General features: G+C 71.5%; 52 protein-coding genes and 2 pseudogenes (2 of these 54 cut by a window edge). 29 read left to right on the plus strand and 25 right to left on the minus strand.

The window, feature by feature from the left end; all coding sequences use genetic code 11:
• Both D1369_RS27490 and D1369_RS27495 read left to right on the plus strand, forming a co-directional pair.
• Positions 1-662, plus strand: partial view of a glucarate dehydratase family protein gene (locus D1369_RS27490; RefSeq protein WP_007381936.1) — the 3' portion only. It extends 628 nt beyond the left edge of the window; 662 of the gene's 1,290 nt are visible here — the last part of the coding sequence; its start codon lies off the left edge, out of view; the stop codon is at positions 660-662.
• Between the two features lie 184 nt (positions 663-846).
• Positions 847-1,992, plus strand: a complete 1,146-nt coding sequence (locus D1369_RS27495) for a PfkB family carbohydrate kinase (protein ID WP_240436185.1) — start codon at positions 847-849, stop codon at positions 1,990-1,992.
• A 61-nt stretch (positions 1,993-2,053) separates the two neighbouring features.
• Here D1369_RS27495 and D1369_RS27500 read toward each other — a convergent pair whose 3' ends face one another.
• Positions 2,054-2,770, minus strand: a complete 717-nt coding sequence (locus D1369_RS27500; protein ID WP_007381934.1) for an FAD binding domain-containing protein — start codon at positions 2,768-2,770, stop codon at positions 2,054-2,056.
• 226 nt (positions 2,771-2,996) lie between these two features.
• On the opposite strand from D1369_RS27500, the gene D1369_RS27505 reads away from it, so the two are divergent.
• Genes D1369_RS27505 through D1369_RS27520 form a run of 4 tightly spaced genes read left to right on the plus strand, consistent with a single transcriptional unit; the run spans position 2,997 to position 6,226 of the window.
• Positions 2,997-4,055 (plus strand): PhoH family protein, encoded by a 1,059-nt coding sequence (locus D1369_RS27505; protein WP_007381933.1) that lies wholly within the window; start codon positions 2,997-2,999, stop codon positions 4,053-4,055.
• A 13-nt stretch (positions 4,056-4,068) separates the two neighbouring features.
• Positions 4,069-4,566, plus strand: a complete 498-nt coding sequence (gene ybeY / locus D1369_RS27510; RefSeq protein ID WP_007381932.1) for an rRNA maturation RNase YbeY — start codon at positions 4,069-4,071, stop codon at positions 4,564-4,566.
• Positions 4,563-5,870: a hemolysin family protein gene (locus D1369_RS27515; RefSeq protein ID WP_007381931.1), complete on the plus strand. Its 1,308-nt coding sequence runs from the start codon at positions 4,563-4,565 to the stop codon at positions 5,868-5,870. The genes ybeY and D1369_RS27515 overlap by 4 nt, the downstream gene beginning before the upstream one ends.
• Positions 5,867-6,226, plus strand: coding sequence for an MmcQ/YjbR family DNA-binding protein (locus tag D1369_RS27520; protein ID WP_007381930.1), 360 nt, complete (start codon positions 5,867-5,869; stop codon positions 6,224-6,226). Before D1369_RS27515 ends, D1369_RS27520 begins: the two co-directional genes overlap by 4 nt.
• Here D1369_RS27520 and D1369_RS27525 read toward each other — a convergent pair.
• Positions 6,188-7,621, minus strand: a complete 1,434-nt coding sequence (locus D1369_RS27525) for an MFS transporter (protein WP_037899977.1) — start codon at positions 7,619-7,621, stop codon at positions 6,188-6,190. The two genes, D1369_RS27520 and D1369_RS27525, sit on opposite strands and share 39 nt — an antisense overlap.
• A gap of 146 nt (positions 7,622-7,767) precedes the next feature.
• Here D1369_RS27525 and D1369_RS27530 point away from each other — a divergent pair, with 146 nt between their 5' ends.
• The 5 genes from D1369_RS27530 to D1369_RS27550 all read left to right on the plus strand — a co-directional run bounded on the left by D1369_RS27530 (position 7,768) and on the right by D1369_RS27550 (position 12,209).
• A complete protein-coding gene (locus D1369_RS27530) occupies positions 7,768-8,583 on the plus strand; it encodes a helix-turn-helix domain-containing protein (RefSeq protein ID WP_050789877.1) in 816 nt (271 codons plus the stop codon).
• A gap of 97 nt (positions 8,584-8,680) precedes the next feature.
• On the plus strand, positions 8,681-9,034 hold the full coding sequence (locus tag D1369_RS27535) for a cytidine deaminase (RefSeq protein WP_007381927.1): 354 nt from the start codon (positions 8,681-8,683) through the stop codon (positions 9,032-9,034).
• 205 nt (positions 9,035-9,239) lie between these two features.
• A complete protein-coding gene (locus tag D1369_RS27540) occupies positions 9,240-9,713 on the plus strand; it encodes a hypothetical protein (protein ID WP_007381926.1) in 474 nt (157 codons plus the stop codon).
• 157 nt (positions 9,714-9,870) lie between these two features.
• Positions 9,871-11,187, plus strand: a complete 1,317-nt coding sequence (locus D1369_RS27545) for a hypothetical protein (RefSeq protein WP_007381925.1) — start codon at positions 9,871-9,873, stop codon at positions 11,185-11,187.
• Between the two features lie 50 nt (positions 11,188-11,237).
• Positions 11,238-12,209 (plus strand): DUF916 domain-containing protein, encoded by a 972-nt coding sequence (locus D1369_RS27550; RefSeq protein ID WP_007381924.1) that lies wholly within the window; start codon positions 11,238-11,240, stop codon positions 12,207-12,209.
• Between the two features lie 21 nt (positions 12,210-12,230).
• Here the strand turns inward: D1369_RS27550 and D1369_RS27555 are convergent, their stop codons facing one another.
• Positions 12,231-12,569 carry a P-II family nitrogen regulator gene (locus tag D1369_RS27555; RefSeq protein ID WP_007381923.1) on the minus strand — a complete coding sequence of 113 codons (339 nt, stop codon included), beginning with the start codon at positions 12,567-12,569 and terminating at the stop codon, positions 12,231-12,233.
• Positions 12,566-13,876, minus strand: a complete 1,311-nt coding sequence (locus tag D1369_RS27560; RefSeq protein WP_037903294.1) for an ammonium transporter — start codon at positions 13,874-13,876, stop codon at positions 12,566-12,568. The genes D1369_RS27555 and D1369_RS27560 overlap by 4 nt, the downstream gene beginning before the upstream one ends.
• A 165-nt stretch (positions 13,877-14,041) precedes the next feature.
• Between D1369_RS27560 and era the strand changes: the two genes are divergently transcribed.
• The gene (gene era / locus D1369_RS27565) at positions 14,042-15,010 is read left to right on the plus strand and encodes a GTPase Era (RefSeq protein ID WP_007381920.1); all 969 of its coding nucleotides are present in this window, start codon (positions 14,042-14,044) and stop codon (positions 15,008-15,010) included.
• Positions 15,011-15,016: 6 nt separating this feature from the next.
• Here era and D1369_RS27570 read toward each other — a convergent pair whose 3' ends face one another.
• Positions 15,017-15,871, minus strand: a complete 855-nt coding sequence (locus tag D1369_RS27570) for a helix-turn-helix transcriptional regulator (RefSeq protein ID WP_007381919.1) — start codon at positions 15,869-15,871, stop codon at positions 15,017-15,019.
• Between the two features lie 119 nt (positions 15,872-15,990).
• On the opposite strand from D1369_RS27570, the gene D1369_RS27575 reads away from it, so the two are divergent.
• Complete coding sequence (locus D1369_RS27575; RefSeq protein WP_037899972.1) at positions 15,991-16,845, plus strand: NAD(P)-dependent oxidoreductase; 855 nt, start codon at positions 15,991-15,993, stop codon at positions 16,843-16,845.
• Positions 16,846-16,922: 77 nt separating this feature from the next.
• Here D1369_RS27575 and D1369_RS27580 read toward each other — a convergent pair whose 3' ends face one another.
• Genes D1369_RS27580 through D1369_RS27595 form a run of 4 tightly spaced genes read right to left on the minus strand, consistent with a single transcriptional unit; the run spans position 16,923 to position 20,894 of the window.
• The gene (locus D1369_RS27580) at positions 16,923-18,161 is read right to left on the minus strand and encodes an MFS transporter (RefSeq protein WP_037899971.1); all 1,239 of its coding nucleotides are present in this window, start codon (positions 18,159-18,161) and stop codon (positions 16,923-16,925) included.
• Entirely contained in the window at positions 18,158-19,480 is a 1,323-nt protein-coding gene (locus tag D1369_RS27585) for a GH1 family beta-glucosidase (RefSeq protein WP_037899969.1), read from the minus strand. Before D1369_RS27585 ends, D1369_RS27580 begins: the two co-directional genes overlap by 4 nt.
• A gap of 58 nt (positions 19,481-19,538) precedes the next feature.
• The gene (locus D1369_RS27590; RefSeq protein WP_007381915.1) at positions 19,539-19,805 is read right to left on the minus strand and encodes a protealysin inhibitor emfourin; all 267 of its coding nucleotides are present in this window, start codon (positions 19,803-19,805) and stop codon (positions 19,539-19,541) included.
• Between the two features lie 21 nt (positions 19,806-19,826).
• Entirely contained in the window at positions 19,827-20,894 is a 1,068-nt protein-coding gene (locus tag D1369_RS27595) for a M4 family metallopeptidase (protein WP_007381914.1), read from the minus strand.
• Between the two features lie 319 nt (positions 20,895-21,213).
• Here D1369_RS27595 and leuA point away from each other — a divergent pair, with 319 nt between their 5' ends.
• The 5 genes from leuA (at position 21,214) to D1369_RS27625 (ending at position 27,984) form a co-directional block, all read left to right on the plus strand.
• Entirely contained in the window at positions 21,214-22,935 is a 1,722-nt protein-coding gene (gene leuA / locus D1369_RS27605; RefSeq protein ID WP_007381913.1) for a 2-isopropylmalate synthase, read from the plus strand.
• A gap of 186 nt (positions 22,936-23,121) precedes the next feature.
• Positions 23,122-23,817, plus strand: a complete 696-nt coding sequence (locus D1369_RS27610; RefSeq protein ID WP_007381912.1) for a TerB family tellurite resistance protein — start codon at positions 23,122-23,124, stop codon at positions 23,815-23,817.
• Positions 23,818-23,957: 140 nt separating this feature from the next.
• Complete coding sequence (locus D1369_RS27615; RefSeq protein WP_007381911.1) at positions 23,958-26,033, plus strand: MMPL family transporter; 2,076 nt, start codon at positions 23,958-23,960, stop codon at positions 26,031-26,033.
• Entirely contained in the window at positions 26,030-27,322 is a 1,293-nt protein-coding gene (locus tag D1369_RS27620) for a sensor histidine kinase (protein ID WP_007381910.1), read from the plus strand. Before D1369_RS27615 ends, D1369_RS27620 begins: the two co-directional genes overlap by 4 nt.
• On the plus strand, positions 27,319-27,984 hold the full coding sequence (locus D1369_RS27625; RefSeq protein ID WP_007381909.1) for a response regulator transcription factor: 666 nt from the start codon (positions 27,319-27,321) through the stop codon (positions 27,982-27,984). The genes D1369_RS27620 and D1369_RS27625 overlap by 4 nt, the downstream gene beginning before the upstream one ends.
• 3 nt (positions 27,985-27,987) lie before the next feature.
• Here D1369_RS27625 and D1369_RS27630 read toward each other — a convergent pair whose 3' ends face one another.
• Both D1369_RS27630 and D1369_RS27635 read right to left on the minus strand, forming a co-directional pair.
• Positions 27,988-28,923, minus strand: coding sequence for a dihydrodipicolinate synthase family protein (locus tag D1369_RS27630; protein ID WP_007381908.1), 936 nt, complete (start codon positions 28,921-28,923; stop codon positions 27,988-27,990).
• A 93-nt stretch (positions 28,924-29,016) separates the two neighbouring features.
• A pseudogene (locus tag D1369_RS27635) lies at positions 29,017-29,256 on the minus strand (hypothetical protein); the annotation flags it as partial.
• On the opposite strand from D1369_RS27635, the pseudogene D1369_RS44035 reads away from it, so the two are divergent.
• Positions 29,257-29,442: pseudogene (locus D1369_RS44035) on the plus strand (protein phosphatase); the annotation flags it as partial. It lies immediately after the preceding pseudogene.
• Between the two features lie 4 nt (positions 29,443-29,446).
• On the opposite strand, the gene bla reads toward D1369_RS44035, so the two are convergent.
• The gene (bla, locus tag D1369_RS27645; protein ID WP_240436102.1) at positions 29,447-30,271 is read right to left on the minus strand and encodes a class A beta-lactamase; all 825 of its coding nucleotides are present in this window, start codon (positions 30,269-30,271) and stop codon (positions 29,447-29,449) included.
• Between the two features lie 189 nt (positions 30,272-30,460).
• Here bla and D1369_RS27650 point away from each other — a divergent pair, with 189 nt between their 5' ends.
• Entirely contained in the window at positions 30,461-31,582 is a 1,122-nt protein-coding gene (locus D1369_RS27650; protein WP_007381905.1) for a hypothetical protein, read from the plus strand.
• Here D1369_RS27650 and D1369_RS27655 read toward each other — a convergent pair.
• The 3 genes from D1369_RS27655 to D1369_RS27665 form a co-directional block, all read right to left on the minus strand.
• Positions 31,570-33,042 carry an alpha/beta hydrolase gene (locus tag D1369_RS27655; protein WP_037899962.1) on the minus strand — a complete coding sequence of 491 codons (1,473 nt, stop codon included), beginning with the start codon at positions 33,040-33,042 and terminating at the stop codon, positions 31,570-31,572. The two genes, D1369_RS27650 and D1369_RS27655, sit on opposite strands and share 13 nt — an antisense overlap.
• An 80-nt stretch (positions 33,043-33,122) precedes the next feature.
• Complete coding sequence (locus D1369_RS27660; protein WP_007381903.1) at positions 33,123-33,317, minus strand: DUF397 domain-containing protein; 195 nt, start codon at positions 33,315-33,317, stop codon at positions 33,123-33,125.
• Entirely contained in the window at positions 33,299-34,132 is an 834-nt protein-coding gene (locus D1369_RS27665; protein ID WP_007381902.1) for a helix-turn-helix transcriptional regulator, read from the minus strand. Before D1369_RS27665 ends, D1369_RS27660 begins: the two co-directional genes overlap by 19 nt.
• Positions 34,133-34,282: 150 nt before the next feature.
• Between D1369_RS27665 and D1369_RS27670 the strand changes: the two genes are divergently transcribed.
• From D1369_RS27670 to D1369_RS27680, 3 genes are all read left to right on the plus strand, one after another.
• Positions 34,283-34,486 (plus strand): hypothetical protein, encoded by a 204-nt coding sequence (locus tag D1369_RS27670; RefSeq protein WP_037899960.1) that lies wholly within the window; start codon positions 34,283-34,285, stop codon positions 34,484-34,486.
• Positions 34,487-34,588: 102 nt separating this feature from the next.
• On the plus strand, positions 34,589-35,341 hold the full coding sequence (gene recO / locus D1369_RS27675) for a DNA repair protein RecO (RefSeq protein WP_007381900.1): 753 nt from the start codon (positions 34,589-34,591) through the stop codon (positions 35,339-35,341).
• 19 nt (positions 35,342-35,360) lie between these two features.
• Positions 35,361-36,209, plus strand: coding sequence for an isoprenyl transferase (locus D1369_RS27680; protein WP_007381899.1), 849 nt, complete (start codon positions 35,361-35,363; stop codon positions 36,207-36,209).
• 31 nt (positions 36,210-36,240) lie between these two features.
• Here the strand turns inward: D1369_RS27680 and D1369_RS27685 are convergent, their stop codons facing one another.
• The 5 genes from D1369_RS27685 to D1369_RS27705 all read right to left on the minus strand — a co-directional run bounded on the left by D1369_RS27685 (position 36,241) and on the right by D1369_RS27705 (position 41,888).
• Entirely contained in the window at positions 36,241-38,640 is a 2,400-nt protein-coding gene (locus tag D1369_RS27685; RefSeq protein ID WP_037899958.1) for a M4 family metallopeptidase, read from the minus strand.
• 150 nt (positions 38,641-38,790) lie between these two features.
• Positions 38,791-39,207: a transcriptional repressor gene (locus D1369_RS27690; protein WP_007381897.1), complete on the minus strand. Its 417-nt coding sequence runs from the start codon at positions 39,205-39,207 to the stop codon at positions 38,791-38,793.
• Positions 39,208-39,265: 58 nt separating this feature from the next.
• Positions 39,266-40,168 (minus strand): metal ABC transporter permease, encoded by a 903-nt coding sequence (locus D1369_RS27695; RefSeq protein WP_007381896.1) that lies wholly within the window; start codon positions 40,166-40,168, stop codon positions 39,266-39,268.
• Positions 40,168-40,926: a metal ABC transporter ATP-binding protein gene (locus tag D1369_RS27700; RefSeq protein ID WP_037903292.1), complete on the minus strand. Its 759-nt coding sequence runs from the start codon at positions 40,924-40,926 to the stop codon at positions 40,168-40,170. The genes D1369_RS27695 and D1369_RS27700 overlap by 1 nt, the downstream gene beginning before the upstream one ends.
• Positions 40,927-40,940: 14 nt before the next feature.
• Positions 40,941-41,888: a metal ABC transporter substrate-binding protein gene (locus tag D1369_RS27705; protein WP_037899956.1), complete on the minus strand. Its 948-nt coding sequence runs from the start codon at positions 41,886-41,888 to the stop codon at positions 40,941-40,943.
• Positions 41,889-42,018: 130 nt separating this feature from the next.
• On the opposite strand from D1369_RS27705, the gene D1369_RS27710 reads away from it, so the two are divergent.
• The gene (locus D1369_RS27710; protein WP_007381893.1) at positions 42,019-43,401 is read left to right on the plus strand and encodes a glycine--tRNA ligase; all 1,383 of its coding nucleotides are present in this window, start codon (positions 42,019-42,021) and stop codon (positions 43,399-43,401) included.
• A 320-nt stretch (positions 43,402-43,721) separates the two neighbouring features.
• Here D1369_RS27710 and D1369_RS27715 read toward each other — a convergent pair whose 3' ends face one another.
• On the minus strand, positions 43,722-44,834 hold the full coding sequence (locus D1369_RS27715) for an endonuclease/exonuclease/phosphatase family protein (RefSeq protein ID WP_037899953.1): 1,113 nt from the start codon (positions 44,832-44,834) through the stop codon (positions 43,722-43,724).
• A 196-nt stretch (positions 44,835-45,030) separates the two neighbouring features.
• Between D1369_RS27715 and D1369_RS27720 the strand changes: the two genes are divergently transcribed.
• A complete protein-coding gene (locus D1369_RS27720; RefSeq protein ID WP_007381891.1) occupies positions 45,031-46,041 on the plus strand; it encodes an aldo/keto reductase in 1,011 nt (336 codons plus the stop codon).
• Positions 46,042-46,066: 25 nt separating this feature from the next.
• Positions 46,067-46,657, plus strand: a complete 591-nt coding sequence (locus tag D1369_RS27725) for a TetR family transcriptional regulator (protein WP_007381890.1) — start codon at positions 46,067-46,069, stop codon at positions 46,655-46,657.
• 15 nt (positions 46,658-46,672) lie between these two features.
• On the opposite strand, the gene D1369_RS27730 is transcribed toward D1369_RS27725, so the two are convergent.
• Entirely contained in the window at positions 46,673-46,879 is a 207-nt protein-coding gene (locus D1369_RS27730; RefSeq protein ID WP_037899950.1) for a hypothetical protein, read from the minus strand.
• 87 nt (positions 46,880-46,966) lie between these two features.
• Complete coding sequence (locus D1369_RS27735) at positions 46,967-48,394, minus strand: MFS transporter (protein WP_007381888.1); 1,428 nt, start codon at positions 48,392-48,394, stop codon at positions 46,967-46,969.
• Between the two features lie 101 nt (positions 48,395-48,495).
• Between D1369_RS27735 and D1369_RS27740 the strand changes: the two genes are divergently transcribed.
• The 3 genes from D1369_RS27740 (at position 48,496) to D1369_RS27750 (ending at position 54,366) form a co-directional block, all read left to right on the plus strand.
• Positions 48,496-49,398, plus strand: a complete 903-nt coding sequence (locus D1369_RS27740; RefSeq protein ID WP_007381887.1) for a DNA-binding protein — start codon at positions 48,496-48,498, stop codon at positions 49,396-49,398.
• 87 nt (positions 49,399-49,485) lie between these two features.
• Positions 49,486-50,001 (plus strand): hypothetical protein, encoded by a 516-nt coding sequence (locus D1369_RS27745; RefSeq protein WP_240436103.1) that lies wholly within the window; start codon positions 49,486-49,488, stop codon positions 49,999-50,001.
• 9 nt (positions 50,002-50,010) lie between these two features.
• On the plus strand, positions 50,011-54,366 hold the full coding sequence (locus D1369_RS27750; RefSeq protein WP_118082657.1) for a cation-translocating P-type ATPase: 4,356 nt from the start codon (positions 50,011-50,013) through the stop codon (positions 54,364-54,366).
• 15 nt (positions 54,367-54,381) lie between these two features.
• On the opposite strand, the gene D1369_RS27755 is transcribed toward D1369_RS27750, so the two are convergent.
• Both D1369_RS27755 and D1369_RS27760 read right to left on the minus strand, forming a co-directional pair.
• On the minus strand, positions 54,382-54,861 hold the full coding sequence (locus D1369_RS27755) for a hypothetical protein (protein ID WP_202477557.1): 480 nt from the start codon (positions 54,859-54,861) through the stop codon (positions 54,382-54,384).
• Between the two features lie 54 nt (positions 54,862-54,915).
• A protein-coding gene (locus D1369_RS27760; RefSeq protein WP_007381884.1) for an MFS transporter crosses the window boundary here: on the minus strand, positions 54,916-56,103 show its 3' portion. 258 nt of this gene lie beyond the right edge of the window; the window shows 1,188 of its 1,446 coding nt (coding positions 259-1,446); its start codon lies off the right edge, out of view; its stop codon occupies positions 54,916-54,918.

Consider the following 56,103-nt stretch of genomic DNA (forward strand, 5'->3'; position numbering starts at 1 on the left):
CGGTCAGGGCTCTTGCCGAGGCTTTCCCCGGCCATCCCCTGCGGCTCGACCCCAACGGGGCCTGGAGCGTGGCGACTTCGCTGAGGGTCGCCGAGGAGCTGGGGGACGTCCTGGAGTATCTGGAGGATCCCGCGCTGGGGACCGCGGCCATGGCCGAGGTGTCCGCCGGGACCGACGTCCCGCTGGCCACCAACATGTGCGTGACGACCTTCGCCGAGATCAAGGAGGCGTTCGTCCGGGATGCCGTGCAGGTGGTGCTCTCCGATCACCACTACTGGGGCGGGCTGCGGAACACCCAGCAACTCGCGGCGATCTGCCGGACGTTCGGGGTGGGGGTGTCCATGCACTCCAACACGCATCTGGGGATCTCGCTGGCCGCGATGACGCATGTGGCGTCCACCGTGCCGAATCTCCACCACGCCTGCGACTCGCACTATCCGTGGCAGTCGGAGGACGTGCTGACCGAGCGGCTGGTCTTCGAGGGCGGGGCCGTGCGGGTCTCCGACGCGCCCGGGCTCGGTGTCGAACTCGACCGGCGGAAAGTGGAGTTCCTGCATCGGCGGTGGCTGGATGACGACGGTTCGCTGCGGGAGCGGGACGACGCCGCGGCCATGCGGGTGGCCGAGCCGGGGTGGGTCACGCCGGGCGTGCCTCGCTGGTAGGGGTCTGGGGTCTGAGGGCTGCGACCACAGACCCCGCTTCGGCCCTGAAGGGCCTCGTCCTCGAACGCCGGACGGGCCGGAACGCCTGGACCGGCGCTTGCGAGCCTGACGCGGGTTCCGGCCCGTTGTCGGTGGTGTGGTGCAGACTGGCCTGATCGGCACCACGCGCAGGGAGCTCACCGTGATCGCGTCCAACGGGAAGGGACCGTCGCACTTCGGAGGGAACGGGCAGGGCCAGGCCCGGGTCGACCCTCTCGCAGCTCTGCGCACACCCGAGGATCCACCCTGGGACGTCTACCTCACCGGCACCGTCTTCCTCGACATCGTCTTCACCGGGCTCGGCACCGCCCCGGTGCGCGGCACCGAGTCCTGGGCCCGCGGCATGGGGTCGAGCCCCGGCGGAGTGGCGAACATGGCGACGGCCCTGGCCCGGCTCGGGCTGCGCACCTCGCTGGCCGCGGCCTTCGGCGACGACCACTACGGCGAGTACTGCTGGGACGCCCTGGAGCAGGGCGAGGGCATCGACCTCTCCCCGTCGCGCAGGGTTCCGGGCTGGCACTCCCCGGTCACTGTGTCGATGGCGTACGAGGGCGAGCGCACCATGGTCTCCCACGGCCACGAGCCGCCCCCCGAGGCCGTGCTCGTCCAGGAGGGCGCGCCGGACTGCCCCCCACGCGCGCGTGCGGCCGTGGCCTCGCTGGAGCCGGGGAAGCGCGCCCCCTGGATCGCCCAGGCAGCGGGCAAGGGCACCTGCATCTTCGCCGACGTCGGCTGGGACGAGACCGGCGCCTGGGACCTGGCCGGCCTCCCCGACCTCGCCCACTGCGAGGCCTTCCTGCCGAACGCGGAGGAGGCCATGCGCTACACCGGCGCCTCCTGCCCCCGCGAGGCCGCCCACGCGCTCACCGAGCACGTGCCGCTCGCCGTGGTCACGCTCGGAGCCGAGGGCGCGTACGCGGTGGACCGGCGTACCGGGGAGGCCGCCGAGGTCCCGGCGATCGAGGTCGAGGCGCTCGACCCCACCGGCGCCGGGGACGTCTTCGTGGCCGGCTTCGTCACCGGCACCCTCGCGGGCTGGCCGCTGGCGGACCGGCTGGCCTTCGCCGGCCTGACCGCCGCGCTCTCCGTCCAGGAGTTCGGCGGCTCCCTGTCCGCGCCGGGCTGGTCCGAGATCGGCGCCTGGTGGCGCAGGGTCCAGTCCGTCGCCTCCCAGGACCCGGCCGCGCTGCGCCGGTACGCCTTCCTGGCGGACCTGATCCCCAAGGAGTCCGCCCCGGGCTGGCCCCTGCGACGGGCGGTACCGACGATCGGCTTCGGCAGGTCGGCCTGAGACCCACGGAGGCCGCGTCCGCGCCGAGTGCCGGGTGGTACCGCGGCCAGGACCGGAACAGTCAGTGGTGATCCGCCCGCTCCAGTGCCGACAGCACCTGTTCCCGGACCACCTCGCGGGCCTCGGCGGGCAGCGACCCCATCGCCGTACCGCCCAGGGCGTCGAGCACGGTGTCCGCGGGCGTGTCGCAGGGCACGCTCTCGCTCAGGAAGTCGTAGCCGTCGCGGACGGCGACGCGCAGCACCGGGCGGGCGCCCGGGTGCACGGCGGTGGCGACGACCAGGGGCGGTGGCCCGCCCGGGGCCTCGGCCACCTTGCGGTAGCCGCTGACCAGCGGATCGTCCCAGTGCAGGCTCAGCAGCAACGGCTTCTTGGCGAGCAGTTCGGCGAGGTCTGCCTCGAACGGCCCCTCCGCCGCCAAGACCCGCGCCCGGGCGTCCAGGACGAGTGCCGCGGGCAGCAGACAGCGCAGGGTGCTGCCGACGATGTTCCCGCCGACCGTGGCGGTCCGGCGCACGGCCCCGGTGCCGATGCCGGCCGCGGCCCGGTGCAGCACCTCCGGCACCCGTTCGTCGATCCGGTGCAGCAGGACCGCCGCCCCGAGCTCCCCCGCCCCGAGGACGTTCGCCTCCGGCACCTCGCGCAGCGACACGGCCTGCTCGGGAAAGCCGTCGCGCTGCCAGGCGGCCCACACGAGCGTGGCGCCGCCTACGGGTGTCGCCCCGTCGGTCAGACACTCCTGTGCCTCCGGCAGGGACGTGGGCAGACGCAGCAGCACGGTCTTCCTTCTTCGAGCAGTCGAGGACCTCGACACACATGGCAGTGAGCGCATTCTTTCCGGGGGCCCGGGGGAGCATGCAGGGCTCACCGCTGCATTCGGGGCGCCCCGACCGTCGAAAAGCCCTACGGCGTTGTCAGTGCACCGTCGTACTCTTGAACCCGCGAGGCCGCCTCCAGTTGTGCGGCCCTGACGAGGAGGAACCGCAGGCCTTAAGCGCCGGCCCATGACTCAGACACCGACAGGTCACAGCCCCGCGCAGGGGCAGGCGAGAGCACAGTTCACCGTCCCCGCCCAGCACCCCATGGTCTCGGTCCTGGGGTCCGGCGACTCGCTCCTGCGCGTGATCGAGAAGGCCTTCCCGGCGGCCGACATCCATGTCCGGGGCAATGAGATCAGCGCGACCGGCGCGGCGGCGGACGTCGCCCTCGTGCAGCGCCTGTTCGACGAGATGATGCTGGTGCTCCGCACCGGACAGCCGATGACGGAGGACGCAGTGGAACGCTCGATCGCCATGCTGCGAGCGAGCGAGAACGGGACGAGCGACGGCCAGGAGACCCCGGCCGAAGTGCTCACACAGAACATCCTGTCCTCGCGCGGCCGCACCATCCGCCCCAAGACCCTCAACCAGAAGCGGTACGTCGACGCGATCGACAAGCACACGATCGTCTTCGGCATCGGCCCCGCCGGTACCGGAAAGACCTACCTCGCCATGGCCAAGGCGGTGCAGGCCCTCCAGTCCAAGCAGGTCAACCGCATCATCCTGACCCGCCCGGCGGTGGAGGCGGGGGAGCGGCTCGGCTTCCTGCCCGGCACCCTCTACGAGAAGATCGACCCGTACCTGCGTCCGCTGTACGACGCCCTGCACGACATGCTGGACCCGGACTCGATCCCGCGTCTGATGGCGGCGGGGACGATCGAGGTCGCGCCGCTGGCGTACATGCGTGGCCGCACCCTCAACGACGCCTTCATCATTCTCGACGAGGCCCAGAACACCTCCCCCGAGCAGATGAAGATGTTCCTCACCCGCCTCGGCTTCGACTCGAAGATCGTCATCACCGGTGACGTGACGCAGGTCGACCTGCCCAACGGGACCAAGTCCGGGCTGCGGCAGGTGCAGGACATCCTGGAGGGTGTGGAGGACGTGCACTTCTCCCGCCTGTCGTCCCAGGACGTCGTACGGCACAAGCTGGTCGGCCGTATCGTCGACGCGTACGAGAAGTACGACACCGAGAACGGTACGGAGAACGGCACCCACAAGGGCGCCCGGGACAAGCGGAAGTAGACAAGCCAGCACCATGTCGATCGACGTCAACAACGAGTCCGGAACCGAGGTCGACGAGCAGGCGATCCTCGACATCGCCCGCTACGCGCTCGCGCGGATGCGCATCCACCCGCTCTCCGAGCTCTCGGTGATCGTCGTGGACACCGACGCCATGGAGCAGCTGCACATCCAGTGGATGGACCTGCCGGGGCCCACCGACGTCATGTCGTTCCCGATGGACGAGCTCAGGCCGCCCAGCAAGGACGACGACGAGCCCCCGCAGGGCCTCCTCGGCGACATCGTGCTGTGTCCCGAGGTCGCCAAGAGGCAGGGCGAGGAGGCCGAGACGCAGCACTCCATGGACGAGGAGCTCCAGCTCCTCACCGTCCACGGCGTGCTGCACCTGCTCGGCTACGACCACGAGGAGCCGGACGAGAAGGCCGAGATGTTCGGCCTGCAGGCGGCCATCGTGGACGGCTGGCGGCAGGAGAAGGGGCTCACCGGTCCGTCCCCCGCGCCGACCGTCTCATGAGCCTGCCCCTTGTCTCCGGCGCGATCGCCCTGGTCGTCGTCGCCTGGCTCGCCGCCTGCGCGGAGGCGGGCCTCGCGCGCGTCTCCAGCTTCCGCGCCGAGGAAGCCGTACGCAACGGCCGGCGGGGCAGCGCCAAGCTCGCGCAGATCGCCGCCGACCCGACCCGCTATCTCAACGTGGCGCTGCTGGTGCGCGTCGCCTGCGAGATGGCGGCGGCCGCCCTGGTCACCTACGCCTGCCTCCAGGAGTTCCCGGGCACCACCCGCGCCCTGCTGGTCGCGATCGGCGTCATGGTGCTCGTGTCGTACGTCGCCGTCGGTGTCTCCCCGCGCACCATCGGGCGTCAGCACCCGCTCAACACGGCGACCGCGGCCGCGTACATCCTGCTCCCGCTGGCCCGGATCATGGGCCCGATCCCGTCGTTGCTGATTCTCATCGGCAACGCGCTCACCCCGGGCAAGGGCTTCCGCCGGGGCCCGTTCGCCTCCGAGGCGGAGCTGCGCGCGCTGGTCGACCTCGCCGAGAAGGAGTCCCTGATCGAGGACGAGGAGCGCCGCATGGTGCACTCCGTCTTCGAGCTGGGCGACACACTGGTGCGGGAGGTCATGGTGCCGCGCACCGACCTCGTCGTCATCGAACGCTTCAAGACCATCCGGCAGGCGCTGACGCTCGCGCTGCGCTCGGGCTTCTCGCGCATCCCGGTGTCCGGGGAGAGCGAGGACGACATCGTCGGGATCGTGTATCTGAAGGACCTGGTCCGCAAGACGCACATCAGCCGGGACGCGGAGAGCGAGCTGGTGTCCACCGCCATGCGGCCCGCCGCCTTCGTGCCCGACACCAAGAACGCCGGTGACCTGCTGCGCGAGATGCAGCAGGACCGCAATCACGTCGCCGTCGTCATCGACGAGTACGGCGGCACGGCCGGCATCGTCACCATCGAGGACATCCTCGAGGAGATCGTCGGTGAGATCACCGACGAGTACGACCGTGAACTGCCGCCGGTGGAGGACCTCGGCGACGACCGCCACCGGGTCACGGCCCGCCTCGACATCACCGACCTCGGCGAGCTCTACGGGCTCGACGAGTACGACGACGAGGACGTGGAGACCGTCGGCGGACTGCTGGCGAAGGCGCTGGGCCGGGTCCCCATCGCCGGGGCGTCCGCGGTTGTCGAGCTCCCGGACGGGCGCGCGCTGCGCCTGACCGCGGAGGCCGCCGCCGGACGCCGGAACAAGATCGTGACGGTTCTGGTGGAGCCGGTGGGCGCCCTCGAACCGGCGGAAGCGGAGAAGGAGTCCGAGTGACCCCTCAGGAACTGCGTGCCCTGTGCCTGTCGTTCAACGCGGCGGTGGAGGACTTCCCGTTCAGCCCGGAGATCTCGGTCTTCAAGGTGCTCGGCAAGATGTTCGCGCTGAGCTGGATCGACGCGCGGCCCCTGAAGGTCAACCTCAAGTGCGACCCCGAGGACGCGATCCGGCTGCGCGCCGACCATCCCGGGCTGATCGCCCCCGGCTACCACATGAACAAGCGCCACTGGAACACCGTCACGGTCGACGGCGAGCTCCCGGACCGTCTGGTCCGGGAGCTCGTGGAGGATTCGTACGACCTGGTGGTGGCCGGTCTACCGCGCGCCGAGCGGCTCCGCCTCGACCGCCCCTGAGCGCACCCGCAGCCCCACCGCGACCACGGCCGCCGCCACCAGCACGATCGCCGTGTCCAGCGCGAGGACCGTGTGGACGCCGGACATCAGGTCGTCCGAGGTGGTGGCGAGGACGCCGAGCAGCGGGATGCCGACGGTGATGCCGATCTGCTGGGTGGAGGTGACCAGGCCGGTGGCCAGGCCCTGCTCCTCGTCCGGGACACCGGAGGTCACGGTGACGCCGTACGAGATGATCGCGCCGAGGTGGCACATGCTGGCCAGGGAGACGGCGGCGGTGGCGAGCCAGACGGACCAGTTCCCGGTGTCCAGGCCCAGCAGGGCGGCGATCAGGGCGCCCTGGCCGACGAGGGAGCCGACCAGCGTGCGGCGCGGGCCGAAGCGGCCGATGACCCTCGGGGCGTAGGTGCCGGCCACCGCCGAGAGGACGCCCTGGACACCGAAGACCAGGCCGGTCTCGAAGGCGGACAGGTGCAGGATCTCCTGGAGGTAGAGGGTCAGCACGAAGACGACCGTCGACATCATGGAGAAGGTGACCAGACCGCCGATGTTGCCCCACGCCACCGTGCGGCGGCGCAGCATGGGCAGGGACACCAGGGGCTGGGCGCTACGGGACTCGACCTTGACGAAGGCGGCGAGGAGCAGCAGGCCGGCGATCAGGCCGGCGACGACGTCCGCACGGCCGAAGCCGTGGTCGGCGGCGGTGGAAAGGGCGTAGATGAGGGCGAGCAGCCCGCCGGTGACCGTGATCGCGCCGGGCACGTCCAGGCGTGGCCGGTCCGGGGTGCGGGACTCCGGCAGCAGGGCGGGGGCCAGCGGGAGCACGATCAGGGCGAACAGGGTGAGCAGGCCCATCGTGGAGCGCCAGCCGAGGGTGTCGGTGAGGGTGCCGCCGGCCACCATGCCGACGGTGAAGCCGAGCGAGAGCAGGGTGCCGGAGATGCCCAGGGCGCGGTCGCGGGCGGGGCCCTCGGGGAAGGTCGTGGTCAGCAGGGACATGCCGGTCGGCACGATGGCCGCGGCGCCGAGGCCCTGGAGGGCGCGTCCGGCGAGGAAGGACGCCGGGTCCCAGGCGAGGGTCGCGAGCAGGGAGGCCGCGCCGAACAGGGCGAGACCGGACAGGAAGAGCTTCCTGCGGCCGTACAGGTCTCCCATGCGGCCGAACAGGAGCAGGAAGCCGCCGGACGGGAGGGCGAACGCCGTGACCGCCCACTGCAGGGCGGCGGGGCTCATGCCGAGGTCGGCGCCGAGGACGGGCAGGGCGACGTTCAGGACGGAGAAGTCCAGCGCGACCATGAACTGGGCGGCGCACAGGACGAACAGGACGAGCTTGTCGCGCGTCGACAGCCGGGGGGTGTCGAGTGCGTCGGGGACGGGGCTTGTGGTGTCGATCGCCATGGGCAAGAGCCTGAGGGCGCCGGAATAGCCGTGGGGAGCGGCAAGTTGTGCTGGTGGTGGCACCACCAGGCAACCACGAGGGGGATGCGTTCGTGCCCGAGGTCGTACCCAAGAGTGAGCGGCATCGTGAGCTGCGGGAGTTTCTGATGAGCCGGCGGGCCCGGGTCTCGCCCGCCGAGGCAGGACTGCCGGACGGCGGGGCGCGGCGGCGGACGCCGGGGCTGCGGCGCGAGGAGGTCGCCGTGCTGGCCGGGGTGGGCGCCTCCTGGTACCAGTGGCTGGAGCAGGGGCGGGACATCTCGGTGTCCCCGCAGGTCCTCGACTCCGTCGGGCGGGTGCTGCGGCTCAGCAACGCCGAGCGACGGCATCTGTACGTCCTCGCCGGGCTGAACCCGCCCGCGCCGGAACCGGCGGCCGACCACGGCTGCGAGGGGCTGCGGCGGCTGATCGACGCGTGGATGCCGTATCCGGCGCACATCATGGACGCGTACTACAACTGCGTGATGTACAACGACGCCGCCGGCTGGGTGCTCGGCATGCGGCCGGAGAACACCCAGAACTGCCTCGTCGACTTCTTCACCGACCCGCTGTACCGGTCGCGATCGCACAGCTGGGAACAGAACGCGCGTACCGTCGTCGCCCAGTTCCGGGCGGCCGCCTCGGCGCGGCCCGAGGACGAGGGGTTCCAGGACGTGCTGGCCCGGGTGCGGTCGGTGAGTACCGAGTTCACCGAGCTGTGGGAGCGGCGGGACATCGAGGACGCCGGCGTGATCCGCAAGGAGCTCGACCATCCGCTGGTCGGCCTGCTGTGCGTGGAGTCCACGGCGATGCGGGTACCGGCCCGCCCCGACCTGACGGTCGTCCTGCACACCCCGCTGGACGAGGCCCGCACCGCGGCCAAGCTGGAGTGGCTGGCCTCACCGGAGGGGCGGCGCGGGGCGATGTATCCGGTGGCGGGGTGAGAGAGCGGGCGCGTGGCCTGCCCCGGCGCGCGGTGGCTCCGGGAGCGGCGTACCCCCATGGCGCCGTTCTGGTAGCCCCGGTTCGTATGCTCCTGTCATGACCGACAACAGTGCGCTTGACCCCGAGGACCGCAAGATCGTCACGCTGGCCCGTTCGGCGCGGGCCCGTAACGGAGTGCCCGAGGGGGCGGCCGTGCGGGACGAGACCGGGCGGACGTATGTGGCCGGGACCGTCGAGCTGGCGTCACTGAAGCTGAGCGCGTTGCAGACCGCGGTGGCCATGGCCGTGGCGTCCGGGGCGAAGTCCCTGGAGGCGGCGGCCGTGGTGACGGAGGCGGAATCGGCCTCCGAGCAGGACCGGGCCGCCGTCCGGGATCTGGGCGGCCCGCAGACTCCGGTGCTGGTGGCGGGGGTCGACGGCACCGTGCGCGCCACCGTGACCGCCGGCTGATACCCCCGGTAACAGTTGGCCGGAATTCCGGCTTGCCCTCCCTCGTCCCACGCGCATCAATGGAACCGGAGATTCCGACGGACCGTCAGATTCCAGCTCACGCGGCGTCCCGCACCACGCCCCGTGAAGCCCGGCCGTCCGTCGGGACGCACCCCCCGTCCATCCCCACATGGCAGTCCCCACCACGGGAAGGGAACCGGATTCCATGAAAGGCAAGCGCATAGGTACCGGTGCGGCACTGGCGGTCGGCACGCTCGCGGCCGTCGGGCTCGCGTTCGCACCCGCCGCTCTCGCTGTCACCCCGGACACCGCGACGATCAACGCCGACTGCGGCATGTTCGGCAGCGGCGAGGCGACCCTCACCGCCACCCAGGACGGCACGGCGGCCACCGTCACCGTCACCTCGGCGATCAACGCTCCGCTCGCGCTCTCCGAGGACTCGATCACCTCGACCCTCACCTTCGTGAACGCGAACGGCGGCACCACCACCTTCACCGGTACGGAGAACCCCGCCATCGCGGCCGGCGACCCCGTCACCGTCGGGCCGCTCAACGGAACCGTGGCGTCCGGCGACAGCCTGGAATCGTACGGCGGTTCACTCCAGATCGTCGTCTTCGGGATCACCGTGACCTGCACGGCGACCGGTCCGCAGGCCCCGGGCCCGTTCGTCTTCGACTGACCTCCGGCGCCCGTTCCGCAGAGCAAGTCCTCCGGTTGCCGCAGAAACTGACATCCCGTCAGATTTCTGCGGCAACTCCATTGACTTCTCACGCCATCCACACATCAATGCCCCCTGTCGGCGCAGGACTTCAGGAGCTTCCGGAGGGGGCACATCCATGGGTTCGACGACTCGAAGACGCCGTCTGGCGTCCTTTATCGGGGCGACCGCGCTAGCGGTCACCGCGGGCGGCGCACTGGCCTGTCCGGCCGGTGCCGCCACCGACGTGGACTTCGCCACGCACTGCATCCCGCCCGCGGTCGCGGGCATCCCGCCGATCGACGGCACCACGACGGCCAGGATCGCCGTGGACAACACCAGCCCCAAGGTGGGCGACACCGTCACCGTGACCTACACGGTGGTCAAACCGGCCGCCAGCAACCCCACGGCCATCGCGCTGCCGGCCGACATCATGACGCCGACCGGCAAGGTCGCCCTCGGCGGCGCCCAGACCGGCGCCGTGACGGTCGCCGGACCGAAGAAGAACGACCCGGTGCCGGGCAACGGGGCGTTCCCGTCGTTCTCGATGACCGGCACCTTCAAGGTCACCTCACCCGGCGCGATCACGCTCTCGCCCGGCGACTACAACATCCACACCAGCTACATCCTCGAACTCGACACGCCCTGCACGGTGATCACCCCGCCCGCCCCGGTCTCCGAGACGGTCACCGCGACGGACACGAACCCCGTCAACGAGCGGGACATCGCGCTGGGTTCGGCCTCCGGGAAGCCCGGTGCGAGCGTCACCGTCACCGGCGGCAAGTTCACCCCGGGCGCGACGGTCACCCTGGCCGGGCGGGCGGGCGCCGCCCAGACCGCGGACACCGCCACCGTCACCGCCAACTCCTCGGGTGCCTTCAGCGGGGCGCTCGTCGTCAACGACAAGACGACGACCGGTGTCGTCGCGTACGAGGGCAGCGCGTGGAGCGACGCCAAGGGTGCCGGTCCGAAGGCGTACGTCGTCATCGACGACACCCCCGTCCCGGCCGGCAGCCAGAAGGTCACCACCACGGTCAAGGCGGGCACGCTGTCCATGTCCCAGGCCGGGGACTCCGTCAGCCTCTCGGCGGTGGACTACGGCAAGGGCGGGGCCTCGACCGGCAACCTGAACAAGGTGACCGTCCAGGACTTCCGCGGCGGACCCGCCGGCTGGTCCCTCACCGGCAAGGTCACCGACTTCACCGGAGCCGGCGCCAAGATCGACGCCGGCGCGCTGAGCTGGAGCCCCACCTGCGCCACCAAGGCGGGCAGCCCGAGCACCTGCCAGGCCGGCTCCGCCGGTGCGGTCGGATCCTCGGGAGCGACGCTCGCGTCCACGCCCAACTCCGCGCTCACCGGCGGTGAGTTCACCGTGAACGCGGGGCTCTCCCTGAACGTGCCGGCGTTCACGCCCGTGGGCACGTACTCCGGCGTTCTCACCCTCACACTCAGCTGACCGTACGGGCGCCCGCACCCGCCCGTCCGCCTCCCTGGGGGTCCGCACCCATGCGCAAGCTGTACGTCCTTCTCCTGAGCCTGAGCCTGAGCCTGTTCCTGGCCACGGCCGCCACGCCCGCGCACGCCGCCGACAACGGCAGCTGGTCCGTGTATCCCGCCGCCTCCCGGATCGCCGCGCGGCCCTACTTCTACCTCTCCGCCGACCCCGGGCAGACCATCGACGACAAGGTGGTCGTCAGCAACAGGACCGGTCGGCCCCTGACCTTCCGGCTCTACGCCGCCGACGCCTACAACACCGCCCGCGACGGCGGTTTCGCCGTGCGCACGGTCGCGGAGAAGCAGCGCGGGGTGGGGGCCTGGGCGAGACCCGCGAAGACCCGGGTGACCGTCCCCGCGCACGGCAGGGTCACCGTGCCGTTCACGCTGTCGGTGCCCGAGGGTGCCGAACCGGGCGACCACCCCGGCGCGTTGGTGGCGCTGGACGAGCGGATCGACAAGGGCGACGGGACGGTGGCGCTCGGCGTGCAGCGGGCCGTCGCCGCGCGGGTCTATCTGCGCGTGGGCGGACCGACCGTGCCCGCGATCACCGTCGAGGACGTCCGCGTCAGCCATCACCAGCCGCTGGTGCCGGGGTTGGGGGACAGCGGAGCGACGATCTCGTACACCCTGCGCAACACCGGCAACGTGACGTTGAACCCGAAGGTGGAGTTGAGGGCGACGGGGTTGTTCGGGCGGACGTTGCTGGCGCGGGACCTCGTGAAGATTCCCGGTGAGTTGCTGCCCGGGCAACGGGTACGGCTGAGCGAGCCGTGGCGCGGGGCGCCGCAACTCGACTGGGGAGCCGTCAAGTTGACGGCGAGTGCGAAGGACACTCGGGAGTCGGCGAGTGCGGGGTTCTTCGCCTTGCCGTGGTTGGCCGCAGTGGTGCTGTTCGCTGCGGGGGGCGTGGGAGGGGGGTTGTGGGTTCGATGGCGTCTGCTGCGCCGTCGTGGCTGGTCGCGCAGTTCCCCGCGCCCCTAAAAGCCTCCCGTGCCCCTTGGCCTAGAGGGCGTCCGGGCCCCGCTCGCCCGTCCGGACCCGTACGACCGTCTCCACCGGCAGTGCCCATACCTTGCCGTCGCCGATCTTGCCGGTCCGGGCGGCCTTGACGATGGTGTCGATGACCATGTCCGCGTCGGCGTCGTCCACGACGACCTCGATGCGCACCTTGGGGACCAGGTCGACCCGGTACTCGGCGCCGCGGTACACCTCGGTGTGTCCGCGCTGGCGGCCGTACCCGCTGGCCTCGGTCGCGGTCAGACCGTGGACGCCGATCTCCTGGAGCGCGGTCTTGACCTCGTCGAGGCGGTACGGCTTGACGATCGCGGTGATGAGCTTCATGCCTGGGTCTTGACCTTCTGGGCGGAGGGGACGGAGGACGCGCTGACCGGGGCACCGTGGCCCAGGACGCCGTGATCGTATGCGGTCTCGGCGTGCACCGTAAGGTCCAGGCCGGTGTGCTCGTGCTCCTCGTCGGCCCGGAAGCCCAGCGCCTTGTCGATCAGCTTCCCGATGCCGTACGTCACCAGGAAGGCGTACGCCCCCACGGCGACCACGGCCACCAGCTGCTTGCCGAGCTGGGCGAGTCCGCCGCCGTACAGCAGCCCCTCCGTGCCGCCGGTCATCTCCTTCACGGCGAACACGCCGATCAGGAGCGTGCCGATGACTCCGCCGACCAGGTGGACGCCGACGACGTCCAGCGAGTCGTCGTAGTTCAGCCTGAACTTCCAGCCCACCGCGTACGAGCAGACGACACCGGCGGCGACGCCGACGAACAGCGCGCCGAGGAGGGAGACCGAGCCGCAGGACGGGGTGATCGCGACCAAACCCGCGACCGAGCCGGACGCGGCGCCGAGCGTGGTCGGATGGCCGTCGCGCTTCTGCTCGACGAAGAGCCAGCCGAGCAGGCCGGTGCAGCCGGCGGCGAGGGTGTTGAGGAAGGCGGCGGCGGCGAGGCCGTTGGCACCGAGGGCGGAGCCCGCGTTGAAGCCGAACCAGCCGAACCAGAGCAGGCCCGCGCCCAGGACGACCATCGGGAGGTTGTGCGGGCGCATGGCGTCCTTCTTGAAGCCCAGACGCGGACCGAGGACCAGCGCGAGGGCGAGACCGGAGGCGCCGGAGGTGATCTCGACCGGCAGACCACCCGCGAAGTCGAGTGCGCCGAGCTTGTCCAGGACCCAGCCGCCCGGGCCCCACACCCAGTGGGCGACGGGAACGTATACGAGCAGCGCCCAGACCGGGACGAACACCAGCCACGCCCCGAACTTCGCCCGGTCCGCGATCGCGCCGCTGATCAGCGCGGCCGTGATGATGGCGAAAGTGAGCTGGAAGGTGGCGAAGAGGAGGGTGGGGACGGTGCCGTGGACGCTGTCGGGGCCGAGGCCGGACATGCCCGCGTGCTTCAGGCCGCCGATGAGTCCGCCGCCGATGTCCTCGCCGAAGGCCAGGGAGTAGCCGGCGGCCAGCCACACCACCGTGACCAGGGCGATCGACACGAAGCTCATCATCAGCATGTTGAGGACGCTCTTCGTGCGGACCATGCCGGCGTAGAAGAGGGCGAGCCCCGGGGTCATCAGCAGGACCAGGGCGGTGGCGGCGAGCAGCCAGGCGGTGTCACCGGTGTCGATGCCTTGGGCGGCGAGGGACATGGAGATCTCCAACGATGTGGGGGCTCGTCAGAGGGTCACCGGCCTGCGTTTCCGGATGCGCACGGGGATGTTTCCGGTGTGTTTCATTGCGGTGGGGTTTCCGGATGCTCACGGTCCGGGCGGTGCTCGGGCGCTTGTGCGGCGGGGCTCTGTGGATCAGGGAGAATGGGGCGCATGAGCGTTCGCAGTCAGTCATCCGAGCCGTCGGCATCGTCGGAGGCCCCCCACCGCGCCGGCTTCGCCTGCTTCGTGGGCCGCCCCAACGCGGGCAAGTCCACCCTTACGAACGCTCTGGTCGGCCACAAGGTGGCGATCACCGCCAACCAGCCGCAGACGACGCGGCACACGGTGCGCGGGATCGTGCACCGGGAGGACGCCCAGCTGATCCTGGTCGACACCCCCGGGCTGCACAAGCCGCGCACACTGCTGGGTGAGCGGCTGAACGACGTCGTACGCACCACGTGGGCCGAGGTCGACGTGATCGGCTTCTGTCTGCCGGCGAACGAGAAGCTGGGTCCCGGGGACCGCTTCATCGCGAAGGAACTCGCGGGGATCAAGAAGTCCCCGAAGGTCGCGATCATCACGAAGACGGACCTCGTCGACTCCAAGACGCTCGCCGAGCAGCTGATCGCCGTCGACCAGCTCGGCAAGGAGCTGGGCATCGAGTGGGCGGAGATCGTCCCGGTGTCGGCGACCGCGAACAAGCAGGTCGACCTGCTGGCGGACCTGCTGATCCCGATGCTTCCCGAGGGCCCGGCGCTGTACCCCGAGGGCGACCTCACGGACGAGCCCGAACAGGTCATGATCGCCGAGCTGATCCGCGAGGCCGCGCTGGAGGGCGTCCGCGACGAGCTCCCGCACTCCATCGCGGTGGTCGTCGAGGAGATGATCCCCCGTGAGGACCGCCCCGCCGACAAGCCCCTCCTCGACATCCACGCCTTCGTCTACATCGAGCGCCCCAGCCAGAAGGGCATCATCATCGGCCCCAAGGGCAAGCGCCTGAAGGAGGTCGGCATCAAGAGCCGCAAGCAGATCGAGGCGCTCCTGGGCACACCGGTCTTCCTCGACCTTCACGTGAAGGTGGCGAAGGACTGGCAGCGGGATCCCCGGCAGTTGCGGAAGCTGGGGTTCTAGGAGCCTTTACGGGGTCGCCTCCTGCGGGGTCAGGTCCTGCAGCCCCACCACCCTCAGCAGCTGCAGGCGTTCGTACGCCTCCGTCCCCGGGCGGGCCGTGTGGACGACCAGGAGGTGGTGGTGTTCGTGGCTGACCATGACCTCGCAGTCGAGTTCCAGCAGCCCCACCACGGGGTGCACGAAGCGTTTCGTCGCCCGGTCGCGCTGGGACACCTCGTGCTCGTCCCACAGGCGGGCGAACTCCTCGCTGGCCGCCCGGAGTTCGGCGACCAGCGCGGTCGGTTCCGGGTCGTCGGGGCGGGCCGCGGTCACCGCGCGCAGGGTGGCCACCTGGGTGCGCGCGTGGTCCGCGAGGTCCTCCTCGGGGAACAGCGTGCGCGCGGCCGGGTCCAGGAAGAAGCGGCGGACCAGGTTGCGGTCGCGGGGCGGGCGGGCCATCACGTCCCCCACCATGGCCCTGGCCATCGCGTTCTGCGCCAGCACCTCGCCGCAGTCGTTCACCACCTGCGCCGGGGTGTCGTGCAGCCGGTCCAGGATCAGCAGCAGCCCCGGCCGGACATGCGCCGACCCCGTCTCGCGGCGCGGTGGCTCCTCGCCCACCAGGTGGAACAGATGGTCCTGCTCCACGTCGGTCAGGCGCAGCGCCCGCGCCAGCGCCGTCAGCATCTGACGGGACGGACGCGGGCCCCGGGACTGCTCCAGGCGCGTGTAGTAGTCCACGGACATGCCCGCCAGCTGGGCCACCTCCTCGCGGCGCAGCCCGGGCGTGCGGCGCCGGGCGCCCGGCGCCAGACCCACGTCGGACGGGTTCAGCCGGGCGCGGCCGCGGCGCAGGAAGTCGGCGAGTTCGGCTCGGTTCACCCCTCCAGCCTGCGGCACCCCTCCCGGCTTATCCAGGGACTGCCGATCCCCTGATCAAGAGGTCTCTCCCGGTGCCCGCGCGGCCGTCCCACGCTGGTGGGGACGAAAGGGAGCAGAACATGCTGACGTTGGTGACAGGTACGACAGGACAGGTCGGCCGGCGCTTCGTGCCGAGGCTGCTGGCACAGTCCCGGCCGGGGGAGCAGGTGCGGGTTCTGGTACGGGACGCCTCGCGCGGCGAACCCTTCGCGGAACTCGGCGCCGAGGTCGTCGTAGGGGATCTGCGGGACACCGAGGGGCTGGGCAAGGCCGTCGCCGGAGCCGACGCGGTCGTGAACGTGGCCGCGGCCTTCCGGGGCGTGCCGGACGAGGAGGCGTGGGCGGTCAACCGGGACGCGGCCGTGGAGCTGGGCCGTGCCGCGGTGGCCTCCGGCGTCCGGCGGTTCGTGCAGGTCAGCACCGGTCTGGTGTACGGCGAGGGGCGGGGGCGCCCGGTGACGGAGGAGGACGAGAGCCGGCCCGGCGGTTCCATGTGGGGTGCCTATCCCGCATCCAAGGCGGAGGCGGAGCGGGAGCTGTTCGCGCTGGACGGGCTCGATGTGCGGGTCGGGCGGCTTCCCTTCGTCTACGGCGAGGGGGACCCGCATCTCGCCCAGTCCCTGATGTGGGCGAAGAACTGGGCGTCGACCCAGCGGCTGCACATGGGGCACCATGCGGATGTCGCCCAGGGGTTGCTGCGGATCCTGCATGCGCCGGGGGGCTCGGGGCGGGTGTACAACATCGCCGACGACGCCCCTGTGACGGCGGTGGAGTTGTATCAGCTCAACGGGGTCGAGATTCCGGGTGAGTTGTACGAGCGGGTTGATCCCGATCCATGGCTGGTGATCATGTCCACGGAGCGGATTCGGCGGGAGCTGGGGTATCGGCCGGCGTATCCGTCGGTTTATGCGGCGAGGGCGGCCGGAGCGTTGTGATCTGCGGGTCCGTTGTGGCTGGTCGCGCCCACGCGGCGGAGCCGCACAACGACACAGTCCCGCGCCCCTAGGGAAACCTAGTCGACGCCCCTTATGCGGCCGACCAGCACCGCTCCCGCCAAACCCACCGCCGCCGCGACCCCGTACAGCACCCGGTACCCCCCGAGGTGCGTCACGATCGGTGCCGCCAACGCGGGGGCCGCCACCTGGGGCAGGGAGTTCGCCACGTTGATGATGCCCAGGTCCTTTCCCCGGTCCAGGGCCGTCGGCAGGACGTCCGTCATCAGGGCGAAGTCGACCGACATGAAGACGCCGAGGCCCACCCCCAGCAGCGCCGCCACAATGATCGCGCTCGGCCAGGTCTGCCACAGCGCGAGCAGGGCCGTCGCCACCGCCATGAGGACCCCGGACCAGCGGACGAACGGCTTGCGGCGGCCCACGCGGTCGGACCAGACACCGCCCACCACCACCGTGGCCAGCAGCGCAACGCTGTCCACCGCGGTCAGGATCAGCACGCCCCGCTCGGGGTCGTCGTAGTGCAGGCGGTCCCGCAGGTAGTAGAGGAGGTACAGCAACACCAGCGCGTTGCTGAGGTTGATCAGGAAGCGGGTCACCCAGGCCCAGGCGAAGTCGGGGTAGCGGCGCGGGCTCAGCCAGAAGCCGCGCGCGAACGACCGCCAGGACCACGCCGGTTGGTCCGTGGCCGCCAGCCTGAGGTCCCGGTGGCGCAGCACGTACGGCAGCACCCCCGCCAGTGTGAACACCGCGCAGGCCGCATAGCCCGCCGCGATGCCGCCCGCCGCGGTCGCCAGCCCTGTGCCGACGACCGCGCCGAGGATCTGCGCCGCGCCGATCCAGCCGCCGACCGCGCCCCGCTGGAGCCGTGGCACCCGGTCCGGCACGGCCGCCGTGACCGCCGCGAAGGCCGCGTTCAGGGTCAGCTGGACCAGACACCAGCCGAGCGTCATGAGCCACAGGCCGCCCGCCCCGGCGAGCACCAGCAGCGACAGCGCGCCGCCCGCCGCACCGGCCACGATCCACGGGCTGCGGCGGCCCCAGCGGGCCGTGGTGCGGTCCGACAGCGCGCCGAAGAACGGGTTCGCCGCCAGTGACACCACCGCGCCCACCCCGGTCGCCCAGGCCAGCAGCGTCTCCTTGGACATGCCGGTGCCGGGCGCGAAGTCCTCCGCCTGCCGGGCCAGCAGGATCTGCAACGGGCCGTACCAGCCCACCCAGATCGCCACGTTGGCGAGGGAGAGGGAGGTGGTCCAGCCCTTGCCGACCCGGTCGACCGGCTCCGTGAGAGCCGCGCTCACCTCTGGGCCCGGAGCAGGTCCCGGTACCAGGCGTACGACGCCTTCGGGGTCCTGGCGAGGGTCTCGAAGTCCACGTGGACAAGGCCGAACCGCCGCGCGTACCCCTCCGCCCACTCGAAGTTGTCCATCAGCGACCACACGAAGTACCCGCGCACGTCCACGCCCGCCTCGACCGCCTTGTGCAGGGCCCGGACGTGGCCGTCCAGGTAGGCGATCCGGTTCTGGTCGTCCATGCCCTCGTAGGAGCAGCCGTTCTCGGTGATGACGACCGGCGGGAGGCGGTCGCCGTAGCGCTCGCGCATACCGGTGAGCAGCTCCGTCAGGCCCTCCGGGACCACCGGCCAGCCGAAGTCCGTCACCGGTACGCCCTCGATCTCCTGGACGGAGAAGGGGAGTTCGGCCGGGATCGTCAGTCCGCCGAACTCGATGTCCGCACCCTGCGGGGCGCCCACGCGGGTCGGGGCGTAGTAGTTGACGCCGTAGAAGTCGAGCGGCTCGCTGATGACCTTGAGGTCGGCGGCGACATCGCCCGGCATCAACTCGCCCAGACCGGAAGGGTATTCGCCCAGCAGCACAGGCTCCGCGAACAGCCGGTTCAGCAGCAGGTCGTAGAAGTCCGCCGCCTCCACGTCCGGTTGCTCCTGGGAGGCCGGCCAGGTCGGGCCGTGCGAGTTTGCGATGCCGATGTCCGTGGCGCCGGCCGCGCGCAGCGCCTGCACGGCCAGGCCGTGGCCCAGGAGCTGGTGGTGGGCGGCGGGCAGCGCGTCGAACATCAGCTGCTTGCCCGGGGCGTGGGCGCCGAGCGCGTGGCCGAACATGGTGTGTTCGGCAGGCTCGTTGAGGGTGATCCATTTCGTGACACGGTCGCCGAGACGGTCGGCCACCAGGGACACGTACTCGGCGAAGCGGGAGGCGGTGTCCCGGTTCAGCCAGCCGCCCTCCTCCTGAAGGGACTCCGGCAGGTCCCAGTGGAAGAGCGTCGGGACCGGACGGACGCCCGCCCCGACCAGTTCGTCCACGAGACGGTCGTAGAAGTCGAGGCCGCCCTCGGAGCGCACCCGCGGCCAGGAGACCGAGAAGCGGTACGCGTCCACCCCCAGGCCGGCCAGCAGGGACACGTCCTCGCGGTAGCGGTGGTAGTGGTCGCAGGCCACCGCTGCCGTGGAGCCGTCCTTCACCCGGCCCGGTTCGGCCGTGAAGGTGTCCCACACGGACCGCTCGCGCTCGTCCGCCGCGCCCTCGATCTGATGGGCCGAGGTCGAGACGCCCCACAGGAAGCCGGCCGGGAAACGAGGGATCGCATGCTCTTCAGTCGCCATGCGCCGGATCATGGGTACCGGCGGGTAGGTAAGTCAACGGGCAGGCGTGAACAAGCAGTTACGCACCCTCTTTGAGTACCTTCGAGATCAGTTTCCGCTGCTCCTCCGTCAGCCGGGGATCGGCGGCGTAGACCGTCCTGCCGTCCACGGTGATCTCGTAGGCGAAGCCGTCCGGAACCCCGATCGGCGGGGTGCCCCGGCCGGCGGCGACCGCCTTCTCGGCCAGGGCCTGCCATTCGTGGGCATCGGGCCGCCCGGAGGTGTCGACCTCCTTGTGCCGCTCGATGCCCGCGAACCCGCCCGTGCGCCGTACCTGAATACGCATGGGTCCCTGTCTAGTACGGACTCACAGGATCCGCACCCCGACCTGCTCCCAGGCCTTGGAGACGGCCTGGAGTTCGTCGCCCTCGTTGTAGCGGGCCTTCGCCGCCGCGACCGTGAGCTTCGCGAAGTCGGTGAACAGGGCCCGGTCCGAGAGCTCGCCGCCGGTCAGGACGTCGTACCAGATCTGGCCCGCCTTCTCCCAGGCGTGGCCGCCGAGGGCGGTCGCGACCAGGTAGAACGCGTGGTTGGGGATGCCGGAGTTGATGTGCACGCCGCCGTTGTCGCGGCCGGTGCGGACGTAGTCGTCCATCGTCGCCGGCTGCGGGTCCTTGCCGAGCACGTCGTCGTCGTAGGCGCTGCCCGGCTCCTTCATCGAGCGCAGTGCCTTGCCGGAGACGCTGGGCGCGAGCAGGCCCGCGCCGATCAGCCAGTCGGCCTCGGCGGCGGTCTGGCCGAGTGTGTACTGCTTGATGAGCGAGCCGAAGACATCGGACATCGACTCGTTGAGGGCGCCGGACTGGCCGTAGTACGTGAGGTTCGCCGTGTACTGCGTGACGCCGTGGGTGAGTTCGTGGCCGATGACGTCGATCGGGATGGTGAAGTCGAGGAAGATCTCGCCGTCGCCGTCGCCGAACACCATCTGCTCGCCGTTCCAGAAGGCGTTGTTGTAGTTCTCGTCGAAGTGGACGGTCGCGTCGAGCGGGAGGCCGTCGCCGTCGATCGAGTGGCGGGTGTAGGCGTTCAGGTAGAGGTCGAAGGTGGCGCCGAGACCGGCGTAGGCGCGGTTGGCGGTGGCGTCCTGGCCGGGCTCGGAGCCCTCGGCGCGGACCTTCGTGCCCGGCAGGTCGCTCTGGTGACCGGCGTCGTAGATCGTGCGCAGCGGCTGGTCGGACGGTGCCTTCGCCGTCGGCGCGGCCGCGAGGCCGAACTCGGTCGTCACGCGGCGGCGGCCGCGCAGCTCGCTGTCGCGCATCAGGGTGCGCCGGGCGGGACCGGAGAGTGCGGGGTCGTCGTTGCGGGCCAGTTTGTCGAGGACGTGTGGCGGAACGACGGTGCAGAAGACGGGCTCGAAGCCCCCGTTGGTCGTCATGCCCGGCACCCTTGCACTGAGTCATGACCGTGTCACTACCCGCAACCATGATTGGTGAAATATGCGGACACGGAGGCGCACGCTCCGTGACGAAGTGGTATGGCGCACTTTTTGCCCGATTCGCCCCTCGGGTCCCGCATACTGATACGGCGCCCCGCGCGGGGAGCGGCTCCGCTAGCATGCTGCGCATCATGCGTTACGGGCTGCTTCTTCTTAGCTGCCGCGGCGAGGGCCTGTAGTCCAGGTCGACTCCCTCCCCGCGGAGCTTCGCGTTGCGTGTCGGCCGTCCTTCCCGGACATCCTGAGGAGCCCCGCAATCATGGCGAACCGCCAGCAGCCCAGCACCATGCCGATCCACAAGTACGGCCAGTACGAGCAGGTCGACATCCCGGATCGCACCTGGCCGAACAAGCGGATCACCGTCGCTCCCCGCTGGCTCTCCACCGACCTGCGCGACGGCAACCAGTCCCTGATCGACCCGATGTCGCCCGAGCGCAAGCGCCGGATGTTCGACCAGCTGGTCAAGATGGGCTACAAGGAGATCGAGGTCGGCTTCCCGGCGTCGGGCCAGACGGACTTCGACTTCGTACGGTCGATCATCGAGGAGCCGGGCGTGATCCCGGACGACGTCACCATCTCCGTACTGACCCAGGCCCGCGAGGACCTGATCGAGCGGACCGTCGAGTCGCTGAAGGGCGCCAAGCGCGCCACGGTCCACCTGTACAACGCGACCGCGCCGGTCTTCCGCCGGGTCGTCTTCCGGGGCTCCAAGGACGACATCAAGCAGATCGCCGTCGACGGCACCCGCCTGGTGATGGAGTACGCGGAGAAGCTGCTGGGCCCGGAGACGGAGTTCGGCTACCAGTACAGCCCCGAGATCTTCACCGACACCGAGCTGGACTTCGCGCTGGAGGTCTGCGAGGCGGTGATGGACGTCTACCAGCCGGGTCCGGGCCGCGAGATCATCCTCAACCTGCCCGCCACGGTGGAGCGTTCGACCCCCTCCACGCACGCGGACCGCTTCGAGTGGATGCACCGCAACCTCTCCCGCCGCGAGTACGTGTGCATCTCGATCCACCCGCACAACGACCGCGGTACCGCCGTCGCCGCCGCCGAGCTGGCGCTGATGGCCGGCGCCGACCGCGTCGAGGGCTGTCTGTTCGGACAGGGCGAGCGCACCGGCAACGTCGACCTGGTCACCCTGGGCATGAACCTGTTCTCGCAGGGCGTCGACCCGCAGATCGACTTCTCCGACATCGACGAGATCCGTCGTACGTGGGAGTACTGCAACCAGATGGAGGTCCACCCGCGCCACCCGTACGTGGGCGACCTGGTCTACACGTCCTTCTCCGGCTCCCACCAGGACGCCATCAAGAAGGGCTTCGACGCGATGGAGGCCGACGCGGCCGCCAAGGGCGTCACGGTCGACGACATCGAGTGGGCGGTCCCGTACCTGCCGATCGACCCCAAGGACGTCGGCCGCTCCTACGAGGCCGTGATCCGGGTCAACTCCCAGTCCGGCAAGGGCGGTATCGCGTACGTCCTCAAGAACGACCACAAGCTGGACCTGCCGCGCCGGATGCAGATCGAGTTCTCCAAGCTCATCCAGGCCAAGACGGACGCCGAGGGCGGCGAGGTCAAGGGCTCCGACATCTGGGCGGTCTTCCAGGACGAGTACCTGCCGAACCCCGAGAACCCGTGGGGCCGTATCCAGGTCAAGAACGGCCAGTCGACGACCGACACGGACGGCGTGGACACGCTGAAGGTGGAGGCCACGGTCGACGGCGTCGACACGGTCCTGACCGGCAGCGGCAACGGTCCGATCTCGGCCTTCTTCGACGCGCTGGCCAAGGTCGGCATCGACGCCCGGCTGCTGGACTACCAGGAGCACACGATGAGCGAGGGCGCCTCCGCGCAGGCCGCCTCCTACATCGAATGCGCGATCGACGGCAAGGTTCTGTGGGGAATCGGGATCGACGCGAACACGACGCGTGCGTCCCTGAAGGCGGTCGTCTCGGCCGTCAACCGGGCTGCTCGATAATCACTCTGACCGGCGGTTTCGGGGCCTTGGTCGCTGTATACGGCGATCAAGGCCCCGTCGTTTATCGGCCACCGGCGCGTGGAGGTCACGAGCAGGTCTCGTCGGGGGTACTGACTCCGCCTCCCTGATGTGGCTAACATCACGCAAGCGCGGCGATGTTGCCGCGGGGTTACGCGGAGGTGTGACGTGCTGCCAGGACGGGGACGAAACGGCCGTGCTGCCAGGCCTGCGTGCCTCCTGGGCACCCGTACCGCGTGGACGACCGTCGGCGACGGCGAGTTCTTCTGCCCCGGGTGCGGGGGCGACCGCAACTACCAGCGCCTGACCGGTCGCCGCCGCTTCACGCTGCTCGGCGTCCCGGTCCTGCCGCGCGGCGACACCGGCCCGGTGGTGGAATGCGCGGCCTGCCGACGCCACTTCGGCACGGACGTCCTCGACCACCCCACCACGACCCGCTTCTCGGCGATGCTCCGCGACGCCGTCCACACGGTCGCGCTGGCGGTCCTCGCGGCAGGCGGCACCTGCTCGCGCACCTCCCTGGAGGCCGCGGCCGTCACGGTCCGCGCGGCGGGCTTCGACGACTGCACGGAGGACCAGCTGGAAACCCTGGTCGAGGCCCTCGCCGAGGACACCGGCCGGGTCTACGACCGCCCCTGCGGAACCGGCCTCGCCATAGAGCTCCACGAGGCCCTCGACCCGCTCGCCCCCCACCTCGCCCCGGCGGGCCGCGAGTCGATCCTCCTCCAGGCGGCCCGCATCGCCCTCGCGGACGGCCCGTACACCCCGGCGGAGCGGGACGTCCTCGCCACCGTGGGTACGGCCCTGACGATCTGCGGGGACGACGTGACCCGGCTCCTGGCCGCGGCGCGGACGCCGTCCTGATACTCCCGGGGGAGTAACGCCGACTGCCGGGCCACCCCCGGCAGTACCCCCCAACTCGCCCTTCGGCCCGACGATTCGCCCCCTCCCCGCCGGGAGTCTGGAAACCGATCCAGACGTCCGAACCGGAGGGAGGCCCGTCGATGGGGGCCGCAAAGATGAGCGCACGGCGACGGCGTGCTGTGCCCTGGCTGGTGCTGGGGTTGTGGATCGTCGTGCTGGTGGCCGTGTCGCCGTTCGCGTCCAAGCTCGGCGACGTGCAGCGGGACCGGGCCGTGGACTACCTGCCGGCGAGCGCCGACTCGACGCAGGTCGCGAAGATCCAGGAACGGCTGCCCGGGGGCGAGGCCACCGAGATGGTCGTCGTCTACCACCGGGACGGCGGGCTGACGGCCGCCGACCGGGCGACCGCCGCCCGGCAGATCGGGCGGATCGCGGACGAGCACCCGCTCACCGCCGAGCCGCGGGGCATCCCGTCCGCGGACGGGACCACCGTGATGTATCCGATCGCCAGCACCGAGCCCGGCACCGACGAGAAGGCCCGGGACCGGCTCGTCAACGACGTGCGGGACATCGCCCGCGAAGAGGGCGGGCTGGGTGTCGACGTCGGCGGGGAGGGAGCACTCGCCACCGATGCCGGCGAGGTCTACGACTCGCTCGGCGGACCGCTGCTCTACACCACCGCCGCCGTGGTCGCCCTGCTGCTGATCGTCATCTACCGCAGTCCGCTGCTGTGGCTGGTGCCCCTCGGCGTCGCGGGCATGTCGGAGTTCCTGGCGCGGGCCGTCGCCTACGGGCTCAACCAGGGGTTCGGGACCTCGGTCACCGGGCAGAGCGGCGGCATCATGACGATCCTGGTCTTCGGCGCCGGGACCGACTACGCCCTGCTGCTCGTCTCCCGGTACCGGGAGGAACTGCGGCGCACCGAGCGGCCGTACGACGCGATGGCGGCCGCGCTGAGGGGCTGCGGGCCCGCCGTGGTCGCCTCCTCCGGGACCGTGGCCGCGGGCCTGCTGTGCCTGCTCGCCGCCGACCTCAACAGCAGCCGCGGCATGGGCCCGCTGGGCACGGTCGGAGTGCTGGTCGCGCTCGCCGCGATGATGACGCTGCTGCCCGCGGTCCTGGTGCTCCTCGGCCGCCGGGTCTTCTGGCCGCTCGTCCCGCGCTACGGCAGCACCCCCAAGGTGCGCCGCTCCCTGTTCGCCGCCATGGGCAGCTCCGCCGGGCGGCGACCCCTCACCGTGCTGGCCGGCGGGGCCGTGCTGCTCGGGGCGCTCGCGCTGGGCGTGCTCAACCTGCCCGGCAGCCTCAAGCAGGAGGACTCCTTCACCAGCAAGCCCGACGCGGTCGCCGCCATGGCGACGCTCGCCGAGGCCTATCCGGAGCGGGGCACCCAGCCCATCACCGTCATCACCCCGGCCGACCGCGCCGACGCCACCCTCGCCGCGGTCCGCGGCACCGAGGGCGTCGACAGTGCCGCCAAGGGCCGTACCGGGGACGGCTGGACAGAGATCTCCGTCACCGCGAAGGACGCCCCCGAGTCCGCCGGGGAGACCGCGACCATCAAGGTCCTGCGCGCCGACCTCGACGGTTCCTACGTCGGCGGGCCCAGCGCCGAGCAGCTCGACCTGAAGGACACCAACAGCCGCGACCGGATGATCGTCGTACCGATCGTCCTCGTCTCCGTGCTGCTCATCCTCGTCGTCCTGCTGCGGTCCCTCGTCGCGCCGCTGATCCTGGTCGCCGCCGTGGTCGCGGTGTGGGCCGCGGCCCTCGGCATCGGCGGGCTGGTCTTCGGGCCGGTGTTCGGGTTCGAGGGCACCGATCCCGGACTCGGGCTGCTGTCCTTCGTGTTCCTGGTCGCCCTCGGGGTCGACTACGGCATCTTCCTGATGCACCGCATGCGCGAGGAGTCCCTGGCCGGCGCCGAACCGGTCACCGCCGCCCTCACCGCGCTGCGGACCACGGGCGGGGTCATCGCCTCCGCCGGACTCGTCCTCGCGGCCACCTTCGCGGTGCTCACCAACATGCCGCTGGTCCAACTCGTCGAGCTGGGCTTCGTGATCGCGGTGGGCGTGCTCCTCGACACCTTCCTCGTGCGGACCTACCTGGTCACCAGCGCTGCCGTCGCGCTGCGGCGGAAGGTGTGGTGGCCTGGGGCGCTGTCCCGGGAGCCCGAGCCGCCCGTACGGGCCGAGCGCCAGCCGGAAACCGTGTGACGAGGTCGTTCCCCGGCGCCCTTCCCTCCTGGAAGGGCGCCTTCCGGCCCGACGTCCCGGAAGATGACACCGTGCAGGAGACCACGAGACCCCGGCTGGGCGAGCGGATCATGGCGGCGGTCAACCGCGACCCGCGGACCGCCCCGCACGGCACCCGCAACGACGCGCTGCTCGCCGTCGTGCTGGCGGCGGCGGCCGTCTGCGCCGGCCTGTTCATCGACGACGGCCGCCGCCCGGACGCCCTCGGCTGGACGCTGCTGCTCGCCGCCCACGTGCCGCTCGTGTGGCGCCGCCGCCGTCCGCTGCTCGTACTGGCCGCGATAGTGGCGCTGATCGCGCCGTACCACGCCCTCGACAACAACCACGCGGCCCCCACCCTCGTCGCCTACGTCGCCCTCTACACGGTCGCCGTCACCGGCCGCCCCCTGCGGACGGTCCTGACGGGCGCCGTCGTGCTGAGTGTCTCGCTGGCCGTGATGCTCACCGTCAACGCCCACCGGGCCCTCGAACTGCTGCAGACCTCCGGCTGGATCATCGCTGTCCTGTTCTGCGGCATCGACGTCCGCTACTACCGCCAGTACGTCGCCTCCATCGTCGAACGCGCCGTCCGCGCCGAACGGACCCGCGAGGAGGAGGCCCGCCGCCGGGTCGCCGAGGAACGTCTGCGCATCGCCCGCGACCTGCACGACCTGCTCGCCCACAGCATCACCCTGATCGGCGTGCAGACCTCCGTCGCCGCGCACGTCCTGGCCGCCGACCCCGAGCGCCTGGACCGGGAGGCGGTCGCCAAGGCCCTCGACGACATCGCCGGGACCTGCCGCACCGCACGCGGTGAACTCCGTACGACGCTGGAGGTGCTGCGCGAACACGGCCCCCAGGACACCCGCGGCCCGCTGCCCGGCCTCGACGGCCTGCCCGACCTCGTCGCGGCGGCCCGGCTCGCGGGCGCCCGCGTCGAACAGGACCTGCGCATCCGCACCGACCCGCCGCCCGCCGTCGGCGCCGCCGCCTACCGGATCGTCCAGGAGGCGCTCACCAACGCGGTCCGGCACGCTGGACCCGAACCCGCCGTACGCCTCAGGCTGTACGACGAACCGGGTGCCCTGCGGGTGTCGGTGACCGACGACGGCACCGGGCCCGTCCCCGGCGGCAACCCCGGCTTCGGGCTGGTCGGCATGCGCGAGCGGGCCCGCAGCGTCGGTGGCACACTCGACGCCGGACCACGCCCTGACGGCGGGTTCGAGGTGACGGCGGCGCTGCCGCTCGCCGTGGGGGAGGGAACCGTATGACCATCCGCGTACTGCTCGCCGACGACCAGACCCTGGTGCGGGCCGCGTTCGCCATGCTCGTCGAGTCGGCCCGGGACATGGAGGTCGTCGCGGAGGCGGGCAGCGGGCGGGAGGCCGTGGGCGCGGCCCGAGAGGTGCGGCCCGACCTGGTGGTCATGGACATCCGCATGCCCGATCTCGACGGCATCGAGGCGACCCGGCTCATCGCGGCGGACGAGGAGCTGGCCGGGGTGCGGGTACTGGTCCTGACCACCTACGACACCGACGAGAACATCGTCGAGGCGCTGCGCGCGGGGGCCTCCGGCTTCCTGGTGAAGGACACCCGGCCGGCCGACCTCCTCGACGCCATCCGCACGGTGGCGGCCGGTGAGGCGCTGCTGTCCCCGGGACCGACGGCCCGGCTGATCGAACGGTTCCTGCGCAGCCCCTCGGTCCCGGTGGCGGGCGGCGGGCCCGAGTGCCTCTCCGACCGGGAGCGCGAGGTGCTGGCCCTGGTCGCGCGGGGCCTCAACAACACGGAGATCGCCGAGACGCTGGGCCTGAGCCCGCTCACCGCGAAGACCCACGTCAGCCGGATCATGGGGAAGCTGGGGGCGCGGGACCGGGCCCAACTGGTCATCGTGGCCTACGAGTCGGGGACGGTGACGCCGGGGACGCGGTAGGGGTCAGAGCAGCCCGGCCCCGGCCAGGAACGCGGCCACCCGCTCCACCTCCGCCGCCGACAAGGGCACCTGCGGCTCCGCTGTCACCGGGCAGTCGATCACGCCCCGCAGATGCAGTGCCGCCTTGAACGCGCCCAGCGCCGACGAGGACGCGCCCATGCGGGCCGGGTCGCCCACGCCCACCATGCCGAACAGGGCGCACAGCCGCTCCTGTTCGGCCCGGGCCGCGTCCAGGTCGCCCGCGCGGCACAGACGGTCGAGACGGACGTACCCCTCGGGGTCGACGTTGGCGAGACCGGGCACCGCCCCGTCCGCGCCGACCGCGAGGGCCGCGTCGACGATGAGTTCGGAGCCGGTCAGCGCGCTGAAGCCGGTGATGCCGGAGTGGGCGCGGGCACCGGAGACGACCGTGCGGAAGCCGGCGAGGTCGCCGCTGGAGTCCTTGAGACCGGCCAGCACGCCCTCTGCGGCCAGGTCCAGGACCACGTCCGCGGGGAGCTTGGTGTGGACCCCGCTCGGCAGGTCGTACGCGATGACCGGGACCGGGCTGCCGGCCGCGACCAGCCGGAAGTGGCGGGCGATCTCCCGCGGATGGGTGCTCGTGTAGAAGGGCGCCGTGACGACGACCGCGTCGGCGCCCGCCGCCGTGACGGCCCGCACATGGTCCAGGACCCGGGCCGTCGTCATGTCGATCACCCCGGCCAGCACGGGCAGTCGACCCCCGACGTGCCCGGTCACCGTCTCCACCACCAGCCTGCGCTGAGCGTCGGTCAGGAAGGCCGCCTCGGACGACGTACCGAGCACGAACAGCCCGTGCACCCCACCCGCGATCAGGTGGTCGACGAGCCTGAGCAGCGAGGGGACGTCCACCTCGCGGTCCGGTGTCAGGGGCGTGCAGACGGGCGGGACGACTCCGGCCAGCGGGGCGGGAAGGGTCATGGGGGCTCCTCGGGATCGGCCGTCCCATGATCCTCCCTCACAGGTGAGGGGGCGCCGACCCCTGTACGGCACCCCCTCTCCCGAGCTGTTCTGCTACTGCACCTGCTGGTAGGACTTGTCCTCGTCGGAGTCGTAGATCAGCTTGCCGCCCTGGTCGTAGCCCTTGATGTGCGGGTTCCTGGTGACCTGTTCGGTCAGGGTGCCGGAGGCGACGAACCAGCCGTGGTCGAGGACCGCCTCGCTGCTGACGCCGCCGTAGGAGACGGTCACCTTGGCCACCGTCGGTTCGACCGTGCCGATGAAGCCCCAGCCGAACGGCAGCTTCCAGTTGCCCGGTCGGCCGCCGAACGGGTCGAGATCGCCTGCGGCGGCGGCCGGGGCCGCACGGGAACGGCCCTGGCCTGCCTGGCGGTTCTGGACGGCGTGCCCCCGCGGGAGGCGGTCGCCTACGTGCGGGAGCACTACCACCGGCGAGCGGTGGAGACGCCCTGGCAGCGGCGGTACGTCCAGCGGTTCTGACCGGTCAGCCCAGGGCGCGGGCGACCACCGCGGCCGCCTCGGCGACCAGGGCGTCGTCCCGTACGGCGTCCTGCGCGGGCATGGTCGACAGCACCGACAGGACGATCGGGTCGCCGTCCTCGGTCCAGACGACACCGACGTCGTTGTTGGTGCCGTAGGAGCCGCCGCCCGTCTTGTCGGCGATGGTCCAGGTCTTCGGCAGGCCCGCGTGGAAGCGGTTCACGCTGGTCGTGTTGTTCAGCAGCCAGTGCGTGAGCAGCTGCCGGTCCCGCCGGTCCAGCGCGTCGCCGAGGACCAGCCGGCCGTAGGTGCGGCCGATGGCGTACGGGCTCGTCGTGTCCGTGCGCCGCCACGGCTCGGCGGTGTTGAGCTCGGGCTCCCAGCGGTCGAGGCGGGTGACCCGGTCGCCGAGGGAGCGGGCGAAGCGGGTGATCGCGGTGGGGCCGCCGAGTTCGCGCAGGAGGAGGTTGCCGGCCGTGTTGTCGCTGAAGGTGATGGCGACGTCGGCGAGCTCGGCGATGGTCATGCCCTCGGCGAGGTGTGCCGCCGTCTGGTCGGAGCCCGGCTGCACCAGGTCGGCCTCGGTGTAGTGGATGCGGCGGGCCAGCACCTCGCCGTCGCGGTCCAGGTCGCGCAGGACGGCGGCGGCCGCGAGGGCCTTGAACACGGAGCACATCGGGAAACGCTCGTCGGCGCGGTGGCGGACGGACCGCCCGGTCGTGACGTGGTGGGCGAAGACGCCGAGCCGGGCGTCGTACCGCTCCTCCAGCGCGTGCAGCCGGGCGGTGATGTCGTCGGCGGCGTACGCGGCCGTGCTCGCGCCGGTCACGAGGGTGGCCGTACCGGCCGCCAGGAGGGTGCGTCGGGACAGTTCTCCGGAGCCTAAGATCTTGCTCTCCTTCGCTCGGGGACACAGATCGATCTCTTCAATGATCGACGCGGGCGGTCATCCCTTGGTTGCACCGACGTAGACCATCGGCGGACGGACAGGCCCACCCGTGGCCGACACAGTGGCGGCATGGAGAAGACAACGGGGATCAACCGCGCGCAGTTCCTGGCGGGAGCCGCAGGGGCCGGGGCCGCGCTGCTCCTGCCGGCGGCCCGCGCGGAAGCGGACGCCCGGCAGCACGGACTCAGGCGCCACGGCGTCGTCTACACCGTCGGCGCGGGCGAGACGCCCGGCACCGCCTGGAGTGCCGCCCGGATGCGCGGGGACCTCCGGGCCATCCGCGACGACCTGCACGCCGACACCGTCGACGTCACCGGCGACGGCGTCGCACGCCTCACCGCCACCGCCGCCGAGGCGGCCGAACGGGGACTGCACGTCTGGCTCCAGCCGACCCTCGGGGACGTCCCGCAGCGGGACATCCTCGACCACCTGGCGGAGTGCGGCCGGTTCGCGGAGCGGCTGCGCCGGGAGGGCGCGAGCGTCGAACTCAGCGTGGGCTGCGAGTTCTGGCTGTTCGTGCCAGGGATCCTGCCGGGGGACACGGTCCTGGAGCGGGTCGAGAACCGCCTGAAGGGCACCTACGACCCGGTGCGGATGCAGCGCGAACTGGACCGCTTCACCGCGAGGGCGGCCAAGGTGGGCCGCTCGGTCTTCCACGGCCGCCTCAGTTACGCCGCCGCCCAGGACGACGAGGTCGACTGGAACCTGTTCGACGTGGTCGGCATCGACTACTACTCGAATTTCCGCCACCCGAAGGACTACGTACGTGAGTTGAGGCAGTACCGGCGCTGGGGCAAGCCGGTCGCCATCACCGAGTTCGGCACCTGCACCTTCGTCGGCGCCCCCGAGGCGGGCGGCATGGGCTGGGACATCGTCGACTACGACAAGGACCCGCCGGAGATCAAGGGGAACGTCGTCCGCAGCGAGCACACCCAGGCCGTGTACCTCACCCGGCTCCTCGACGTCTTCGAGTCGATGGGCCTCTACGCGGCGATGGCCTTCGAGTTCCTGACCGCCGACGCCCCGCACCGCCCCGACGACCCCCGCCACGACCTCGACATGGCGAGCTACGGCATCGCCAAGGCGATCAAGGACCGCCCCGACGACCCGCGTTCGGACTGGCACTGGGAACCGAAGGAGGCGTTCCACGCGCTGGCGGCGCGGTATCGCAGGGCGTGTCAGCGGCAGTAGGCGTCCCGGGCCGGACGCACCCCCGTGGCCAGGAAGCGGGACACCGTCGCGTCGCCGCACGCGGTGCCGTTGTCGAGGTAGGCGTCATGGCCGGTGGAGTCGTTGACGACCATGACGGCACGTCGGCCGAGCGCCTCGCGGAGCCCCAGGGCACCGCTGAGCGGGGTGGCCACGTCCCGTGCGTTCTGCACCATCAGGACGTTGGACGGGCCGCGGTCGGTGACGTGCACCGGCGCCTCCTTCGGCTCCCACGGCCAGGCGGCGCACGGCATCGCGTTCCTCGGCATGCCCCCGGTCAGCGGGTACCGGGCGCGGCTCTCGGCCACACCCTCGCGGTACACCTCCGGGTCACCCGGCCAGTCGACGTCGTTGCAGATGGTGGCGGCGGCGACCGCGGTGGCGTTCTGGAGGACGGCCTCGGGCGGCCCCGCCGGCGCGGGCGGCACCGTACCCTTCTGCGCGGCGAGGACCAGCTTGGCGAGGGCCGGGTAGTCGTCCGGGTCGTAGAAGGAGTCGAGCATCGACTGGCGCAGGACGTTGCCGTTCAGCTCCTCGGGGTTGGCGCCCGGCCAGGGGATCGGCTCGCGGTCGAGGCGGGCCGCGAGGCGCAGGAAGAGCGGGCGCACCTCGGCGGCCGTGTCGGCGAGCCGGTCCGGATTGCCGGGCGCGGAGGCCCACTTGGCGAACTCCGGGAAGTTGTCCTCGGCGCCCCGCTCGAACGCGGCGAGCCAGGTGCGCTCCGCGAGGACGGGGTCCGGGCGGTCGTTGCTGTCCAGGACCACGCGGTCGGTGCGCTGCGGGAACAACTGGAGGTAGGCGTCGGCGACGTAGGTGCCGTACGACACGCCCCACGCGGACACCTTGCGCTCGCCGAGCGCGGCGCGTACGCGGTCCAGGTCGCGGGCCTCATTGAGGGTGCTGATGTGCTTGATGAGCTCGCCCCCGTTGCGCGCGCAGGACTCGGAGACGCGCTTGCCCGCGGCCATGTTCGCGTCGACGGAGCCATCCGCGGAGGGCCAGGGCAGCAGGGTCGTGCGGGCCAGGTCCCGGTGTTCGAGCCCGCAGTCGACGGCCGTCGAGGGCGCCATCCCGCGCGGCGCGAAGCCGATCAGGTCGTAGGCGTCCCGCACCTTCTGCGGCAGCCTCTGCCCCTTCCCCGAGGGGTCGTTCATGCTGTCGCCGCCGGGCCCTCCGGGGATCAGCAGCAGGGCACCCCGCCTGGCGTCCGGGTTCTCGCTGCGGATACGGGACACGGCGATCTCGATCTTCGGGCCGTCCGGGTCGGCGTAGTCCATGGGTACGGAGACGGTCGCGCACCGCTGGCGAGGATCGAGGCCGCTGCCCTGACACTCGGTCCACGTGAGGCCGCTGGTGGCGGACGCGCTGATCGGCGTCAGGACGCCGAGGACGACACCGGAGGCGGCGGCGATCAGGGCGAGGCTCTTCGTCATCTGCTTCATGCGAGGAGCCTCGCGGATCGTGCGCTGCCGCCCCATCCGGTCAACTGCCGGATCTGCAGGGGGGTTTACCCCCTGGCCTCCTACTTGAGGAGCCCGAGGAAGTGGGTCCAGGTGTCGGTGGGGAAGGCGAGGACGGGGCTGTCCGTGCCGAGTTTGGAGTCACGGACGGGCGTGACACCGGGGATTCCGTCGGCGACCTCGACGCAACTGCCGCCCTCGCCGTTGCTGTAACTGCTCTTGCGCCAGGAGGCGTTGCTCAGGTCGTACTCACGCATCGTCTGAAGTCCTCCGCCGCCGAGGCGATCAGGGTCAGGGACGCCTCCGGCGACAGCGCGGCGACCCTGAGCAGATCGTATGTGCGCTGGGCCCGTTTCACCACGGCCGGATCATCGATGAGCGTTCCCGAAAACGCCGTCTCTGTATAGGCGAGCGGAGGTGCGTCATCGAACTCCATGAGCTGTAGCATCCCGGCGATCGAGGCGTAGGCCCCGGCCGCGAACGGCACCACCGTCAGCCACACCTTGCGGTCCCGCATCAACAGCGCGATGTAGTCCAGTTGCTCGGCCATGGCCTGCGGGCCGCCGACCGGGATGCGCAGCACGCTCTCGTGCAGAACCACCCAATACTCGGGCCTTGTCGCGTCCTTGAGGATCTGTGCCCGTTCCAGGCGGGCGGCGACTTTCTCCTCGACGTACTCGTCCGTGACGAACGGGTTCGCGGCGATCGTCACCGCTCCGGCATACGCCGCTGTTTGCAGCAGCCCCGGCACCACGGTCGGCGCGAACTCGCAGATCCTCGTGGCCGTCCGCTCGAACTCCACGACCTGCGCGAAGTAATCCGCGTACCGCTTGTCGTCGATGAGCTTCCTGCACAGCCGCTCGAAAATACCGTCGGTTTGTAGAACTTCGTCGATCCGCTGCGAGATATCCAGCTGCGGTTTTCGAAAGGCCTGCTCGAACTGACCGATATAGGCGCCGGAGACGAAGACCCGTGACCCCAGCTCCGCCTGGGTCATCCCCACCTCCTCCCGGTGTCGCCGCAGTTCCGTTCCGAAGAACTCCCACGCCGCCTGCCGTGAACCATTGGCCATGGCCAACCCCCTTGTTCAGCTTTGCACTTGTAGTGCACAGACTCCTGCCGAGTGTAGGGAAAAAAGGCCACCGTGGAGCAGGGAAGAGTAAAACCCGAAAAAGGCGGGGAGTTCGAAGAAATCGGAGTCAGGAGGGAATCGGTGACGGAAATGCCCGTGGGTTCGTACGTCGTGGACACCAGTACCGGGAGGTCCGGCGTCGTGATGGGGCATGAGGGGCCGTACATCCAACTCAGACCGTACGGCGGCGGCAGGGAGTGGGACGCGGCCCCGGAGGCCGTACGGGAAGCCACCCCGGCCGAGCGGCCGAAGATCACCACCGCGTTCCGGCCCGCCGAGGAAGGCCGACCATAATCACGGTCACCGACGAGCACGCCCCCGGGTAGGCGAGAATGGGCTCATGAGTCTGTTCCGCGCCGACGGCACCGAGCCGCGCACCCCGGGCGGGGGTGTGCGATGAGTCTCTTCCGGGACGACGGGGTCGTGCTGCGGACACAGAAGCTCGGGGAGGCCGACCGGATCATCACGCTGCTCACGCGCGGGCACGGGCGGGTACGGGCCGTGGCGAGGGGCGTGCGCCGCACCAAGTCCAAGTTCGGCGCCCGCCTCGAACCCTTCTCCCACGTCGACGTGCAGTTCTTCGCGCGGGGCAGCGAGCTCGTCGGGCGCGGACTGCCGTTGTGCACGCAGAGCGAGACCATCGCTCCGTACGGTGGCGGGATCGTCTCCGACTACGCCCGGTACACCGCCGGGACGGCCATGCTGGAGACCGCCGAGCGGTTCACCGATCACGAGGGCGAGCCGGCTGTCCAGCAGTACCTGCTGCTGGTCGGCGCCCTGCGCACCCTCGCCCGGGGCGAGCACGCGCCCCACCTCGTCCTCGACGCCTTCCTGCTCCGCTCCCTCGCGGTCAACGGCTACGCCCCCAGCTTCAGCGACTGCGCGCGCTGCGGCATGACCGGCCCGAACCGCTTCTTCTCCGTGGCGGCCGGCGGCTCGGTCTGCGTGGACTGCCGGGTGCCCGGCAGCGTCGTACCGTCGCCGCAGACCCTGGAACTCCTCGCCGCGCTGCTTACGGGAGACTGGGAGACCGCGGACGCGAGCGAGCCGCGGTACGTCCGGGAGGGCAGCGGGCTGGTGTCCGCCTACCTGCACTGGCATCTGGAACGCGGGCTCAGGTCCCTGCGTTACGTAGAGAAGCAACCCTGAGAGGGAGACGATCAGCACCATGGCCGTAAACGGGATCCTGGGGCGCCGACGGCGCGAGTACAGGGCGCCGGAGCCGCACCCGTCCGGTGCCCGCGCGCCGAAGCTCCCCGGTGAGCTGATCCCCGAGCACGTGGCGATCGTCATGGACGGCAACGGGCGGTGGGCCAAGGAGCGCGGGCTGCCCAGGACCGAAGGGCACAAGGTCGGCGCCGAGCGGGTCCTGGACGTGCTCCAGGGCGCGATCGAGGCCGGCGTGAAGAACATCTCGCTGTACGCCTTCTCCACCGAGAACTGGAAGCGCTCGCCCGACGAGGTCCGCTTCCTCATGAACTTCAACCGGGACTTCATCCGCAAGACCCGCGACCAGCTCGACGAGCTCGGTATCCGGGTGCGCTGGGTGGGCCGGATGCCCAAGCTGTGGAAGTCCGTGGCCAAGGAGCTCCAGGTCGCGCAGGAGCAGACCAAGGGCAACGACAAGCTGACGCTGTACTTCTGCATGAACTACGGCGGCCGGGCCGAGATCGCCGATGCCGCGCAGGCCCTCGCCGAGGACGTGAAGGCGGGCCGCCTCGACCCGGCCAAGGTCAACGAGAAGACCCTCGCGAAGTACCTGTACTACCCGGACATGCCCGACGTGGACCTGTTCCTGCGGCCCAGCGGCGAGCAGCGCACCTCCAACTACCTGCTCTGGCAGAGCGCGTACGCCGAGATGGTGTTCCAGGACGTCCTGTGGCCCGACTTCGACCGCCGTGACCTGTGGCGGGCGTGCGTCGAGTTCGCCTCCCGGGACCGCCGCTTCGGCGGGGCCGTCCCGAACGAGGAGCTGCTCGCCATGGAGGAAGCGATGAAGGGCGATCCGGAGGCCTGAGCCTGCGAATCGCCCCTCGTCGCTCACGGGATCAGCTCGTCGTCACCGCCGTGTCGTCGATCACGAAGCTCGTCTGGAGCGAGGAGTCCTCGACCCCGGTGAACTTCAGGGCGACCGTCTGACCGGCGAAGCCCGACAGGCTGAAGGACTTCTGGACGTACCCGGAGGCCGCGTTCAGGTTGGAGTACGTGGCCAGGGTCGTCGAACCGGCGGTCACCGTCAGCTTGTCGTACGCCGTGCTGGTGGTGGTCTCCGCGGTGTCGACGTGCAGGTAGAAGGTGAACGTCGTCCCCGTGCAGCCGCTCGGGATCGTCACCGACTGGGAGAGCGTGTCGGTGTGGGTGGAGCCGTAGCCGTCCAGCCAGCCCTTGTAGGAGCCGGTGCGGGCGGCTTCGCCGGTGTCGTTGGTGATGACACCGCTGGACGCGCTCCAGGTCGTGCTGCCCGACTCGAAGCCCTGGTTGCCCAGCAGCTGCGCGGAGGTGCAGCTGCCGCCGCCGGTCGCGCTGACCGTCCAGGTGAAGGACGCCGTCCCGGTGGCTCCGGTGCTGTCGGTGACCGTGACCGTGGTGCTGTAGCTGCCGGCCGTGGTCGGGGTGCCGGATATCAGCCCGGTGGAGCTGCTGATCGAGAGGCCGGCGGGCAGTCCGGAGGCCGCGTAGGTCAGTGCGCCGCTGTTGGTGCTGCTCGCGCTGACCTGGAGGCTGACGGCCGTCCCGACCTTGGCGGACTGGCTGCCCGGGTTGGTCACCGTCACGCCGGTCGACGGCACGGTGATGTGGCTGCCGACGTTGATGCCCGCGAAGGCGTTGCCGACCCCGGCGTACTGAGCGGAGCTGGTGCCGTAGAGGGCGGCCGCCGCGTTCAGGGCGGCGGTGCGGGCGCCCGCGTAGTTGGTGCTCGACGTCATGTACGTCGTCAGCGCCTTGTACCAGATCTGGAGGGCCGCGGCCCGGCCGATCCCGGCGACGGCGACACCGTCCGAGGTCGTGCTGTTGTACGTGACCCCGTTGATGGTCTTGGTGCCGCTGCCCTCGGAGAGCAGGTAGAACATGTGGTTCGCGGGCCCGGACGAGTAGTGCACGTCGAGGTTGCCGACCCCCGAGTACCAACTGTCCGCCGAGCCGCCGTCCTTGCTCGGCTTGTCCATGTACCGCAGCGGCGTGCCGTCGCCGTTGATGTCGATCTTCTCGCCGATGAGGTAGTCGCCCACGTCGGAGGAGTTGTTGGCGTAGAACTCCACGCCGGTGCCGAAGATGTCGGAGGTGGCCTCGTTCAACCCGCCGGACTCACCGGTGTAGTTGAGCCCTGCCGTGTTGGAGGTGACACCGTGGCTCATCTCGTGCCCGGCCACGTCCAGCGAGGTCAGCGCGTGGGTGTTGCTGGTGCCGTCGCCGTAGGTCATGCAGAAGCAGTCGTCGTCCCAGAAGGCGTTGACGTACGCCGAGCTGTAGTGGACGCGGCTGTAGGCGGCGACCCCGTCGTTCTTGATGCCGCTGCGGCCGAAGGTGTTCTTGTAGAAGTCCCAGGTCTCCTGGGCGCCGTAATGGGCGTCCACACCGGCGGTCTGGGTGTTGGAGCCGGAGCCGGTGCCCCAGGTGTCGTCGGCGTCGGTCATCAGGGTGCCGGTGCCCGAGGTGCCGTTGTTGAGGCTGTACGTCTTGTGGCCGCCGCGCGAGGTGTCGTACAGCTGGTACGTCGAACCGGACAGCGTGGTGCCCAGGGTGACCGTGCCGCTGTACTGGCTGTTGCCGGTGCCGGTCTCGACGCCTTCGAAGCGGGAGAGCTCGGCGCCGGTGGTGGCGTCGGTGATGACGTGCAGCTTGCTGGGCGTGCCGTCGTCCTGGAAGCCGGAGACCACCGTCTCCCAGGCGAGCTTCGGGGTGCCGGAGCCGGCCCAGATCACCTTGCGGGCGCTCTGCGCGGCGGGCTTCTCGGCCTTGAGCGCCTTGGCGGTCTTCAGCGCCTTGGTCTCGGCGGCCGCCTTGCCGAAGGTGGCGGTCGTGGACTTCACCGAGACGGTACGGCGGTTGTTGTTGAAGGTCGCGCCGAGCGTGCCCGTGGCCTGGGCGGCCGGGGGCGTGTGCACGACCAGGTCGCCGCCGAGGACGGGCACGCCGTCGTAGGTGCGCTCGTAACGGGTGTGCAGGGTGCCGTCGTTGTCCTTGACGACGTCCTTGACGACCAGCTTCTCCTTGGCGCCGAGGCCGAGGGAGCCTGCGGTCGCCTTGGTCCTGCCGGACGCGCTCTTGATCAGTGCGGTGCGCTGGGCGGGGGAGAGCTTGGCCTCCAGGCCTCCGGTGCGCAGGGGGCTGGGGTGGGGGGAGGCGGGCCCCGCGGCGGCGGGCACCGTCTGGACGCCTACGGCGAGGAGGGACGCGGCGGCGACCAAGGACGCGGCGACGGCTGATCTTCGTGGGGAGGGTCTCACTCGTACTCCTACTGCGACGACGGGGAGGGAGGTGCCGTGCGGGAACTGCGTGAGAGCTGGGGGGAGCGTGGCACTGTTGACCCGTCCATGTCATGCAAAGGAGGCCGAGTCAAGGGTTAACCCTCGGCTCGGCTGTGAGGTCCTTGTGTGTCAGCCCTGGGCGGCCGCGCAGTCCGCGCAGGTGCCGAAGATCTCCACGGTGTGCGCCACGTTGACGTATCCGTGCTCGGCGGCGATCGCGTCGGCCCACTTCTCGACGGCCGGGCCCTCGACCTCCACGGCCTTGCCGCAGACCCGGCAGACCAGGTGGTGATGGTGGTCGCCGGTGGAGCAGCGGCGGTACACGGACTCGCCGTCGGAGGTGCGCAGGACGTCGACCTCGCCCGCGTCGGCGAGGTTCTGGAGGGTGCGGTAGACCGTGGTCAGACCGACGGCGTCGCCCTTGTGCTTGAGCATGTCGTGCAGTTCCTGGGCGCTGCGGAACTCGTCGACCTCGTCGAGGGCCGCCGCCACGGCGGCCCGCTGCCGGGTCGCGCGGCCCTTCACGGGCGGTCCTGCGGTCGTCACGGGTTCCTCCTTCGTTCGGCGCCTGCCGGGCCATTGTGCCAGCCCGGCCTGTGCCGGGTCAGACGCCGACCGGGCCGTCCGCCTGACGACTGGCCGGAATCGCGCACTCGGCAGGGTCCGGGGCGGGCCCTGCGGCGGCGGCCGCCCGGGCCCGTCGCCTGGCCAGCGGGGTGGCCAGACCCGTCAGCACGATGAACGCCCCGATGGTCAGCAGCACGATCGTCGCACCGGGCGGCACGTCCTGGTAGTACGAGGTCACGGTGCCGCCGATCGTCACCGTCACGCCGATCGCCACCGCGATCGCGAAGGTGGCCGCGAAGCTCCGGGTGAGCTGCTGCGCCGCCGCCACCGGCACCACCATCAGCGCGCTGACCAGCAGGAGTCCGACCACGCGCATCGCCACGGTCACCGTCACCGCGGCCGTGACCGCGGTCAGCAGGTTGAGCGCGCGCACCGGGAGACCGGTGACCCGCGCGAACTCCTCGTCCTGGCTGACCGCGAACAACTGCCGGCGCAGACCGAGGGTGACGAGCACCACGAACGCGGCGAGCGCGCAGATCGCGGTCACGTCGGACTGGCTCACCGTCGACAGGGAGCCGAACAGGTACGAGGTCAGGTTGGCGTTGGAGCCGCCGGGCGCGAGGTTGATGAACATCACGCCGCCGGCCATACCGCCGTAGAAGAGCATCGCGAGGGCGATGTCGCCCCGCGTCCTGCCGTACCAGCGGATCAGCTCCATGAGGACGGCGCCGAGGACCGAGACGAGGGTCGCCATCCACACCGGCGACCAGGAGAGCAGGAAGCCGAGGCCGACGCCGGTCATCGCCACATGGCCGATTCCGTCGCCCATGAGGGCCTGGCGGCGCTGGACGAGGTAGATGCCGACGGCGGGGGCGGTGATGCCGACCAGGACGGCGGCGAGCAGGGCCCGCTGCATGAAGGCGTAGTCGAGGAAGTCCATCAGCTCAGCAGTCCCGTACGGATCGGCTCGTGGTCGTGGGGGTGGACGTGGTCGTGGCCGGGCAGGGCGTGCTGACCGACCGCGCGCGGGGGCGGGCCGTCGTGCTGCACGCAGCCGTCGCGCAGGACCACCGCCCGGTCGATCAGGGGCTCCAGCGGGCCGAGTTCGTGCAGCACGAGCAGGACCGTGGTGCCCTGGGCGACCTGTTCGCCGAGCGTCCGGGCCAGCACCTCCTGGCTGGCCAGGTCCACGCCCGCCATCGGCTCGTCCATGATCAGGAGTTCGGGTTCGGCGGCGAGGGCGCGGGCGATCAGCACCCGCTGGTGCTGGCCGCCGGAGAGGGCGTTCACGGAGTCCTTGGCCCGGTCCGCCATGCCGACCAGCTCCAGGGCCCGGCGTACGGCCGCGTGGTCGGCCTTGCGGAGCATGCCGAAGCGGGCGCGGGACAGCCGCCCCGAGGAGACGATCTCGGTGACGGTCGCGGGGACGCCGCCGGCGGCGGTGGTGCGCTGCGGGACGTACCCGACCCGAGCCCAGTCCCGGAAGCGTCCGCGCGGGGTGCCGAAGAGCTCGATCTCCCCGGCGGACGCGGGCACTTGGCCGATGATCGTGCGGATCGCGGTGGACTTGCCGGAGCCGTTGGCGCCGAGCAGCGCGACGACCTCACCGCGGTGCACGCTGAGGTCGATGCCGCGCAGGACGGGCCGCGAGCCCAGGTCGGCGCGGACTCCGCGCAGCGCGATGACGGACTCGCTCATGCCGTCCTCCGGTGTCATTTCGCTCCCAGGGCGCCCTGCAGCGCCTTGAGGTTGGCTTCCTGGACCGAGAAGTAGTCCTTGCCGCGGGACTTGGCGGTGATGCCCTCGATCGGGTCGAGGACGTCCGTCTTCAGCCCGGCGTCGGAGGCGATGGTCTTCGCGGTCTTGTCGCTGACGAGCGTCTCGTAGAACACGGTCGTGACGCCGTCGGCCTTCGCCATCTTCTCAAGGTCCTTGACGCGGTCGGCGCTGGGCTCCGACTCGGGGTCCAGACCGTTGATGGCCTCCTCGGTGAGGCCGTAGCGCTCGGCGAGGTAGCCGAAGGCGGCGTGGGTGGTGATGAAGACCTTGGTGTCGGTGTCGGCGAGCCCGGTCTTGAACTCTGTGTTCAGGGCGTCGAGCTTCTTCACCAGGGCCGCGGTGTTGGCCTTGTAGTCGGCCGCGTGGTCCGGGTCGGCCTTCTCGAAGGCCTTGCCGACGCCCTCGGCGATCTGCGCGTAGCGGACCGGGTCGAGCCAGACGTGCGGGTCGAGACCCGCGAGTTCGGCGTCGGCGTGGTCGTCGTGCTCGGCCGCGTGGCCGCCGACCTCGTTGCCGTGCTTCTCCAGCGAGGTGAGGCCGGCGGCGTCGATCTTGGTCTTGATCTCGGACTGGTTCACCGCGTCGTCGACGGAGGGCTGGAGGTTCTTGAGGTAGAGCACCGCGTCGGACTCCTGGAGCTGCGCGGTCTGCTTGGCGCTGATCTCCAGGTCGTGCGGCTCCTGGCCGGGCTCGGTCAGGCTGGTGACGTGCACGTGGTCCCCGCCTATCTGCTCGGCGAGGAAGGCCATCGGGTAGAAGGACGCGACGACGTCGAACTTGCCCGTCCCGCCCGCGGCGGCGCTGTCGGTGGAGCATGCGGAGAGGACGGAGAGGGCGCCGGCGGCGGCGACCATGGGTATGAGGCGACGTCGTACGTTCATGACAGTCATTTTCATCAAATATGGAAACCGTTGTCAACAAGGTCCGGGTCGCGAACCGATTTGATACCGGGGGTGGCCGCGCCGGTAACCTGAAGCATTCGCTGCCGTCCATTCGCATGAAGAGAGCACCGTGGCCGCCGACAAGATCGACACCATCGTCAGCCTGAGCAAGCGCCGTGGCTTCGTTTTCCCCTGTAGTGAGATCTACGGCGGTCAGCGTGCCGCCTGGGACTACGGACCGCTGGGTGTCGAGCTCAAGGAGAACCTGAAGCGTCAGTGGTGGCGTTACATGGTGACGTCCCGCGAGGACGTGGTCGGTCTCGACTCGTCCGTGATCCTGGCCCCCGAGGTCTGGGTCGCCTCCGGTCACGTGGCCACCTTCACCGACCCGCTGACCGAGTGCACCTCCTGCCACAAGCGGTTCCGCGCGGACCACCTGGAGGAGGCCTACGAGGCCAAGAAGGGGCACGCCCCGGAGAACGGCCTCGCCGACGTGAACTGCCCCAACTGCGGCAACAAGGGCCAGTTCACCGAGCCCAAGCAGTTCTCGGGTCTGCTCTCCACCCACCTCGGCCCGACCCAGGACTCCGGCTCCGTGGCCTACCTGCGTCCGGAGACCGCGCAGGGAATCTTCACCAACTTCGCCCAGGTGCAGGTCGCTTCGCGCAAGAAGCCGCCGTTCGGCATCGCGCAGATGGGCAAGTCCTTCCGCAACGAGATCACGCCCGGCAACTTCATCTTCCGCACCCGCGAGTTCGAGCAGATGGAGATGGAGTTCTTCGTCAAGCCGGGCGAGGACGAGAAGTGGCAGGAGTACTGGATGGAGCAGCGCTGGAACTGGTACACCGGCCTCGGCCTCCGCGAGGAGAACATGCGCTGGTACGACCACCCGGCCGAGAAGCTCTCCCACTACTCCAAGCGCACCGCCGACATCGAGTACCGCTTCCAGTTCGGCGGCAACGAGTGGGGTGAGCTGGAGGGTGTGGCCAACCGCACCGACTACGACCTCACCGCCCACTCCAAGGCCTCCGGCCAGGACCTCTTCTTCTACGACCAGGAGGCCGGCGAGCGCTGGACGCCGTACGTCATCGAGCCCGCGGCCGGTGTCGGCCGCGCGATGCTGGCGTTCCTGCTCGACGCCTACGTCGAGGACGAGGCGCCCAACGCCAAGGGCAAGCTGGAGAAGCGCACGGTGCTGCGCCTCGACCACCGCCTCGCCCCGGTGAAGGTCGCGGTCCTCCCGCTGTCCCGCAACGCCGAACTGTCCCCGAAGGCCAAGGGTCTCGCCCAGGCGCTGCGCCAGAACTGGAACATCGAGTTCGACGACGCCGGTGCGATCGGTCGCCGTTACCGGCGGCAGGACGAGATCGGCACGCCGTACTGCGTGACGGTCGACTTCGACACCCTCGACGACAACGCGGTGACGGTCCGCGAGCGCGACTCCATGAAGCAGGAGCGGGTGTCCCTCGACCAGATCGAGGGCTACCTGGCCGCCCGCCTGATCGGCGCGTAGCCGCCCACGGCACTCAGCGGCAGAACGAGGCCGGCCCCGACGGAATCCCGTCGGGGCCGGCCTCGCGCTGTGCGCCGGGGCGCCGCTCCCGCGGACAGGCCCGGAGCAGGACGTCGGCGTCGGTCTCCGCGCAGTAGTCGTGCACCGCGCGCGCCTGTGCGCGGCGCGAGGCGAGTTCGACGCACTCCGCGCATCCCGGCGCCGGCTCGGGCGGCCGACGCGGGCCGAGGGGCGGTCGGTGCGCGCCCGCTCCTTCGCCGCCCGGACCCCGGCGTGCAGCCGCTCGCGCTCGGTCCGGCCGCAGCCCGTTCCGCCGGCGGCTACAGGTCGACGTCCATGTAGAGCGCCGCGTGGTCGGAGGCCGCGTCGATCGGCGAGGTCACGGTGTCGAAGGACTTGATGCCGTCCGCACAGATACCGCGGGTCTCCAGGCCGACGTGCTGGACCTCCTGCCACACCTCCGGCGACATCAGCAGGTAGTCGATCTTGTCCCGCTCGCTCTGGCACGGCTTGAACGTGCCGGGCAGTCCCCGGTAGGAGCGGTGGCTCATCGCGTCCCGCAGTCCGGCGCCCTCCAGTGTCGCAACCGAGTCGCTGCTGGGGAAGTCATTGAGGTCCCCGGCGACGATGACGTGCGGGGTGCGCTCCAGCGCGGCCCGGTAGATCTCCGCGACGCGCCTGGCCTGGGCCAGCCGCAGTGCCGGATCGTCGTTGGACTTGCTCTTCAGGTGGTTGCCGAGGATCACCAGGGGTGTTCCGTTGAGCCGGATCTCGAACTCGGGGCAGTCGCGGCTGAAGAGGCGCTCGTCGGGACGGTTCGGGTTGGTCTCGAAGATGTGGGTCCGCAGGGACGTGATCGGGTACCGGCTGAAGATCCCGATGTCGATGCCCCGGCTGTCGTTGCCGTCGATCAGCAGGGCGTAGGGGTAGGGCCGCCTGCCGAGCGCTCCGGCCAACACCTGCGAGTTGAAGCGCTCCAGGGCGAGACGGTCCTCGACCTCGACGGTGAGCAGGACGTCGGCGTCGACCTCCGAGACCACCCGGCCGGTGTTGCGCACCGTGTCCAGGTCGAGGTCGTCCTGCCCCAGTTCGACCCACCCGGCCCATGCGGAACGGCCCTTGGCGGTGATCTCGATGTGGGGGTGCCTGCCCCGCCCCGGCGGCTTGAACAGTCCGGAGTCCTTGCCCGGGCGTGACTGGTTCACGTAGATGGGCGGCGGGTCCTCCGGGTCGATCGCGTACGCCCGGTGCTTCTCGATGAGCCCGGCGATCTTCCTCTTGTCGTCGGCCGAGTACTCCGGCCGGTCGAGGAGAGCACTCAGGGTGGCGAAGTCGTCGAGGATGTCCTTGCGCGCGACCGGGTCGTCGAGCCGGAAGGCCGTGGGTCGGCGGAAGAGGTTTTCCATGTTGAACGTGGCGATGCGGATGCTCATCACAGGCCTCCATGGCGGCGCGGAAGGGCCGCTCGGCCGGTGGCAGGCGCCGCCGGGGTGACTGCGCACCGACATGTTCCATTGTCCTCGCCCTGCGGGGCGCGTCGACCGGAAGGGCGAAGGGCGAGGTAGTGACAGTGAGGGCTATGGAATGACAGATATTGAAATCTGTCAGCTGTCATGACAATCTGAGGGCATGACGATGCGAACCCGTTCCCTCGGCACCACCGGCCCCCAGGTCTCCGCGCTCGGTCTCGGCTGCATGGGCATGTCCGCGCTGTACGGCGACGCCGACCGGGCCGAGGGGATCGCGACGATCCACGCCGCCCTGGAGGCCGGCGTCACCCTCCTCGACACCGGCGACTTCTACGGCATGGGTCACAACGAGCTGCTGATCGGCGAGGCCCTGCGCACCGCCCCGCCCGCGTTGCGTGAACAGGCGCTCACCAGCGTGAAGTTCGGCGCGCTGCGCGGACCCGACGGCTCCTGGGCCGGGTACGACGGCCGGCCCGCCGCCGTGAAGAACTTCGCCTCCTACTCCCTCCAGCGTCTCGGCGTGGACCACATCGACGTCTACCGGATCGCCCGCGTCGACCCCGACGTGCCGATCGAGGAGACCGTCGGCGCGATCGCCGAACTGGTCGAGCAGGGCTACGTCCGGCACATCGGCCTCAGCGAGGCCGGCGCGCAGACGATCCGCAGGGCCGCCGCCACCGCGACCGTCTCCGACCTCCAGATCGAGTACGGACTGATCACCCGCGGCATAGAGCAGTCCATCCTGCCGACCACCCGTGAGCTGGGCATCTCGATCACCGCGTACGGAGTCCTCTCGCGCGGACTGATCTCCGGGCACTTCTCCGCCGACCGCAGGCTCGGCGCGAACGACTTCCGGGCCCACTCGCCCCGCTTCCAGGGTGACAACCTCCGGCACAACCTGACCCTGGTGGACGAGCTGCGGAAGATCGCCGAGGCCAAGGGCGTCTCCGTGGCCCAGCTCGCCATCGCCTGGGCGCTGGCCCAGGGCGAGGACATCGTCCCGCTGGTCGGCGCCCGCACCCGCGAGCGGCTCACGGAGTCGCTGGGCGCGCTGGACGTCGTACTCGACGCCGACGACCTCGCGGCGATCGAGGCGGCCGTGCCCGCCGACGCGGCGGCCGGCGAGCGGTATCCGGCCGCGGCCATGGAACACCTCGACAGCGAGCGCTGACCGGCCTGCCCGGTACCGTCTCACCATGGCACCGCAGACCTCCGAGACCCTGACCGCCGAGCGCATCCTCGAAGCCACCGAGGAGGTGCTGCGCCGCCACGGCCCGGCCAAGGCCACCGTGGTCGACGTGGCACGCGCGCTCGGCGTCAGCCATGGCAGCGTCTACCGGCACTTCCGGACCAAGGCGGCGCTGCGGGAGGCGGTGACGAAGCGGTGGCTGGACCGGACGACGGGCGTGCTGGCCGCGATCGCCGCGCAGGACCGTGATCCGGAGGCCCGGCTGCGGGACTGGCTCGCCGCGCTCTTCGAGGCCAAGCGCCGCAAGGCGGGCGACGATCCGGAGCTGTTCGCGACCTACTCGGTCCTGGCCGGTGAGAGCGTCGCGGCCGTCATCGAGCACCTCACCGAGCTGACCGGCCAACTGACCCGCGTCGTCCAGGACGGCGTCGACGCGGGCACCTTCACCGTCGCCGACCCGGCCGTCACGGCCCGGGCCCTCTTCCAGGCCACCGGCCGCTTCCACGACCCCGGTTACGCCGGGGAGTGGGAGAAGCCGGGCGTGCAAGAGGAGTTCACGGCGCTGGTGGACCTGCTGGTACGGGGCGTCAAGGCCTGACCGCCGCCACCCCCGCTACGACTTCGACGGATCCACCGTCGCCTGGTGCGCCTGCGCCAGATGCTCCTCCGCCTTCAGCCAGGGCAAGAACTGCGCTTCCTTGTGCCAGCCGCAGGTGTCGCATCTGATCGTGCGCTGCGGGCCCTTGCGGAGCACCTGGACGACATGCTCGCGCCCGTGCTGGTCCCACCGGCTCACCTTGCTCGTGCTGGTCTGCACCATGACGCCTCGCCTCCGACGAGGAGTGTGCTGCAAGAGCAACATCAACAGGAGCACCTTCACCGTGAGTTGGTCGAATCGTGAGCGGACTCAGTCGATGACACGGGGCAGCCGCAGGCTCAGCAGCCCCGTCAGGGCCACCCCGGCCAGCTGGACCAGGAGCGTCGTCACCAGGGCGTCCCGCATGCCCATGCCCGGCACCAGGGCGAGGAAGAGCGTGCCCAGCGTGGCCACGCCCAGAGCCAGGGAGGCCTGCTGGGTGGTGACCATCACGCCGCTGCCCACACCGGCCCGCGCGGGCGGTACCTCGGACAGGACGATCCGGAAGACCACGGGCAGTTGGAGCGCCTGGCCCACTCCGGCGATCGCGCCGCCGGGCAGGAGGGGCAGCAGACCGAGGTCCGGCCAGGAGGAACGGGCCGCCAGGATCATCAGGCCCAGGCCGACCCCCTGGATCAGCGCACCCGCCGTCACCACCCGGGTGCCGAAGCGCGAGATCAGCCGCGGCCCGGCGATCGATGTGAGCAGGAACGTCACCGCGAGCGGGGCCAGCGCGAGGCCCGCCTGGACGGGGCTGCGGCCCGCCCCCTCCTGGAGAGCCACCGCGATCACGAACATGAACCCGGCGAAGCCCATCGAGAACGGCAGGATCAGCAGCAGGCCCCGGCGCAGTGACACCAGCGCGAACAGGCTCGGGGGCACGAGAGGCGTACGGCCCCCGCGGTCCGCCCTGCGCTCCACCGCGAAGAACGCCCCCGCCAGGAACGGGAACGCCGCCAGCGACAGCCAGGTCCACAGCGGCCAGCCCGCCGCCCTGCCCTCGGTCAGCGGGGCGAGCAGCGCCAGCAGGGTCGCCGCCAGCAGGACCGTGCCCGGACCGTCCACCGGCTCGGGGCGCCGGGAGCGGGTCTCCGGGATCGTACGGACCGCGAGGACCAGGCCGACCAGGACGACCGGGACGTTCACCAGGAACGTCGCCCGCCAGCTGGTGCCCGCGATGTCGGCGGCCACCAGGACACCGCCGAGGATCTGGCCCGCCACCATGGCAAGGCCCGCCGTGGCGCCGTAGAGGCCCATCGCGCGCGCCCGGCGGGGCCCGGTCGTCGCCGACTGGATGGTGGCGAGGACCTGCGGCAGCATCGCGGCCGACGCGGCGCCCTGCGCGACCCGCGCCGCGACCAGCGTCCAGGCGGTGGGCGCGAGCCCGCACGCCAGCGAGGTCAGCCCGAACGCCAGCATGCCGCCCAGGAAGAGCCGGCGCCGCCCGAAGAGGTCGCCGAGCCGGCCGCCGAGGACGAGGAGGACGGCGTACGCCAGCCCGTAACCCGCCACGACGAGTTCGAGGACCGACTCGCTCGCGGAGAGGTCCGCGCCGATGCTGGGCAGGGCGACGTTGACGATGAAGAAGTCGATGAGGGGCAGGGCCGCGGCGAGCAGCACCGTGAACAGTCCGAGGCCGCCCAGCTCGGGTGGCGCGGCGGCGCGGACGGGGCGTGGAGTCGTGGTTTCGGTGGTCACGTCGATGAGCCTGCGCCCACCGCCAGGCGGGTACCAGAGCCTTCTTATCCTGGTAGCAGAACCACCTGGCAACAGGGTCCCGGTCCAGGCAGGCTGGAGGCATGACGACGATGGCCCAGGAGACAGCCGTACCGCCCATCGCTTCCGCGTCCCTCTCGGCGATCCGGCGCCACGAGCTCGCCGCCTTCCTGCGTCACCGCCGCGAGCACCTCACCCCCGAGCGGGTCGGCCTGCCCCGCGGCCGCCGGCGCCGCACCCCGGGCCTGCGCCGGGAGGAGATCGCCCAGCTCTCCGCGGTCGGCGTCACCTGGTACACCTGGCTGGAGCAGGCCCGGGACATCCAGGTCTCCGTGCAGGTCCTGGACGCCCTCGCCCGCGCGCTGCTGCTCGACCAGAGCGAGCGCTCGCACCTCTTCCAGCTCGCCGGCGCGGTCGACCCGACACCGGCCCACGCCTGCCCGTCGATCACCCCCGCCATCCGGCAGGTACTCGAACAGCTGGAGCCGGTCCCGGCCTGCGTGCAGAACAGCCGCTACGACATCCTCGCCTACAACCGCACCTACGGCCTGCTGCTCGGCGACCTGGACACGGTGCCGCCCGAGGACCGCAACTGCATGATCCTCTGCTACACCAACGACGACTGGCGTTCCTCGATCATCCATCTGCCGGAGGCGCAGCGCCTGATGGCCGCCCGCTTCCGCGCCACCATGGCCGGTCACCTCGCCGAGCCCGGCTGGAAGATGCTCCTGAAGAGGCTGCGCACCGAGTCCCCGGAGTTCCGCGAGGTCTGGGACCGGCACGAGGTCATCGAACACCGGGGCCGCCGCAAGGAGTTCATGAACCGTTACGTCGGCCATGTCAGCGTCGACCACACCGACCTGTGGCTCGGCCCCGAGGCGGGCCCGCGCATGGTGACCTACGCCCCCGCGGACGAGGAGTCCCGGCGGCGGCTGGAGCGGCTGCACGCGATCGCCCTGGAGAGGACGCGGGCCGCGCGGGCGTGAGCGGCCGGTCGCCGTCGTGGGGGATGACCGTCCGGAGTGGGGGAACCCGGGCGGTCCGAACGGAACCCCCCACTTGCGAGGCGAGCCATGGCCGAGCAGAAGTCGTCGCAGCAGGTAGCAGAGTCAGGATCACCGTCACCGTCACCGGCGCAGGGGCTTCCGCAGCCGTTGCGGGCGGCCGTGTCGGTGCTGGGGAAGGTGCCCGGGGCCGGGACGGTGGGCCGGCTGGCCGGAGGAACGCTGGACCGGGTCGGCGCGGTGTCCCCACGTGGCCGGCGGCTCGCGGTGTACGCCGGGGCCGGGGTGCTCGGTGTCGCGGGCCTCGTCGAGTGGCCCGTCGCGGTCACCGGGGCGGCGGTGGCGTGGCTGACCCAGCCGAGGCCGGGGGAGCGGGAGGAGCCGGCCGACGAGAGCCGGCCCACGCCCCGGGTCCTGGCGTCGACCCACGGCACCCCGGGCCCCGCTGCCCACCAGGCGTCCGGGGCACCCTCGTCCGCGTCGCGCACGCCTTCCGGCAAGCTCCCTCCGCACGAGACGGCCGCACCGGCCGGCCGGCGCGGCCCCGGAGGCTCCACCGCGGGCCGTGCCCGCTCCGGCGACTGAGGACGAACGATGAACCGAGGACTCACGACCGCCGCCGCGGACCTCGTCCTGGCCGGCCCGCGCCTGCTCGCCAGGAATACGCCCGCCGCGGTCGGAGCGGCCGCCGGAGCGGTGGCCGGAACGGCACGGGCCGGCGTACGCACCGCGGACTTCGCGGCCCGCACCACGAGGGCCGCCCGAGCGGCCCTCCCGGGAGCGTCCCCGCACTGGCGAGCGGGCCACCGGGTCCATGTGCCACTGCGCGCGGAAGCGGACCCGGGGCACGGACCGGAGCACGGACCGGAGCACGGACCGGAGCACGGACCGGAGCACGGACCGGAGCACGGACCGGAGCACGGACCGGAGCACGGACCGGAGCACGGAGAACACGCCCCCACCGAACACCGCGCCCGCCGTCTCGTCACCGCCCTCGCCGAGCACCCCGACATCGCGCTGGCCTACTGGGACCAGGGCCTCGGGCGGCTCGTCGTGACCGCGGTGGAGGGTGTGGCCACCGAGCGCGTCGAGAAGCGGGTCTCGGTGCTGGCCGAGCGGTACGGGCTGGTGGCGGACGGCCAGGACGTCGAGGAGCTCGCCCATCCCGGTGACCCCGGCTCGGTGCGGACCGCCGCCCTGGCGCTCGCCGCCGACGCCGTCGGAGCCGCCGCCGCCCTCGCCGGGTCCGCGCTGCGGCTGCCCGCCTCGCCGCGGCCGGTGACGGCTGTGGTGATGTTGCTGCGGGAGAACCCCCGGTTCCGGGGCTGGCTGCGGGGGCGGCTCGGGAGCGCGCGGACGGACGTGGCGCTGGCCGCCGTGAACGCCGCCGTGCACGGCGCGGGCCACAGCCCCACCTCCCTGCTGCTCGACGGCACCCTGCGCACCTGCCAGCTGGCCGAGGCCCTGGTGCGGACGGCCGCCTTCGAGACGGTCCACGACGACCTGTGCGTCCCCGACCGGGACAGCGTGCCCGCCGACCAGGCCCTACGGCCGCCCCCGCGCCCCTCACCCGCCCAGGAGTACGCGGGCCACGCCTCGGCCGGCAGCATCGCCGGCGCCGTCGCCGCGCTCCTCGTCAAGCACGACGTCACCGAGGCCGCCGAGGCCGTCCTCGCGGGCTCCCCCAAGGCCGCGCGCTACGGCCCCGCGGCCTTCCACGCGGTACTGAGCGCGACCCTGTCGCGTTCCGGCGTCCTGGTGCGCGACCCGGACCGGCTGCGGCAGCTGGAGACCGTCGGCACCGTCCTCCTGCACCCGAGCGCCCTGCGCACCCCGGGCGCGGGCGCCGACGCCTGGGCCGAGCCGGTGCTGGACGCGGCCCGGCGTGCCGGACTCCGGGTCGTCGTCCTGGACGACCCCGCGCTGGCCGACTTCACCGGACTCGCCGACCAAGTCGTGGACGCCGGGCGGCCGTTGCGGGAGATCGTCGACCAACTCCGCGATGACGAAGGCGGTGTTCTCACCGTCGCCCGCCCCCAGGACGCCGACGTCGTCGCCGGACTCCTCCGCGGCGACGTGGCCGTCTCCCTCACCGACGGCGGCTGCGCGGTCGCCTGGGGCGCCGACGTCCTCGCCCCGCACGGACTGCCCGACGTCTGGCGGCTGTTGACCGCCGTACCGGCGGCCCGCGCGGTCGGCCGCCGCTCCCAGACCCTGGCCCGCTCGGGCGCCGCCCTGTCCGGACTCCTCGTCGCCGTCGGCGAGTCGGGCCGCGGCCGACGCCGTACGGCGATCCCCGGCCTCCGGCACGCACCCGTCGACGCGGCCGCGGCCGCCGCCCTGTTCACCGGCACCCGCGCCGCCCTGCGTGTGGCCGCCACGAGCCCCCCGCACCCGCGTCCCCGGGTGGCCTGGCACGCCCTGCACCCGGACGACGTACGCGACCGGCTGGAACAGGAGGCACCCCCGGAGCCGACGCTCGTCGAGCAGACGACCGCACGGGTCCGTACCGCCGCCGACACCGTCGTACGACTGCCCGTGCTGGCCCCCGCCAGGTGGTCGGCGCAGCTCGCCCGGGCCGTGCGCGGCGAGCTGGACGACCCGCTGACCCCCGTCCTGGCGGTCGGCTCGGCCGCGTCCGCGATCCTCGGGTCCGCGATGGACGCGCTGCTGGTGGTCGGCGCCCTCGACCTGAACGCGCTCGTCGGCGGCCTGCAGCGGCTGCGCGCCGAGCGGGCCCTGTCCGGGCTGCTCGCCCAGCAGAAGCAGAAGGCCCGGGTCGCCGAGGAGGGCGCGGAACCGCACGTCGTCGACGCCGCCAGGCTGAGCCCGGGGGACGTCATCGAGCTGACGCTGGACGACGTCGTGCCCGCCGACGCCCGGCTGCTGTGGGAGGACGGCCTGGAGGTCGACGAGTCCGCGCTGACCGGCGAGTCCCTCCCGGTGGACAAGTCCACCGACCCGAGCCCGCGCGCCCCCGTCGCCGAACGGCGCTGCATGGTCTTCGAGGGGACGACCGTGGTGGCCGGGAACGCCCGCGCGGTCGTCGTGGACACCGGCGACCGCACCGAGGCCGCCCGCGCCGTCACGCTCGCCGCCCGCACCCCGGCCGCCGGCGGAGTCCAGGCCCGGCTCCAGGAACTCACCCGCAAGGCACTGCCGTTGACGATGGCGGGCGGCGCCGCGGTCACCGGGCTCGCCCTGGTGCGCGGCACACCCCTGCGGCAGGCGGTCAGCGGCGGGGTCGCGGTCGCGGTGGCCGCCGTACCGGAAGGCCTGCCGCTGGTGGCCACCGTCGCGCAGCTGGCGGCCGCCCGCCGGCTCAGCGCGCACGGCGTCCTGGTCCGCGCCCCGCGCACCCTCGAAGCCCTGGGCCGCATGGACACCATCTGCTTCGACAAGACCGGCACCCTCACCGAGAACCGGCTGCGCCTGGTCCGGGTCACCACCGCGGACGGCACGGTCCACACTCCCGGCGAGCCCGACGCGGACGGCCCGCTGCGCATCGCGGCACGGGCCTGTCCCCAGCTCGACGGCGACTCCGGGCAGCGCCCGGCGCACGCCACCGACGAGGCCGTCCTGGACGCGGCCGCTCCCGACGAGGAGTGGACCCAGCTGGAGGGCCTCCCCTTCGAGGCCGGCCGCGGTTACGCCGCCGCCGTCGGACACCCCGGCGACGGCTCCCCGGTGCTGGTCCTCAAGGGCGCCCCGGAGACCGTCCTGCCCGCCTGCGCCGACCTCCCCGCCGACGCCGCCGACCGGGCCCAGTCGCTCGCCCGCGACGGCCTGCGCGTGCTGGCGGTGGCCCGGCGCCCGCTCGACGGCGACAGCGACCGGAAGGCCGTACTCGAAGAGCCCTTGCGGGACCTGGAGTTCGTCGGCCTGCTGGCCCTCGCCGACGTGGCCCGGGACACCTCCCCGGACCTGGTGCGCGGACTGCGCGAGGCGGGCGTACGGCCGGTCGTGCTGACCGGTGACCACCCGCAGACCGCCCACGCCATCGCCACCGACCTCGGCTGGCCCGAGGACGCCACGGTCGTCACCGGCGACGAACTGGCCGCCGCCGACCGCTCGGCCCGCTCCCGGATGCTGCGCGACGCCGATGTCGTGGCCCGGGTCGCGCCCGAGCAGAAACTCCAGGTCGTGGAGGCCCTCAGGGACGCGGGCCGGGTCGTCGGCATGGTCGGCGACGGCGCCAACGACGCGGCCGCCATCCGGGCCGCCGACATCGGCGTCGGCATCAGCGCCCGCGGCTCGGCCGCCGCCCGCAACGCCGCCGACCTCGTCCTCACCGGTGACGACCTCACCGCCCTCATCGAGGCGGTCCGCGAGGGCCGCGCCCTGTGGCACTCCGTCGCCGACGCCATCGCCATCCTGATCGGCGGCAACGCGGGCGAGGTGGGCTTCGGCATCCTCGGCACCCTCCTGTCGGGCGCGGCGCCCCTGTCCACCCGACAGATGCTCCTGGTGAACCTCTTCACCGACCTGTTCCCGGCGATGGCCGTGGCGGTGACGCCGACGGAGAAACCCACGGAAGACGAGCCCTCGGTCGACACGATCCTGGGCGCCGCTCTGACCCGCCAGATCCGCGACCGCGCCCTCACCACCTGCCTCGGTGCCACGGTGGCCTGGCTCATCGGCCGCTTCACGCCGGGCACGGCCCGCCGCTCGACGACGATGGCCCTGTGCGCGGTGGTGGGCACGCAGCTGGCCCAGACACTCGCGGACCGCCGGGAGAGCCCCCTGGTCCGCTTCACGTCCCTGGGCTCGGCAGCGGCGTTGATCGCGCTGGTGGAGATCCCGGGAGTGAGCCGGCTGTTCGGCTGCACCCCGCTGGGGCCGTTGGCGTGGGCGGGGGTGGCGGCGGCGATCGCGCTGGCCCTGGCCGGGCAGAGGTTCCTGCCGACGGTGGAGCGAACCGTGCGCTATCAACTGAGCAGGAGCTCTTGATCCCTGGGAAAGACGTCAGGCGGTGTGCTTGTGGATCACGCCGAGGTAGTGGCGTCCGCGATCGGGCACGTGGTCGTCACGGCCAGGCGTGAAGAACACCGCGCAGACGTCGGCGGGTTGCGTAAGGATGCTGGACTGCTCTCCGAACGTGAGGCGGTCGTTGACGTCGTAGCGGCAGTCGACAGCGTCAAGGCCGGCGACCAGGTCTTCTCGGGGCACTGTGGACGGGTAGGACTCCGAGTCCGGCAGGACCTGCGAGGGCAAGGTGGTCGTCGAGCCCGGTCGGAGCCTGATCCAGATTCCGCTGACGGCGCCTTGGGTGATGACCAGCTCCAGGCCGTTCCAGGCGTAGGGGTAGCCGTCGAGTTCCGGCCTCATCCGGACAGCGGGGTGCGGGCGTCCCGGGCCCAGGAGATCCTCGGCCGTACGCAGTGGCATGCCGCAGTGAAGCGGGCCGATACGACCGGTCCGGGCGAAGTCGACGAGTACGTTCATCAAGGTCACGTCAGAGACTTTGGCATCTGCTCGGGCCGGCCGACACCCGCCGTACTACGCGCTGACCCCCGCCGCCTCGCGCACCTCGGCCGACTCCAGCCGCTCAGCCGTACGCTCAGCGGTCCGCCGAGCCCACGCCCCACTCGTCACGGCCCCGAGAAGCAGCACCGCGAACCCGCACCCGGCCAGGATCCACCACCCCGGCACCGCGGCGGACACGAACTTCTCCTTGTACGACGACGACCCCACCCCGGAGGCCAGTACCGCCCCGACCACCGCGACCCCGAGCGTCTGCCCGAGCTGACGGCTCGTGGAGGCGACGGCCGCCGCGACCCCGGCCTGGGCGCGCGGCATCCCCGACACGGCCGTGTTCGTGATCGGCGCGTTGACCAGCCCGAACCCGATGCCGAACAGCACGTACCCGAGGAGCAGCGTCCGGTCCGAGGTCTCCGCGTCGAAGGCGGCGAACAGCACCCCGCTGGCGGTGATCATGACTCCCGCCGCGATCAACGGCAGCCTCGGCCCCCGGCTTCCCACCAGCCGCCCGGCGAGGGGCGCGCACAGGAACATCGGCACGGCCATCGGCAGCATCCACAGGCCCGCGTGCAGCGCGTCCAGCCCCCGGACGTTCTGGAGGTACAGCGTCGACAGGAACAGGAACCCGCCCAGACCGGCGAAGGCGCTGATCGCGATTACCGTGGCTCCGCTGAAGGGAGCGGACCGGAAGAACCGCAGGTCGATGAGGGGCTCGTCCCGTCGGGGCTCGTACCAGAGGAGCCCGGCCAGCGCGAGGACGGCCACGACGGCAAAGGGCAGGACGTACGAGAACCCCGAGGCCGGCGCCTCGATGATCGCGTACGTCAGCGAGCCGAACAGCGCGATCACCAGGAGCTGTCCGACCGGGTCGGGGCGGCGGGCCCTGGGCGCCCGGGACTCGGGGACGTACCGCAGGGTCAGCAGCAGGGCCGCGAGACCCACCGGCAGGTTGACCCAGAAGATCGAGCGCCAGCCGACCGAGTCCACGAGCACCCCGCCCACCAGCGGCCCCGCCGCCATGGAGATGCCGACGACCGCACCCCACACCCCGATCGCCCGCGCCCGCTCGCGCGGGTCGGTGAAGGTGTTGGTGATGATCGACATCGCGACCGGGTTGAGCATCGAACCGCCGACCGCCTGCACCATCCGGAAGGCGATCAGCGCCTCCAGGTTCGGCGCGGCGGAGCACAGCGCGGAGCCGATCGT

Origin of the sequence: Streptomyces sp. CC0208 (genome assembly GCF_003443735.1) — a bacterium.
Taxonomy (GTDB): Bacteria; Actinomycetota; Actinomycetes; order Streptomycetales; family Streptomycetaceae; genus Streptomyces; species Streptomyces sviceus.

What these genes read in the sequence shown, in the direction of transcription:
- D1369_RS27525 (WP_037899977.1), bottom strand. Translation starts at nt 7,621, where the DNA reads ATGGCGATCGACACCACAAGCCCCGTCCCCGACGCACTCGACACCCCC.
- D1369_RS27700 (WP_037903292.1), bottom strand. Translation starts at nt 40,926, where the DNA reads ATGAGCGAGTCCGTCATCGCGCTGCGCGGAGTCCGCGCCGACCTGGGC.
- D1369_RS27745 (WP_240436103.1), top strand. Translation starts at nt 49,486, where the DNA reads ATGGCCGAGCAGAAGTCGTCGCAGCAGGTAGCAGAGTCAGGATCACCG.
- D1369_RS27555 (WP_007381923.1), bottom strand. Translation starts at nt 12,569, where the DNA reads ATGAAGCTCATCACCGCGATCGTCAAGCCGTACCGCCTCGACGAGGTC.
- D1369_RS27505 (WP_007381933.1), top strand. Translation starts at nt 2,997, where the DNA reads ATGACTCAGACACCGACAGGTCACAGCCCCGCGCAGGGGCAGGCGAGA.
- D1369_RS27540 (WP_007381926.1), top strand. Translation starts at nt 9,240, where the DNA reads ATGAAAGGCAAGCGCATAGGTACCGGTGCGGCACTGGCGGTCGGCACG.
- D1369_RS27740 (WP_007381887.1), top strand. Translation starts at nt 48,496, where the DNA reads ATGACGACGATGGCCCAGGAGACAGCCGTACCGCCCATCGCTTCCGCG.
- D1369_RS27660 (WP_007381903.1), bottom strand. Translation starts at nt 33,317, where the DNA reads ATGCGTGAGTACGACCTGAGCAACGCCTCCTGGCGCAAGAGCAGTTAC.
- D1369_RS27550 (WP_007381924.1), top strand. Translation starts at nt 11,238, where the DNA reads ATGCGCAAGCTGTACGTCCTTCTCCTGAGCCTGAGCCTGAGCCTGTTC.
- D1369_RS27615 (WP_007381911.1), top strand. Translation starts at nt 23,958, where the DNA reads ATGGGGGCCGCAAAGATGAGCGCACGGCGACGGCGTGCTGTGCCCTGG.
- D1369_RS27665 (WP_007381902.1), bottom strand. Translation starts at nt 34,132, where the DNA reads ATGGCCAATGGTTCACGGCAGGCGGCGTGGGAGTTCTTCGGAACGGAA.
- D1369_RS27680 (WP_007381899.1), top strand. Translation starts at nt 35,361, where the DNA reads ATGGCCGTAAACGGGATCCTGGGGCGCCGACGGCGCGAGTACAGGGCG.
- recO (WP_007381900.1), top strand. Translation starts at nt 34,589, where the DNA reads ATGAGTCTCTTCCGGGACGACGGGGTCGTGCTGCGGACACAGAAGCTC.
- D1369_RS27730 (WP_037899950.1), bottom strand. Translation starts at nt 46,879, where the DNA reads ATGGTGCAGACCAGCACGAGCAAGGTGAGCCGGTGGGACCAGCACGGG.
- D1369_RS27750 (WP_118082657.1), top strand. Translation starts at nt 50,011, where the DNA reads ATGAACCGAGGACTCACGACCGCCGCCGCGGACCTCGTCCTGGCCGGC.
- D1369_RS27630 (WP_007381908.1), bottom strand. Translation starts at nt 28,923, where the DNA reads ATGACCCTTCCCGCCCCGCTGGCCGGAGTCGTCCCGCCCGTCTGCACG.
- D1369_RS27530 (WP_050789877.1), top strand. Translation starts at nt 7,768, where the DNA reads ATGAGCCGGCGGGCCCGGGTCTCGCCCGCCGAGGCAGGACTGCCGGAC.
- D1369_RS27725 (WP_007381890.1), top strand. Translation starts at nt 46,067, where the DNA reads ATGGCACCGCAGACCTCCGAGACCCTGACCGCCGAGCGCATCCTCGAA.
- era (WP_007381920.1), top strand. Translation starts at nt 14,042, where the DNA reads ATGGGGCGCATGAGCGTTCGCAGTCAGTCATCCGAGCCGTCGGCATCG.
- D1369_RS27625 (WP_007381909.1), top strand. Translation starts at nt 27,319, where the DNA reads ATGACCATCCGCGTACTGCTCGCCGACGACCAGACCCTGGTGCGGGCC.
- D1369_RS27560 (WP_037903294.1), bottom strand. Translation starts at nt 13,876, where the DNA reads ATGTCCCTCGCCGCCCAAGGCATCGACACCGGTGACACCGCCTGGCTG.
- D1369_RS27695 (WP_007381896.1), bottom strand. Translation starts at nt 40,168, where the DNA reads ATGGACTTCCTCGACTACGCCTTCATGCAGCGGGCCCTGCTCGCCGCC.
- D1369_RS27590 (WP_007381915.1), bottom strand. Translation starts at nt 19,805, where the DNA reads ATGCGTATTCAGGTACGGCGCACGGGCGGGTTCGCGGGCATCGAGCGG.
- D1369_RS27545 (WP_007381925.1), top strand. Translation starts at nt 9,871, where the DNA reads ATGGGTTCGACGACTCGAAGACGCCGTCTGGCGTCCTTTATCGGGGCG.
- ybeY (WP_007381932.1), top strand. Translation starts at nt 4,069, where the DNA reads ATGTCGATCGACGTCAACAACGAGTCCGGAACCGAGGTCGACGAGCAG.
- leuA (WP_007381913.1), top strand. Translation starts at nt 21,214, where the DNA reads ATGGCGAACCGCCAGCAGCCCAGCACCATGCCGATCCACAAGTACGGC.
- D1369_RS27655 (WP_037899962.1), bottom strand. Translation starts at nt 33,042, where the DNA reads ATGAAGCAGATGACGAAGAGCCTCGCCCTGATCGCCGCCGCCTCCGGT.
- D1369_RS27595 (WP_007381914.1), bottom strand. Translation starts at nt 20,894, where the DNA reads ATGACGACCAACGGGGGCTTCGAGCCCGTCTTCTGCACCGTCGTTCCG.
- D1369_RS27585 (WP_037899969.1), bottom strand. Translation starts at nt 19,480, where the DNA reads ATGGCGACTGAAGAGCATGCGATCCCTCGTTTCCCGGCCGGCTTCCTG.
- D1369_RS27755 (WP_202477557.1), bottom strand. Translation starts at nt 54,861, where the DNA reads ATGAACGTACTCGTCGACTTCGCCCGGACCGGTCGTATCGGCCCGCTT.
- D1369_RS27670 (WP_037899960.1), top strand. Translation starts at nt 34,283, where the DNA reads ATGCCCGTGGGTTCGTACGTCGTGGACACCAGTACCGGGAGGTCCGGC.
- D1369_RS27535 (WP_007381927.1), top strand. Translation starts at nt 8,681, where the DNA reads ATGACCGACAACAGTGCGCTTGACCCCGAGGACCGCAAGATCGTCACG.
- D1369_RS27650 (WP_007381905.1), top strand. Translation starts at nt 30,461, where the DNA reads ATGGAGAAGACAACGGGGATCAACCGCGCGCAGTTCCTGGCGGGAGCC.
- D1369_RS27575 (WP_037899972.1), top strand. Translation starts at nt 15,991, where the DNA reads ATGCTGACGTTGGTGACAGGTACGACAGGACAGGTCGGCCGGCGCTTC.
- D1369_RS27715 (WP_037899953.1), bottom strand. Translation starts at nt 44,834, where the DNA reads ATGAGCATCCGCATCGCCACGTTCAACATGGAAAACCTCTTCCGCCGA.
- D1369_RS27515 (WP_007381931.1), top strand. Translation starts at nt 4,563, where the DNA reads ATGAGCCTGCCCCTTGTCTCCGGCGCGATCGCCCTGGTCGTCGTCGCC.
- D1369_RS27705 (WP_037899956.1), bottom strand. Translation starts at nt 41,888, where the DNA reads ATGAACGTACGACGTCGCCTCATACCCATGGTCGCCGCCGCCGGCGCC.
- D1369_RS27720 (WP_007381891.1), top strand. Translation starts at nt 45,031, where the DNA reads ATGACGATGCGAACCCGTTCCCTCGGCACCACCGGCCCCCAGGTCTCC.